Origin of the sequence: Xanthobacter flavus (genome assembly GCF_017875275.1) — a bacterium.
Lineage (GTDB): Bacteria > Pseudomonadota > Alphaproteobacteria > Rhizobiales > Xanthobacteraceae > Xanthobacter > Xanthobacter flavus_A.
The window spans coordinates 4,470,742-4,526,592 of record NZ_JAGGML010000001.1 but is presented as its reverse complement, the minus strand read 5'-3'; the positions used below and the strand labels follow the sequence as shown (position 1 = coordinate 4,526,592).

Below are 55,851 nucleotides of genomic sequence, written 5' to 3'. Positions count from 1 at the left end.
GCAGCTGTTCACCTTCAGCGGCGATATCAAGTCGGCGGTGAGCATCTCCGGCCAGTCCTACATGTCGCTGCCCAACGCCCTGCGCTACCGCAAGGAGCTGGTGCCGTCCTGCACGTGCAAGCCGGCCGGCCAGTCGTGGGCGCAGGCGCTCGCGGGGCTTGAGGACGAGACCACCCTGCGCAAGGGCGACATTCTGGTGACCGAGGAGCAGGCGCGCGAAATGTCCGCCCCGCGCCCCGCCGACCCGACCAAGGGCGGCAAGGCCGGCGCCAAGCCCCCGGCCGGCAGCACCGCCGCCGCCGAGGCCGCCGCCGGCGGTCCCGTGGCCGCCACCGTCGCCGCCCCGCTCGCCCCCGCCTCCGAGCAGCCGGGCCAGCGCAAGGTGCGCGTCATCCCCCTGCCCCGCTCGCAGAACGCCCAGACCCAGCAGGGCACCGCCGCCGGCCAGGGTACGGCGCAATAGGCGGCAGCCCCGCCCGCTCAGGCGATCCGGAACTCGTTGCGGCTGTAGCCCTGCATGTAGAGCAGCGCGGTGAGGTCGCCGTGATCGACACGGGCATGGGCCGCCGCCGCCACGGCGGGCTTGGCGTGATAGGCGACGCCGAGGCCCGCTTCCCCCAGCATGGCCAGATCGTTGGCGCCGTCGCCCACGGCCATGGTCTCGGAGGGGGCGAGGTGCAATTGGTCGCGCAGGTCAACCAGCGTCGCGAGCTTGGCCTCGCGGCCGAGGATGGGCTCGGCCACACTGCCCACCAGCGTGCCCGCCTCCACCAGCAGCTCGTTCGCGCGGTGCTCGTCGAAGCCGATGCGCGCGGCGATCTCCTGGGTGAACAGCGTGAAGCCGCCGGAGACGAGGGCGGCATAGGCGCCGTTCGCCTTCATGGTGCCCACCAGCTCCGGCCCGCCGGGGGTCAGGGTGATGCGTTCGCGCAGCACGTCGCCCACCACGCTGGCCGAAAGACCACGCAGCAGCGCCACGCGCTCGCGCAGCGCCGGCTCGAAGGCGATCTCGCCGCGCATGGCGCGCTCGGTGATGGCGGAGACATGCGCCTTCAGGCCCACGAGGTCGGCCAGCTCGTCGATGCACTCCTGCCCGATCATGGTGGAATCCATGTCGGCGAGGAACAGGCGCTTGCGCCGGCCGGTCTCCAGCTGCACCACCACATCGATGGGGGCGCCGTTCAGCGCACCGCGCACCGCATCCGCCAGCGCGCCGGCATCGGCCGCGAGTTCCGGGGCGAAATGGATGTCCACCGCCACGCCCTCGTCCAGGACCACCGGATCCTGCGCCTCGGGCAGCACGGAAAGGGCGGCATGGATTGCCTCGTAGGTCAAAGCCGGGGCAGATGGGTTTGAAATCAGCGTCGCGACGTAGGCCATGGAATTTTCTGAGCTCGACGGGGGAAAAGCTTTGGCGGTGCTCATCGCAGGTCCGACCGCCAGCGGCAAGTCGGCACGCGCGCTGGCCGTGGCCGAGCGAACGGGCGGCATCGTCCTCAATGCAGATTCCATGCAAGTCTATGGCGATCTTCACGTCCTCACGGCGCGGCCGACCGTCGCGGAAATGGCGCGGGTCCCCCACGGCCTCTACGGCCATGTGGATGCGGACACGGACTATTCCGTCGGTCGCTGGCTGGAGGATGCGAAACGCGCCCTTGGCGAGGCGCGCGCGGCGGGGCGGCTGCCGGTGTTCGTGGGCGGCACGGGGCTCTATTTCCGGGCGCTGACGCAGGGGCTTGCCGAAATTCCCGCCATTCCCGAAGCCGTGCGCGCCGAGGTGCGCGGCGCGGCCGAGGCGCTGGACAGCCCGGCCCTCCACGCCCGCCTCGCGACGGTCGATCCCGCGAGCGCCGGGCGGCTGAAGGTGAACGATCGCCAGCGCGTGCTGCGCGCGCTGGAGGTGATCCGCGCTACCGGCCGCTCCCTGACCGACTGGCAGCGCGACGCTCAGCCCCCCGTGCTTGATGCCGCCCGCTGCGCGAAGATCGTGCTGGAGGTGGACCGCGACCTGCTGCGCCAGCGCATCGATGCCCGCTTCGAGACCATGATGGAAGCCGGCGCGCTGGAGGAGGTCCGCGCCCTCGCCGCGCGCAACCTCGCGCCCGACCGCACGGTGCTCAAGGCCCACGGCGCGCCGGCCCTCACGCGCTATCTCAGGGGGGAAATGTCGCTCGCCGAGGCCATCGCCGAGGGCCAGAGCGACACCCGCCGTTATGCCAAAAGGCAGACCACCTTCTTCCGCCACCAGATGCCCGACTGGCCGCGCGCCACGCCGGAGACTGCGCTGGAGGTGCTGATGGGAATGCTGGCGGGGTGATGGGGCGACGGGCCTTCGGCCACTCTGCCCCTACCCCTCCCCCTTCGCCTCCAGCGCGGCGAGGCGCATGTAGAGTGTCGAGCGGGCGATGCCGAGGCGGCGGGCGGCGCGGGTGAGGTTGCCGCCGCAGGCCTCCACGGCGGCGCGGATGGCGGCTTCCTCCACGGTGCGCAGATCGGTGGCCGGGGGTGGGGCCTCGGCGGCGGTGGCGATTTCCGGCGGCAGGTCGCCGACATCGATGGGCGCGTCGGCGCTGCCCATGGCGATGAGCATCTCCACCACGTTGCGCAGCTCGCGCACATTGCCCGGCCAGGCATAGGCGGCGAGCGCCGCGCGGGCGCCTTCCGTGAAGCGCGGGGCGGGAAGGCCGACGCGGGCGGCGGCGCTGCGGCCGATGTGATCGAGCAGGAGCAGCACGTCCTCGCCCCGCTCGCGCAGGGGCGGGATGCGCAGGCGCAGCGCGGCAATGCGATAGAACAGGTCTTTCCGGAAGCGCCCGGCCGCCACCTCGCCGGAGAGGTCGCGGTTGGTCATGGAGACGAGGCGCAGGTCCACCCGCCGTCCGGTGTGGCCGCCGACGCGATAGACCACGCCATCTTCCAGCACGCGCAGCAGATAGGATTGCAGCTCCAGCGGCATCTCGCCGATCTCGTCGAGGCAGAGGAGGCCGCCGTCCGCCGCCTCCACCTTGCCCTGCTTGCCGGCCGCGTCGGCGCCGGTGAAGGCCCCCTTCTCGTAGCCGAACAATTCGCTGGCGATGAGATCGCGCGGCAGGCCGCCGCAATTGAGCGGCACGAAGGGGCCGGCCGGCGCGCGCACGCCGTGGATGGCGCGGGCGAACACCTCCTTGCCCACGCCGGTCTCGCCTTCCAAGAGGATGGGCAGGCCGCTGTCCGCCATGCGGCGCGCCTTGGCCTTCACCTCCTGCATGAGCGCGCTCTCGCCGATGATGGCGTCGAATGCGAGGGGCTCCAGCTCCCGGGCGGGATCGCGCTGGGCCGGTTTGGGCCGGCGCGCCGCGTGGAGCACCACCACGCCGCCGATCTCCTCGCCATCCTCCCGCACGATCTCGACGCTGGCCCCGGGCAGAAGCTGGCCGATGCGCTCCGCCCAGGCGTCGGGCGTCACGTCCTTGAGCGCGGCGAGGCGCCCGTCCGTGATGAGCCGGTCGGAGCGGCGCGCGGCCTCCTTCAGAGCGCGGTCGGTGGAATAGATGAGCGCGCCGGAGCGGCCGAAGGCGAGGATCTCTTCAGTGAGCCACAGCGAACGCTTGGAGAGGAAATGGCGCAGCACCTGCTCGTGCTCCATCTCCATGCGCCGGCCGATCACCGCCTCGATCTGGTGGGCGAGGGCCACCGCATGGGCGAGGTTCTGCGGGTTGAAGGTGTCGGTGGAGCCGGAAATGTCCACCGCGCCGATGATCTCCCGGTCGAGGGGATGGCGCACCGGGGCCGCCGCGCAGGTCCAGCGCTGGACGGGGGCGCAGAAGTGCTCGGCGGCGTGGATCTGCACCGGGCGCCCGCAGGCCAGCGCCGTGCCGATGGCGTTGGTGCCGATCTCGGCCTCGCACCAGCGGCCGCCCTGCTGGAGCTTCACCTCCTGCCCGGTATCGAGGGCGCGGGCATCGCCCTCCGCCTCCAGGATCGTGCCGTCCGGATCGGAGAGGATGAGCATGGAATGGGCATCGGAAAGGAGGTGGCGCGCCTCCTCCATGGCGAGGCGGGCGGCGGTGACGAGGCGGTTGTTCTGGTGGCGGCGGCGGAACAGCTCCGCCTCGCTCACGAGGGGGGCGGCCGCGCGGTCGGCGGCGATGAGATGAAGGCGGGAGCGCTGCCACGACGCCATCACCGCCGGGCGGATGACGGCGGAGGCCGCGCCGTCCTGATGAAACGCCTCCCAGGCGCGCGCAATCTCGCGATGTGGCACCAGCTCTGCCCTCCGGGCCGGGCGGCGCGGCGTTCCCGTGGTGCGCCGCCTGAGCCATTGGCCGGCGGGCGGCCTTGGCCGTTGGCCGCAGCGCCCGCAGGCGGGTTCACTCCCTGAAATGCCGCATTCTGACCGCCGGCAGCGAGGCCGGCGGCGGCGGCTTTGGCCGGAGAATACGCGCACTTTCATGCCGCTCGCAAGTCCGGCCGGCCACCCGGCGGCAGTCGTCGTCTGAAACGACCGGACGGCGGACAACAAGTGTCCGGAAATCGGACAGTCGAAGACTTTCATATTACATGACGCATTGCACAAATATCAGGAGAATCCTCACATTTATACAGTCGATCGTGATTGGCACGCATCCTGCCCCTCATGCTGCGAGCCGGCACCGAAAAATCCAACGCCGGCAAGACAGGGAGGAAACGAGCGTGAACGTTCCCGTGGGAAACCTGCGCAGCGTCCAGGTGCTCGGCATCGACGCCGGCGGCACCATGACGGATACCTTCTTCGTGGACCAGGATGGCGACTTCGTCGTCGGCAAGGCCCAGTCCACGCCGCAGAACGAGGCCCTCGGCCTCATCGCGTCCTCTGAGGACGGGCTCGCCAACTGGGGCATGTCGCTCCACGAGGCGCTCGCCCAGCTGCAGACGGGCGTCTATTCCGGCACCGCGATGCTCAATCGCGTGGTCCAGCGCAAGGGGCTGAAGTGCGGCCTCATCGTCAATCGCGGCATGGAGGATTTCCACCGCATGGGCCGCGCGGTGCAGAGCCACCTCGGCTATGCCTATGAGGACCGCATCCACCTCAACACCCACCGCTACGACCCGCCGCTGGTGCCCCGCCAGCTCACCCGCGGCGTGATCGAGCGGACCGACATGATGGGCACGCAGGTGATCCCCCTGCGCGAGGACAGCGCCCGCGCGGCGGCCCGCGAACTGATCGCCGCCGATGTGGAAGGCATCGTCATCTCCCTGCTCCACTCCTACAAGAACCCGGTGAACGAGCGCCGCGTGCGCGACATCGTGCTGGAGGAAGTGGAGAAGAGCGGCAAGAAGATCCCGGTCTTCGCCTCGGCTGATTACTATCCGGTGCGCAAGGAAACCCACCGCACCAACACCACCATCCTCGAAGGCTACGCCGCCGAGCCCTCGCGCCAGACGCTCTCCAAGATCTCCAACGCCTTCAAGGAGCGCGGCACCAAGTTCGACTTCCGCGTGATGGCGACCCATGGCGGCACCATCTCCTGGAAGGCGAAGGAGCTGGCCCGCACCATCGTCTCCGGCCCCATCGGCGGGGTGATCGGCGCGAAGTATCTGGGTGAAGTGCTCGGCTACAAGAACATCGCCTGCTCGGACATCGGCGGCACCTCGTTCGACGTGGCGCTCATCACCCAGGGCGAGATGACCATCAAGAACGACCCGGACATGGCCCGGCTGGTTCTCTCCCTGCCGCTGGTGGCGATGGATTCCGTGGGCGCCGGCGCCGGCTCCTTCATCCGGCTCGATCCCTACACCCGCGCCATCAAGCTCGGCCCGGATTCGGCCGGCTACCGGGTGGGCGTGTGCTGGAAGGAGAGCGGCATCGAGACCGTCACCATCTCCGACTGCCACATGGTGCTCGGCTATCTGAACCCCGACAACTTCCTCGGCGGCGCGGTGAAGCTCGACCGGCAGCGCTCGGTGGATGCCATCAAGGTGCAGATCGCCGACAAGCTCGGCCTCTCCGTGGAAGATGCGGCGGCCGGCATCATCGAGCTGCTGGACTCCGATCTGCGCGATTACCTGCGTTCGATGATCTCGGGCAAGGGCTATTCGCCCCAGAGCTTCGTCTGCTTCTCCTATGGCGGCGCGGGGCCGGTCCACACCTATGGCTACACGGAAGGCCTCGGCTTCGAGGACGTGATCGTGCCCGCCTGGGCGGCCGGCTTCTCCGCCTTCGGCTGCGCGGCGGCGGACTTCGAATATCGCTACGACAAGTCCCTCGACATCAACATGCCGACGGACGCCCCGGAGGCGGACAAGGTGAAGGCGGCCGAGACCCTTCAGGCGGCGTGGGAAGAGCTGACCCACAACGTGCTGGAGGAGTTCAAGCTGAACGGCTATTCGGCCGACCAGGTGACGCTCCAGCCCGGCTACCGCATGCAGTATCGCGGGCAGCTGAACGATCTGGAGATCGAGAGCCCCATGGCCTCCGCCGCCACCGCCGGCGACTGGGACCAGCTCACAGACGCCTTCAACGCCACCTATGGCCGGGTCTATGCGGCGTCCGCCCGCTCGCCGGAGCTGGGCTATTCGGTCACCGGCGCCATCATGCGCGGCATGGTGCCGATCCCGAAGCCCCGCATCCCGAAGGAGCCGGAAGAGGGCGAGACCCCGCCGGAGGACGCAAAGATCGGCACCCGCAAGTTCTATCGCAAGAAGAAGTGGGTGGATGCGCAGCTCTACAAGATGGAATCCCTGCGCCCCGGCAACCGCGTCATGGGCCCCGCCATCATCGAATCCGACGCCACCACCTTCGTCGTGCCCGACGGCTTCGAGACCTGGCTCGACGGGCATCGGCTCTTCCACCTGAAGGAGGTGTGAGGGCGGGCGCGTCTCAAGCAGAGCGGTGGGCCCCCTCTCCCCTTGCGGGAGAGGGATGGGGTGAGGGGTATCTCGCCGGTTGAACCGGCAGCGGAGCCTCGGGCGACATCCGCCCCCTCACCCCCAGCCCCTCTCCCGCGAGGGGAGAGGGGAGTACGCGCAGCGCTCTGCCATGGCCAATGCGCCGCCCACCCCTCACCCCCGGCCCCTCTCCCGCAAGGGGAGAGGGGAGAAACGGGAAGATGCCCTCTCCCGCAAGGGGAGAGGGGAGCAAACCCAAACAATCTCAAGAGGAAACGACCCCATGAACGTCAACGTCAAGCAGACCAGCCTTGAGGGCGCCACCCGCGGCATCGTCCGGGGCGGCGAGACGCTCAAAGAGCATCGCGACCGGCTGATGACGGCCACCAAGGCCACCGGCCATTATGCCGGCCTGAAGACCCTGGAGCTGCGCGAGAGCGAGCCCATCCTCTACAACAAGCTGTTCTCGCGCCTGCGCGCCGGCGTGGTGGATGCCCGCGAGACCGCCAAGAAGATCGCCGCCTCTCCCATCGTGGAGCAGGAGGGCGAGCTGTGCTTCACCCTCTACAACGCGGCGGGCGACAGCCTTCTCACCTCCACCGGCATCATCATCCATGTGGGAACCATGGGTGCGGCCATCAAATACATGATCGAAAACAATTGGGAGGCCAATCCGGGCGTTCACGACCGGGACATCTTCTGCAACAACGACAGTCTGATCGGTAACGTCCATCCCTGCGACATCCACACCATCGTCCCCATTTTCTGGGAAGGCGAGCTGATCGGCTGGGTGGGTGGCGTCACCCACGTCATCGACACCGGCGCGGTGGGGCCGGGCTCCATGGCCACGGGGCAGGTGCAGCGCTTCGGCGACGGCTATTCCATCACCTGCCGCAAGGTGGGCGCCAATGACGAACTGTTCCGCGACTGGCTGCACGAGAGCCAGCGCATGGTGCGCACCACCCGCTACTGGATGCTGGACGAGCGCACCCGCATCGCCGGCTGCCACATGATCCGCAAATTGGTGGAAGAGGTGGTCGCGGAAGAGGGCATCGACGCCTATTGGAAGTTCGCCTACGAGGCGGTGGAGCATGGCCGCCTTGGCCTGCAGGCGCGCATCAAGGCCATGACCATCCCCGGCACCTACCGGCAGGTGGGCTTCGTGGACGTGCCCTACGCCCATGAGGACGTGCGGGTGCCCTCCGACTTCGCCAAGCTCGACACCATCATGCACGCCCCCTGCGAGATGACCATCCGCAAGGACGGCACCTGGCGGCTGGATTTCGAGGGCGCGAGCCGCTGGGGCTGGCACACCTACAATGCCCATCAGGTGAGCTTCACCTCGGGCATCTGGGTGATGATGACCCAGACGCTCATCCCCTCGGAGATGATCAACGACGGCGCCGCCTACGGCACCGAGTTCCGCCTGCCCAAGGGCACCTGGATGAACCCGGACGACCGCCGCGTCGCCTTCTCCTATTCGTGGCACTTCCTGGTGTCCGCCTGGACGGCCCTGTGGCGCGGCCTGTCGCGCTCCTATTTCGGCCGCGGCTATCTGGAGGAGGTGAATGCGGGCAACGCCAACACCTCCAATTGGCTGCAGGGCGGCGGCTTCAACCAGTATGACGAGATCCACGCCGTGAACTCGTTCGAGTGCGCCGCCAACGGCACCGGGGCGACCGCGGTGCAGGACGGCCTCTCCCACGCCGCCGCCATCTGGAACCCGGAAGGCGACATGGGCGACATGGAGATCTGGGAACTGGCCGAGCCGCTGATCTATCTCGGCCGGCAGATCAAGGCGTCCTCGGGCGGCTCCGGCAAGTATCGCGGCGGCTGCGGCTTCGAGAGCCTGCGCATGGTCTGGAACGCCAAGGACTGGACCATGTTCTTCATGGGCAACGGCCACATCTCGTCCGACTGGGGCCTGATGGGCGGCTATCCCGCCGCCTCCGGCTATCGCTTCGCCGCCCACAAGACGGGGCTGAAGGAGCTGATCGCCTCTGGCGCCGACATCCCGCTCGGCGGCGACACGGACCCGGAGAACCCCACCTGGGACGCGATGCTGCCCAAGGCGCAGATCAAGCGCGACAAGCAGGCCATCACCACCGAGGAGATGTTCGCCGACTACGACCTCTACCTCAACTACATGCGCGGCGGCCCCGGCTTCGGTGATCCGCTCGACCGCGAGCCGCAGGCCGTGGCCGACGACATCAACGGCGGCTACGTGCTGGAGCGCCTCGCCGGCGATGTCTACGGCGTGGTGGTGAAGACCGGGCCGGAGGGCCTCGTGGTGGTGGACGAGGCGGCCACCAAGGCGGCCCGGGCGCAGATCCGCAAGGATCGCATCGCGAAGTCCGTCCCCACCCGCGAGTGGATGAAGGGCGAGCGCGAGAAGATCCTCGCCAAGGATGCGGGCACCCAGGTGCAGCAGATGTTCGCCGCCTCCTTCAAGCTGGGCCCGAGGTTCGAGCAGCAGTTCCGCAGCTTCTGGGACCTGCCGGAGAGCTGGGTGCTCAACGAGGAGGACATCGGCGTGCCCACCTACGGCTCGCGCTACTCCATGGACATCTCCGAACTGCCGGACGTGCACACCGTGCAGTTCGTGGAGGAGTGAGGGGTTATTCCCCCTTCCAGCTGCCGTCATGCCCCGGCTCGTCCGGGGCATCCACCCCGCGGCGAGAGCGGTGCCCAAGGCCCATGCGGCCCTATGAGCGGCACCGTGGATCCCCCGGACGAGCCGGGGATGACGCCGCAATGAAACCAATCAGGAGGAAACCATGTCCTATACCCGCGCCAAGATCGTCGATCTCGTGGAAGGCAAGATCGACCCAGATACACTGCACCAGATGCTCTCCACGCCGAAGGACCCCGAGCGGTTCGTGACCTACGTGGAAATCCTTCAGGAGCGCGTGCCGTGGGATGAGAAGATCATCCTGCCGCTCGGCCCGAAGCTCTTCATCGTGCAGCAGAAGGTCTCGAAGAAGTGGACCGTGCGCTGCGAGTGCGGCCACGATTTCTGCGACTGGAAGGAGAATTGGAAGCTGCACGCCCGCGTCCATGTTCGCGATACACCGCAGAAGATGGAGGAGATCTATCCCCGCCTCATGGCCCCGACGCCCGCGTGGCAGGTGATCCGGGAATATTTCTGCCCCGAATGCGGCACGCTCCATGACGTGGAGGCGCCCACCCCCTGGTATCCGGTGATCCACGATTTCGAGCCGGACATCGACGCCTTCTACACTGAATGGCTCGGCCTGCCGGTGCCGGAACGCGCCGCAGCGTGAGGGCAGGGTCGAGGCCCTGGCGCAAACCCGCCGTTCGCGCCCCCTCTCCCCTTGCGGGAGAGGGCCGGGGTGAGCGCCGTATGGCCCGCAGGCCGAAGCCCTGGAAGCGTTCACCCCTCACCCCCAACCCCTCTCCCGCAAGGGGAGAGGGGAGCCCCTTGCGAGCCTCGCCGGGCTCTTCGCCGGGAGCCCGGCGTCGAGCGGGAGGAAGGGGGGCTCAGGGCCCCCCTTCCTTTCCCATGTCAGGCCCCGGCGCCCTCCGCCTTGCCGGCCATCGCCGCGCGCCGGGACGGGCGAGGCGCTGGCGGCTTGACGGCGGCGAGGACCGCGACGGCGAGGCCGATCGCCAGCACCCACACGGCGGGGCGGGGGCCGAGATCGAGGGTGAAATTCGCGTCCAGCACCAGCCACGGGTCCACGCGCGTCGCCAGCGCGTACCACAGCATCTCCACACCCGCCGTGAGCGCCGCCCCGACCACCGAGAGCCCGGCCATGCCGAGGGGCGTCACGCTCCTCCCGCCGCGCCCCGCGATGCGGAAGGCGAAGAGCAGCAGGAACAGGCCCGCCATCAGCACCGGCTCCGTCACATCCAGCTTCGACTGCATGAAGAAATGCACGCTGCCCAGCACCGCGATGGCATAGACGGCCATGTGCAGCCGGTTCCACCGCGTCGCGCCGAGGCGCTTGATGGCGCCGTCGGTGGATGTGGCCCCCAGCGCCACGAGCAGCGCCACCGCCACCGCGCCGATGGTGAGATAGACCCGCAGCACGATCTCGCTCAGCGCCCGGCCGAAGCCCTGATCGATGATGTAGAGCGTGAGGTGCAGCGCCGCGTAGCCCAACGCGGCAAGGCCGAAGATGCGCCGTCCGAAATAGAGCTTCGGCAGGTTGAACAGCCGCCGCAGCGGCGTCACCGCCAGCGTCACGGCCAGGAAGCGGATGGCCCACAGGCCGGTGAAATGGATGGCTTCCGTCCACGGCCGCGCGCCCAGCTGGCCGTTGGCGGCAAGACCCACCAGCCAGACGGCGGGCAGGATGCTGGACACGAGGAACAGGGTCTTCTCGGGACTGAACCGGCCGGAGCGCTCGTGAAACAGGGGCATAGGGTCCTTTCCGGCGAAACTGCGCGGACGCCCGTCCGGCGCCCGCCTCCCCTTACGCCGCCCCCTGCGGCGGCGTTACGGCCGGCGCCTGCACGATGGCGTGAGCACGCCAAGCCCGCGCGGCGTTTGAGCGTGGTCGCACGACGTGACTCCGCGCGGCGCCTGAGCGTGGCTCGCCCGCTCAGGCGTTCAGCTCGCCGTCGATCTGCGCCTTCAGGCCGGAATCGATGCCGAGCGAACCCGCGAGCCAGTCCAGATAGGCGTGCTCGGCGTCGTTGTCCGGACGGATGGCGAGGGCCGAGGCCGCGTAGATCTGGAGCGCCGCCTCGGGCGTCGTCGCGGCGGCCACCACCTCGTTGGGATCGACCGGGGTGGTGAGGATGGCGATCAGCGCGTCGCGCTCGGGCGAGGCGGTGCCCATGCGCTCCAGCCCGCCGCCGATGCGCGAGACCTCTTCCTCGTCGATCTGCCCGTCCGCCTGCGCGGCGGCGGCCATGGCCGAGAGCAGCACGCCGGAGAAGGCCTCCGGCCCGCCCGGCGCCGCCGCGGGGGAGAAGGCCGCGTCCGGCGAGCCGGAGGAGAAGGCCGAGCGCCCGCCGGCGCCGGCCTGCCATTTGCGCAGGGCCTTCCAGGCCAGCATGCCGATGATGGCGAGGCCGCCGTATTTCATCAGGTCGCTGCCACCGGAGGCGGCGGAGGGCTGATGGCCGGGCTGCGGCGAGGGCTGCGGCTGGCGATAGTCGGAGGGCATCTCCGGCGGGGTGTAGCCGCCGGTCGGGTTCGAGCCGCCGCGGCCGAGGGCGTCCGCCGCGATATCGCCGAGCCCACCGCCCGCGCCGCCGGAAACGCCGCCCCCCTGCGTCGAGCCGCCGGAAGGTCGGCCCCCGCCGCCGAGGATCTGGCCGAGAATGTCCTCAAGCCCGCCGGTGGGACCCGCCGAGGCGCCGCCCGAGGGGCCGGACGAGGGGCCGGACGAGGGGCCGCCTTGGGGCGCGCCCCGCCCGCCGCCGAGCACCTGTCCGAGAATATCGCCAAGGCCGCCCGGAAGGCCGGATGGCGCGCCGCCGCCACGCGCACCGCCGCCGCCCAGAACCTGCCCGAGGATGTCACCCAATCCGCCGGGCCCGCTGCCGCCCGAGCCGCCGCCGCCGGGCGCGCCGCGACCGCCGCCGCCGAGCACCTGACCGAGAATGTCGCCGAGGCCGCCCGGAAGACCGCCGCCCGGCAATCCGCCCCCGGCCTGCTGCGCGCCGCCGCCCCGCACGCTGCCCGAGCCGAGCGCCGCGCCGATGAGCTGCCCGAGAAGATCACCCGTTCCGGCCATGGCTTCCTCCCTCATGATGCGGGCGCGCGGCCCGCTCGTGTTTGGCTGCTAGCACCTTATTGAGTCCAACCGCGGGCACGATCTCACGCAAGGGAAGAACGTGCCCGCGAGCCGGGGGCCAGCGCCGGGCGCACTCTACGCCAGACTGCGGCGCCGCCCCAGCTTTTCACCGCCATCGCCCGGCTGATCCGGGAGATCCACACCTCCGCCGCTGGGGTGGCGGGTTCCGCAAAGCCGACGGGCGGTTGGGTGGATCCCCCGCACAAGGCGGGGGATGACGGCTCGTGAGAGCGAGGGGGATGGGCGAGGCCGGTCGAGAGTGGGCGCCCGCCCGCACGCCGCAGCGTGGCCCGTCCTACACCGCCACCGGGGCCTTGATGGCCGGGTGGGGATCGTAGCCGACGATCTCGATGTCCTCGTAGCGGAAGGCGAAGATGTCCCTCGCCCCCGGGTTCAGGCGCAGGACGGGCAGCGCGCGCGGGGTGCGGGAAAGCTGCTCGCGGGCCTGATCGAGATGGTTCACATAGAGGTGCGCATCGCCCAGCGTATGGACGAAATCGCCGACGCCGAGCCCGGTCACCTGCGCCACCATGTGGGTGAGCAGGGCATAGGAGGCGATGTTGAACGGCACGCCGAGGAACACGTCCGCCGAGCGCTGGTAGAGCTGGCAGGAGAGCTTGCCCTCCAGCACGTAGAACTGGAACAGGCAGTGGCAGGGCGGCAGCGCCATCTTCGCCACGTCCGCCGGATTCCAGGCGGTGACGATGAGGCGTCGCGAATCGGGATTGCGGCGGATGTCCGAGACCACCTGCGCGATCTGGTCGATCACGCCGCCCTCTGGCGTCGGCCAGGAGCGCCACTGGTGGCCGTAGACCGGGCCGAGATCGCCGTTGGCATCCGCCCACTCATCCCAGATGGAGACGCCGTTCTCCTTCAGGTAGCGGATGTTGGTGTCCCCGGCGAGGAACCACAGAAGCTCGTGGACGATGGACTTCAGGTGCAGCTTCTTGGTGGTCACGAGCGGGAAGCCGGCCCCGAGGTCGAATCGCATCTGGTGGCCGAACACGGAGAGCGTGCCGGTGCCGGTGCGGTCGTCCTTGCGCACGCCCTCGTCGAGAATACGGCGCAGGAGCTGGTGGTAAGCTTCCATTAGGTATGTCCGGCCAAGATCAAGGCAGAGGGGCTCTCAAGCCTCACAAGGCTTTCGCCGAACCAGTCTAGCGCGCGGGCCGCAAGGCAGCCAGCCGCCGCCGGCGGGTGTCCACATATGCGCGCGAATAGGGTTGTCCGTTTCCTGATGCCATGCCGCCCCTGGGGAAGCTGTGGCGGGAGGGGCAGATAGCGGAAAAGTGAGTGATTTCCGCTGCGTATGACCTTCGGACACCCCCTATTTCGCCACGCGGCGGCCGTATTAGGCCATCACTTAACGCTCAGATTGACGATCAAGGGCAAACGATATGAGTTCCCAGACCACCCTCCAGCAGACCACCCTCCAGGCCGCGCTGATGGATGTTCGCGCCTATCTGGCGCAGCTGGCGCAGGCCGAGGACTTCCGCAACGAGGCCGCGTGGGAAGCCGGTTCCAGCTGCGCCGAGGAGCACGCCGCCAGCGACGCCCTCACGAGGCTCGACGAGGCGCTCCGCCAGATCAAGGCCGAGGCCCGCCCGCGCAAGCATGAACGGTCGGCCAAGGACGAGCGGATGTCATCGCGCGGTCACGAGCGGGTGGGCCTGCACCACGCCCACATCGCGGCGTAACGCTCGCCGTCATCGGCGTGACCGTCCCCCATGCGTTCGCTGCGGTGCAGCGTTGACATTGGGCTTTCGTATACATCACAGTGGCCTTGTTCCAAGGGGGGCCCCGGAAGGGGCTGAGATATCGCAAGTTCGCGGAATTCATCTTCCGCGGCGCCGCGATGACCCTTCGAACCTGATCCGGGTCATACCGGCGAAGGGATCGGAACTTGTGCTTACCGGCGCTCAGCGTCGTCCCGCACCCGTCTCCTAGCTCACACCCCGGTTCTCGTTGAAAGCGCAAGCTGAACGGAGATCCGCAATGCTGGACGAAGCCTCGACGTCCTCCCTGAAAGTCACCACCGGGCCGCTGCCCCATTCCCGCAAGGTGTTCGTGTCCGCCACCCGGCCGGACGTGCGTGTCGCCATGCGCGAGATCGGGCTGTCCGATCCGTCCGAGCCGCCGGTGAAGGTGTACGACACCTCCGGCCCCTATACCGATCCGCAGTCCGTCATCGACCTCACCAAGGGCCTGCCGCAGCTGCGCGCCCAGTGGATCCGCGAGCGCGGTGACGTGGAAGAGGTGGACGGCCGGGCCTTCAGGCCCGAGGACGATGGCCTGAAGGCCGGCCAGTCCTCCACCCTGCCGCAGTTCGATCTTTCCGGCCGCAAGCCGCTCCGCGCCAAGGCGGGCAAGCGCCCGACCCAGATGGCCTATGCCCGCGCCGGCATCATCACGCCGGAGATGGAATATGTCGCCGCCCGCGAGAACCTCGCCAAGGTGAACGGCGGCGCCCATCCGCACCATCAGGCCATGGGCCTCGGCGCGGCGATCCCCGCCGAGATCACGCCCGAGTTCGTGCGGCAGGAAGTGGCGCGCGGCCGCGCCATCATCCCCAACAACATCAACCACCCCGAAACCGAGCCGATGGCCATCGGCCGGAACTTCCTCGTGAAGATCAACGCCAATATCGGCAATTCCGCCGTGACCTCGGGCGTGGCGGAGGAGGTGGACAAGCTGGTGTGGGCCACCCGCTGGGGCGCCGACACGGTGATGGACCTGTCCACCGGCAAGAACATCCACACCATCCGCGAATGGATCATGCGCAACTCGCCGGTGCCCATCGGCACCGTGCCGCTCTATCAGGCGCTGGAGAAGGTGAACGGCGTCGCCGAGGATCTCACCTGGGAAGTCTTCCGCGACACGGTCATCGAGCAGGCCGAGCAGGGCGTGGACTACATGACGGTGCACGCCGGCGTGCGCCTGCCCTTCGTGCCGCTCACCGCCAACCGCGTCACCGGCATCGTCTCGCGCGGCGGCTCCATCATGGCCAAGTGGTGCCTCGCGCATCACCGCGAGAGCTTCCTCTACGAGCATTTCGAGGAGCTGTGCGAGATCCTCGCCCAGTATGACGTCTCCTTCTCCCTCGGCGACGGCCTGCGCCCCGGCTCCATCGCGGACGCCAACGACGCGGCGCAGTTTGCGGAACTTGAAACCCTTGGCCAGCTCACCGAGATCGCCTGGAAGTATGATTGCCAGGTGATGATCGAAGGCCCCGGCCACGTGCCGCTGCACCTCATCCGCGAGAATGTGGAGAAGCAGCTCAAGGTCTGCCACGAGGCGCCGTTCTATACCCTCGGCCCGCTGGTGACGGACATCTCCCCCGGCTACGACCACATCTCCTCCGCCATCGGCGCGGCGATGATCGGCTGGTTCGGCACGGCGATGCTCTGCTACGTCACGCCGAAGGAGCATCTGGGCCTGCCCGACCGCGACGACGTGAAGACCGGCGTCATCTCCTACAAGATCGCCGCCCACGCCGCCGATCTCGCCAAGGGCCACCCGGCGGCGCGCATCCGTGACGATGCGCTCTCCCGGGCCCGCTTCAGCTTCCGCTGGCGCGACCAGTTCGCGCTCTCGCTCGACCCGGAGACGGCCGAGCGCTTCCACGACGAGACGCTCCCCGCCGAGGGGGCCAAGGTGGCGCACTTCTGCTCCATGTGCGGGCCGAAGTTCTGCTCCATGAAGATCTCGCAGGAGCTGAAGCTGGAAGCCGGCGACATCGCCCGCGCCCAGGCCGACAACCTCGCCTCCGCGGGCATGGCCGAAATGGCCCAGAAGTTCCGCGACGGCGGCGGCCTGATCTACACGCCCGCTCCCGAAGTCGCCCCTCCCCCGCCCGCCGCGGCGGAGTGAGCGGCACCTGAGCGTCGCCCTCCGGCGGGACCGGAGGGCCTTTTCTTCCCGCTTGAGCCATTGGCGGAGGGCCCGGCTTTTCCCGGCCCTCCGCCGGCCCTATCGCCGACGCGCCACCAGCTCGGCCGCCACCAGATCCTCGATGGCCGCGCCCACGGACTTGAAGACCGTTATGGCGTCCGCGTCCGTCCGCCCTTCCTTACTGCCGGCGCATAGCTCGTAGAGGTCGGCCTTCACCTGATCGGTGGACCACACCCCAGCCGCCGCCGGCAGCAGCAGGTCGCCGGCCTCGCCGAGGGCGCCGGCATAAGTGTCCACATAGACATCGCTGGCGCGGATGAGCGCATCGTCGCTCTCGCGCATGGTGGGGGTGAAGGCGCCCACGAGGTCAACATGGGTGCCCGGCCGCACGTCCCGCCCCAGCACCAGCGGCACGTCGGAGGTGGTGGCGCTCGTGATGATATCGGCGGCAGCGACGGCGGCGGACAGGTCGGGCGCGGGCTCGGCCGGCAGGCCTAGTGCCTTCAGCCGATCCGCCATGGCGGCGGCGCGCTCCGGCACGCGGCCCCACACCAGCACGCGGCGGATGGGCCGCACGGCGCAATGGCCCTGCGCCAGCTGGAAGGCGAGATGGCCGGTTCCGACCACCGTCAGCGTCTGGCTGTCCATCCGCGAGAGGAAGGTGGAGGCGAGCGCGGAGGTCGCGGCCGTCCGCCGGTTGGTGAGCGCATCCGCCTCGATGACGGCGGTGGGCACGCCGGTGGTGCCGTCGAACAGGGTATAGATCCCGTGCACCGCTCCGAGGCCCCTGGCGCCGTTGGCGGGAAACACATTCACCAGCTTCACGCCGAACACCGCGCCGGGCCGCCACGCCGCCATGGTGAGGAGCCGGCCGGGCGTCTCGTCCGTGCCGACGTGATGGACACCGCGCACCGGCGATTCCACCTCCGCCGCCGCGAAGGCCGCCCGGAGCGCCGGCACGAGGCGCTCATAGGTCAGCGCCGCCTCGACCTCGCCCGCATCATAGAACGCGATCATGCCGCCTCTCCCTTCCGGAAACCTCTTCTAGACCAAGAGCGGCCAAAGCGCCGCAACGGCGCAGGGGGCACAGGACGTTGCCGCGACCGCACGGAACCAAAGGGCGGCGCGGCCACTTGGTTCTGCAAAGGAGACCTTCGATGCACCACGATGCAGCGAGCCGCGGACCCATCCGCCATTTCCTCCACGAGGCCGGCAGCTTCTTCCACGCGCCGCCGGGCTCAGAGCCGATCCTCGAATGGCGCGCAAAGGCGGCAGGCAGCGAGGTGCTGATCTGCGACGGCATGCCCGTCGCGCGCCTCGACTGCCACGACCGCCGCTGGACGTGGCGGGTGCTGGATGACGCTTCCGCGCCGATCCGCGCGGGGTCCGAAGCCGAAGCCCGGCTGCTGGCGACCTTCTACGCGCGGCGGCTGCACGGTTGAGGCTCGGCCTCCATTTGCACCGGTGTCATCCCCCGGCTTGTCTGGGGGATCCACGGGACGACCGGGTCGAGTCCTTGATCTCCGGCACCGCTCTGGCGGCGGAGTGGATGGCCCGGACAAGCCGGGCCATGACTGTCCTTCAAGGGATGGCATTTTCCCTTGCCCCCGCCGCCGCGCGGGTGTGCTCTGACAGACGAAGCCTGCAACGAGGGGCGAGATGGCGCCACGGGCGAGCTGGAAGGGGTTTCTCACCGTCGGCGCGCTGAGCTGCGCTGTCGGGCTCTATGCGGCTGCCTCCACGTCCGAGCGCATCAGTTTGCACATGGTCAGCCGCAAGAGCGGCCACCGCCTGCGCCGGCAATATGTGGACGAGGAAACCGGCGAGCCGGTGGAAAACGACGCGCAGGTGCGCGGCTACGAAGTCGCCAAGGGCGAATACATCACCATCGAGCCCGAAGAAGCGGCGGCTGTTCTTCCGGACAACGACAAGACCATTTCCATCGACGCCTTTCTGCCCTGCGATGGCATCGATACGGTCTATCTCGACCGCCCTTATTTCCTGGCTCCGGTGGACGAGGCCGCCGCCGAGGTTTTCGAAATCCTCAAGCGCGGGATGGCGGCCCAGAAGGTCGCCGCGCTGGGCGAGGCGCTTCTGTTCCGCCGCGTGCGCCGGCTGCTCATCCGCCCGACCGAGGAAGGCGGCGCGCTGCTCGCCTCCACCCTCTCCTTCGATTACGAGGTGCGCTCGGCGCAGGAGGCGTTCGCCGACGTGCCGGAGGTGAAGATCACCGCCGAGATGCGCGATCTCGCCACCCACATCATCAAGACCAAGGCCGGCACATTCGACCCCATGGCCTATCAGGACCGCTACGAGAGCGCCTTGGCAGAGCTGGTGCGCGCCAAGATGGAAGGCAAGCCCCTCCCGAAGGCCCCGCCGCGCAAGGAAGAGAAGGTGGTGGACCTTCTTGAGGCCCTGCGCGCCAGCGCCAAGGCGACAGAGCGCACCAGTGCCAAAGCGACAGGGGGCGCGAGCGGGAAGGCTTCCGGCAGCGGCAAGAAAGCGCCGACCAAAGCCAAGGCCGGCAAGAACGCCGCCGCCGAAAAGCCAGCGCCATCCCGCAAGACCACCCGCAAGGCGAGCTGAGAGGCGAGCTGACCCATGGCCGACCTTGACCGCTACCGCGCCAAGCGCGACTTCGCCGCCACCCCCGAGCCCTCCGGCGCCGATAAGCGCAAGGGCAAAGGCGCGGCGATGCGACCGGAAGGCGTGTTCGTCATCCAGAAGCATGCGGCCCGTCGCCTGCACTATGACTTCCGGCTGGAGATGGACGGCGTGCTGAAGAGCTGGGCCGTCACCCGCGGCCCCAGCCTCGTGCCCGGCGAGAAGCGCCTCGCCGTGCATGTGGAGGACCACCCGCTGGACTACGGCGGCTTCGAGGGCACCATCCCCAAGGGCCAGTATGGCGGGGGCAACGTGATCATCTGGGATCGCGGCACCTGGACCCCCATCGGCGATCCGCACAAGGCCTATGCCAAGGGCCACATGGAATTCACCCTCGACGGCGAGAAGCTGCACGGCCGCTGGCATCTGGTGCGCATGGCGCCGCGCAACGGGGAGAAGAACGAGAACTGGCTCCTCATCAAGGCCGAGGACGCCTTCGCCCGCCCCGAGGACGCGCCCGACATCCTGGAGGAGGAGCCGCTCTCGGTCGTATCCGGCCGGGACGTGGCCGCCCTCTCACCGGATGATCCGCCGCCCCGGAAGCGCGCTGAAAAGCCGGCAGCCCGACCGGCCGCGAAGCGCACGCGGAAGACGCCCGCGAAGGCCACCGGCGCCGCTCCGGAGACGCCCGGTGCGAAGAGCGGCACGCCCGCGTCCCTCGCTCTCCCGAAAGGCGCCAAGAACGCCCCCCTGCCCGCCTTCGTGCCACCCGCCCTCGCCACTCTGGCGACCAAGGCCCCGGCCGGTTCCAGATACCTCCATGAGATCAAGTTCGACGGCTACCGCATCCAGGCGCGGGTCGAAAACGCGGCGGTGCGGCTCCTGACCCGCACCGGACTCGACTGGACCGATCGATTCGGCACCGGCATCCCTGCCGAACTCACCCGATTCCCCATCCGAACCGGCCTTTTCGACGGTGAAATCGTCGTCGAATCCGGCAATGGCGCCACCGATTTCTCCGCCCTTCAGGCCGATCTCTCGGAGGGCCGCAGCGACCGCTTCGTCTATTATGTCTTCGATCTTCTCCACCTCGACGGCCACGATCTGACACCCCTTCCCCTCAAGGATCGCAAGGACTTGCTGGAAAAGCTGGTGGGCGAAAACGGGGACAAGGTGCGCTACAGCGCCCATTTCGAGGACGACGGCGCGCTCGTCCTCTCCCACGCCTGCCGACTGAGCCTCGAAGGGGTGGTCTCCAAGCTGAAGAATGCCCCCTACCATAGCGGCCGGTCCCGTGACTGGATCAAGTCCAAGTGTCTGGAAAGACAGGAATTTGTGGTCGGCGGCTTCGTCCCGTCCACCACCTCGCGCACTGCCATCGGCTCGCTGGTGCTGGGCGTGTTCGAGAAGGGCAAGCTGCGCCATGTGGGACGGGTCGGAACGGGCTTCACCCAACGCGTGGCGGCCGACCTCTACAAGCTCCTAGCCTCTGAAAAGACTGATGTTTCTCCCTTCGCCGGCAAGCTGACCGCGGAGGAGACGCGGGGCGTCATCTTCGTCCAGCCGCTCCATGTCGCGGAGGTGGAATTCGGCGCCTGGACCGGCGACGGCCACCTGCGCCACGCCGCCTTCCGCGGCCTCAGGGAGGACAAGCCGGCGACCGATATCGTCCGAGAAACCCCTGTAGAGACAAAGACTTCCGCCCCAGCCGCGCCCCAACGCCGGGTGCGTCTCACACATCCCGATCGCGTCTACTGGCCGGACGTGGGCCTCACCAAGGAAGGGCTCGCGGACTATTATGCGCAGGTCTGGCGGTACATGGCCCCGTTCGTGACCGGCCGCCCGCTGGCATTGGTGCGCTGTCCGGAAGGCATTGACGGACAACGGTTTTTCCAGAAGCATCCGTGGAAGGGGCTGGACAAGAACATCCTCCAGGTCGCCGATCCCAAGGAAAAGGACGAAGCCCCCTACCTCGCCATCCGCGACCTCGACGGGCTGATCGCCCTGGTCCAGGGAGCCGCCCTGGAAATCCACCCTTTCGGCGCCACGCTGGCGAACTGGGAGCGGCCGGACCTCCTCACCATGGACCTCGATCCCGGGGATGACGTGCCTTGGCGGGACGTAATCTCCGCGGCGGAGGAGGTTCAGCAACGGCTTGAATCAAAAGGCCTTTCCGCCTTTCTGAAAACCTCCGGCGGCAAGGGCCTGCACGTCTGCGCCGCCCTGAAGCCCAAGGCCGATTGGTCTCGGCTGAAGGCCTTCACCAAGCAGATGGCGGAGGAGATGGCGGCCGACAGCCCGGAGCGCTATGTCGCCACCATCACCAAGTCAAAACGTAAGGGCCGGATTCTTATAGATTATTTGCGTAACCAGCGCGGCGCGACGGCGGTGGCGCCGTACTCCACGCGAGCGCGCCCCGGTGCGCCGGTGTCCATGCCGCTGGCGTGGGAGGAATTGGGGGAGGCCATCGGCCCGCAGCACTTCACCGTGGGCAACGCCTTGGCCCGACTAATGAATCTCGGCCATGACCCTTGGGGAGATTTCCGCGCGGCGGCAGTGCCTCTGCCGGAGTAAACGGCCCCTATTTCCGTTTGCCCTTCTCGGCCGAAAGGCTGCGGCGCAGCGCATCCATGATGCTCACCACATTGCCGCCCGTTGGCGCCTCAGGAGCGGGCTTGGTAACCTTCTTCGCCGGACGCTTCTTGCGCTTTGAGGCGATGAGATCCATCAGCCCCTCCTGCACGGGATCGTGCACCATCTCCGGCTCAAAGGCTTGAGTGCGCTCGGAAATCAGCTTCTTCACCAACCCCAGCGCCGCCTTGTCCGGCGCCCCCCTGGCCTCCGGCGCGCCGTCGAATTCGCGGACCTCGTCGCCATAACGAAGCGTCCAGAGAATGAGCCCGCTGCCGCGCGGCTCCAGCATCACGCCCCGCTCGCGCCGGTACATCACGAGGCGCGACAGCGCCGCCGTCCCGGTGTCCTCCATGGCCGAGCGGATCACCGAGAAAGCCTCGGCGCCGACGGCGTCGTCCGGCACGAGGTAATGGGGCTTGTCGAGATAGACCCAGCCGATGGTGTTGCGGGGGACGAAGCTCTCGATGTCGATGGTGCGCGTGGTCTCCAGCGCGATATCGTCGAGTTCTTCATCTTCGACAAGCACATAGCTGTCGTCGCCGGTCTGGTAGCCGCGCCCCTCGTCGGCCTCGGACACGGGCTTGCCGGAGCTCTCGTCCACGTAGCGGGAAACGATGCGGTTGCCCGTTTCCCGGTTCAGCGTGTGAAAGCGCACCTTCTCCCGCTCCGATGTGGCCGGCGTCATGGCCACCCGGCAGGTCACCAGGGAGAGCTTCAGATAGCCCTTCCAGAAGGCACGCGGCGCCATGCGTCCTACCGGTCAGTCTTTGGAGACATGGGAGGGCTTGCCCTTCTGCTTGGTCGCGGCAAGGTCATGAAGCTCTTTCTCGCTCATGGTGTCCACCATCTCGCGAGACGCGCCCTTGAGCGACGATGTCTTGCGCTCACCCCGCTTGGCGGAGAGAGCGGCGCCCGCCGCCATCTGCTGAGCCTTTGATTTTGCAGGCATTTGAAGCCTCCATCAGTAAGAGCGCCGACCTTTCAGGACCTCCAGCTCCGCGCGCTCCCAGTATTCCCGGTCGCGACCCTGCTGACAGCCATCCTCCCGCCAGAGCGCATGGGCGCGCCAGCGGATGCGGTCCAGCTCAGTGTCGGAGAGACCCTGAACCGCGTTGGCCGCCTGGCCGGGCTGGGCGTTGGTGGGGCTGGCGTCGTTGGCGTGGGGCATGTTCCTTCCTCCGCGCGATGGTGAGGCGCACGGGTGCGCCTCGGTTCCTCCCGCCCCAACCCTCGCCCGCGCACGATGGTTCCCGCCGCCGCTCGGGACGGCTAGAACAGGCCAAACGATAATGAGGAGACGACCATGGCGCGCTTTCCCGTCACCGGCGAAATCTCAGCGGATGCGGATGCTTTGCTCGCCCGGCTCGGCATCTCGGATGATCGCCTCACGGGTACGCGGGAGGCGGTGACGCCATTGACCGGGGAAGTCATCGCCCGCGTGGCTGACATGGACGCTCCAGCGGTTCAGGACGCCATCGGCCGCGCGCATTCCGCCTTTCTGGAATGGCGCATAGTGCCTGCGCCGCGACGGGGTGAACTCGTACGCCTGTTCGGCGAGGAACTGCGCGCCGCCAAGGCGGACCTCGCCGCGCTGGTGACGCTGGAGGCCGGCAAGATCACCTCCGAGGGCCTCGGCGAGGTGCAGGAGATGATCGACATCTGCGATTTCGCCACCGGCCTCTCCCGTCAGCTCCATGGCCTCACCATCGCCACCGAGCGGCCGGATCACCGGATGATGGAGACCTGGCACCCCATGGGAGTCGTGGGCGTCATCTCCGCCTTCAATTTCCCCGTGGCGGTGTGGGCATGGAACGCCGCGCTGGCCCTCGTCTGCGGCAATTCCGTCGTGTGGAAGCCGTCGGAGAAGACACCGCTCACCGCCCTTGCCGTGGACGCCATCTTCGCCCGCGCCGCCGTCCGGTTCGGTGGTGTGCCGGAGGGGCTCTCCACCCTCGTGCTGGGGGGCCGCGCGGCCGGCGAGGCGCTGGTGGATGACCCGCGCGTGCCCGTCATCTCCGCCACCGGCTCAAGCGCCATGGGCCGCCATGTGGGGCCACGCGTGGCGCAGCGCTTCGGACGGGCAATCCTGGAACTCGGCGGCAACAACGCCGCCATCGTCTGCCCCTCGGCGGACCTCGATCTGACGCTGCGTGCGGTCGCCTTCGCGGCCATGGGCACCGCCGGCCAGCGCTGCACCACTCTGCGGCGGCTGATGGTGCACGACAGCGTGTATGACGCGCTCCTGCCCCGGCTGAAGTCGGCCTACGCCTCTGTCAGCGTGGGCGATCCCCGCGCCGAGGGCACGCTGGTGGGTCCGCTCATCGATGCCGGCGCGTTCGAGGCCATGCAGGTGGCTCTGGAAGCCGCGCGCGCGGTGGGCGGGGTCGTCACTGGCGGGGAGCGGCTGGGGGCCGAATTCGCGCTCGATGGCTATTATGTTCGCCCGGCGCTGGTGGAGATGCCCGCGCAGACGGACACGGTGGCGGCGGAGACCTTCGCGCCCATTCTCTATGTGCTGCGCTACTCCGACCTCGCCGATGCCATCCGCCTCAACAACGAGGTGCCACAGGGGCTCGCGTCCGCCATCTTCACCACGGACCTGCGCGAGGCTGAGCGCTTTCTCTCGGCGGCAGGTTCGGATTGCGGCATCGCGAACGTGAACATCGGCCCCTCGGGCGCGGAGATCGGCGGCGCGTTCGGCGGCGAGAAGGAGACCGGCGGCGGACGCGAGGCCGGATCCGACAGTTGGAAGGCCTACATGCGCCGCGCCACCAACACCATCAATTACGGCTCGAGCCTGCCGCTGGCACAGGGCGTGACCTTCGACGTGGGATGATCCGGGCGATTGGGGCTCGACATGGCAGCCGGACTGCGCTTCAACCGATTTAGAGGAGATATCCCATGAGCCTTCCGAGCCCGCTTTCCTTCGTCGCCAAGGCCCCGGTGGTGCCGGTCGTGGTCATCGAGCGCCTTGAGGATGCCGTGCCGCTCGCCCGCGCGCTGGTGGAGGGCGGTCTGCCGCTCATCGAGGTCACGCTGCGCACGCCGGTTGCGCTGGAGGCGCTGCGGCTGATCGCGGCCGAGGTGGAGGGCGCCATCGCCGGCGCGGGCACGGTCATCAATCACGCGCAGATCGACGCCACCATCGCGGCGGGCGCCACCTTCCTCGTCAGCCCCGGCACGACGCCGGAGCTGGCCTCTGCCTTCACCGAGACGCCGATCCCCGTCATGGCGGGCTGCGCCACGGCCTCCGAGGCCATGCGGCTGGCGGAACTGGGTTTCGAGGTGCTGAAGTTCTTCCCGGCGGAGGCCTCGGGCGGCGCGGCCTTCCTGAAGTCGATCGCCGGCCCACTGCCCCACCTGCGCTTCTGCCCGACCGGGGGGATCGGCCCGGCGAATGCGGGCGACTATCTCGCTTTGCCCAACGTGGTAGCGGTTGGCGGCTCCTGGGTCGTGCCGAGCGACGCAATCCGCGCCGGTGACTTTGGCAAGGTCCGCGAGCTGGCGACGGCCGCCTCCCAGCTCAAGCGGGCGGCCAAGTTCGGCTGAGCGATACGCACCTCTCCAGACAAAAAGCCCGGCACTTGGCCGGGCTTTTTCATGCGGGGCGTCGGAAGCCTTGGCTCAGCCGACGGACTTGCCCTCGCCCTCGGCCAGGAAATGCTCCAGCCAGTGGATGTCGTACTGGCCCTCGGCGACGTCGCGGGTGCGCACCAGCGTGCGGAACAGCGGCAGGGTGGTGTCGATGCCGTCCACCACGAACTCGTCCAGGGCCCGGCGCAGGCGGCGCAGGCACTCGTCGCGCGTCTTGCCGTGAACGATGAGCTTACCGACGAGGCTGTCGTAGGTGGGCGGGATGACGTAGCCCTGATAGGCGTTGGAATCCACGCGGATGCCGAGGCCGCCGGGCACATGGTAGTGCGTGATCTTGCCGGGCGACGGGCGGAAGGTGGTCGGGTGCTCGGCGTTCACGCGGCACTCGATGGCGTGGCCTTCCATCACCACATCGCTCTGCTGGAGCGTGAGAGGCTCTCCGGCGGCGACGCGGATCTGCTCGTTAATGAGGTCGATGCCGGTCACCATCTCCGTCACCGGATGCTCCACCTGAATGCGGGTGTTCATCTCGATGAAGTAGAAGCGGTCATTCTCGTACAGGAACTCGATGGTCCCGACGCCCAGATAGCCGAGCTTGCGCATGGCAGCGGCGCAGGTCTCGCCGATCTCCGCCCGCTGGGCGGCGGTGATGACCGGAGACGGGGCCTCTTCCCACACCTTCTGATGGCGGCGCTGGAGCGAGCAGTCGCGCTCGCCGAGGTGGATGGCGTGGCCCTTGCCGTCGCCCAGCACCTGCACCTCGATGTGGCGCGGGGTGGAGAGATACTTCTCCAGATAGACCGCATCGTCGCCGAAGGCAGCCTTGGCCTCGGTGCGGGCCGTGGAGAGGGCCTGCGACAAGTCGTCGGCGGTCATCGCCACCTTCATGCCACGCCCGCCACCACCGGCGGCCGCCTTCACCAGAACCGGAAAGCCGATCCCGGCCGCGACGCGGTGCGCCTCCTCGTCCGAGTGGATGCCGCCATCGGAGCCCGGCACAACGGGGATGCCGAGGGACTGCGCCGTCTTCTTGGCCTCGATCTTGTCGCCCATGATGCGGATGTGTTCCGCCTTGGGGCCGATGAAGTGGATGTTGTGGTCGGCGAGGATCTCGGCGAAGCGTGCATTCTCGGCGAGAAAGCCGTAGCCCGGATGCACCGCATCCGCCCCGGTGATCTCGCAGGCCGCGAGCAGCGAGGGGATGTTGAGATAGCTCTCGCGGGCCGGCGGCGGGCCGATGCACACGCTCTCGTCGGCGAGGCGCACATGCATGGCGTCGGCATCGGCGGTGGAATGCACCGCCACCGTCGCGATGCCCAGCTCCTTGCAGGCGCGCAGGATGCGCAGCGCGATCTCGCCGCGGTTGGCGATGAGGATTTTTCTGAACATCAGCGGTGCGTACCTTGTGGGTGCCTGCCTCGTGGGTCTGTGCCGGTGTATGCGTGCCGCGCGGGCGCGCTCATTCGATGATCAGCAGCGGCTCGCCGTACTCCACCGGCTGCGCATTGCCCACGAGGATGCGCGTGACCGTGCCGGAGCGCGGCGCGGGGATGGCGTTCATGGTCTTCATCGCCTCGACGATGAGCACGGTCTGCCCCTCGCGGACGCTCGCGCCCACCTCGATGAAGGGGGCGGCGCCGGGCTCGGCGGCAAGGTATGCGGTGCCCACCATGGGAGAGGCAACGACGCCGGGATGCTTGGAGAGGTCCGCCGGAGCCTCGACCGCGACAGCCGGGGCAGCTGCCGCGACGGGCGCGCCAGCCGGATAAGGCGCGGCGTAGGGGGCCCCCTGGGCAATGGTAACCGGGGCGGGCGCGCGCACCACGCGGATGCGCAGGCCCTCGTGCTCCACCTCGATCTCGGTCAGGTCGCTGCCCGAGAGGAGATCGGCGATCTCCTTGACGATGGCGGTGTCGATGGGAGGGTTGGAGGGCTTCATGATGTTCCTGGCTCTGGCCGGCCGTCTGGCCGCGCGAGGGCGTTGGGGGATCTTAAGGGGTCTGCGGCAGGCCCGCGATGGCGCGCAGGCCCAGCACATAGCTCTGGGGTCCGAAGCCGCAGATCACTCCACGGGCAACGGGCGACAGATAGGAATGGTGGCGGAAGTCTTCCCGCGCGAACACGTTCGACAAATGCACCTCGATGGTCGGCACCCCAACCGCAGCCACCGCGTCGCGCAGCGCGACGGAGGTGTGGGTGTAGGCCGCGGCATTGAGGACGATGCCCCGCGCGCCGCGGGCCGCCTGGATGAAATCCACCAGCGCGCCTTCCGAATTGGTCTGACGGAAGACGATATCGAAGCCGAGCGCCTTTCCTTCGGCCCGGCACAGCGCCTCGACATCGGCCAGCGTCGCCGCGCCATAGATGCCGGGCTCGCGGGTACCGAGCAGGTTGAGGTTGGGCCCGTTCAGGACGTGGACGGTGTCTGTCATCCGTGCGTGATCTGCCACCGGCCTCCTGTCGGCCGGGTCGCAGCCTTATAGGGGTGCGCGCGGCCGATGGAAAGAGTGCCCACAGCACGGCCGACCCCGGGAGGCCGGACCGTACCCCGGGCACTCGGGGCGGGTGACGCCCCTTCTACTTGCCGGCCTGCTTGGTGCGGGCTTCGGCGATGGCGGCCTTGAGCTTGTCGAAGCCCACGGCGCCGACCACCACCTGATCGCCCACCACATAGGACGGCGTGCCGTTGAGCGACAGCGCCTCGGCGATCTTCATGCTCTCGTCGAGAGTGGCGTTGAGCTCGGGGGAGGTCGCCTGCTTCTGGATCAGCGCCGGGTCGATGCCGACCTCCTTCGCGACCGCGAGGGCCTTGGCGCGGTCCGCCTGGCCGCGGCTATTCAGCATCGCCTGATGGAAGGCCATGTACTTCTCGGGCGCGACCATGCGCACGGCCACGGCGACCTGCGCGGCTTCAACCGAGCCCTGGCCGAGCACCGGGAACTCCTTAAGCACCACGCGGAGCTTGGGGTCCTGCTTGATGAGATCCTGAAGGTCCGACAACGCCTTTTTGCAATAGCCGCAATTGTAGTCGAAGAACTCGACCAGCGTGATGTCGCCCTGCGGGTTGCCCGCGACGATGCCGCGCGGGCTCGACAGCAGCAGGGGCTTCAGTTCGGCGACCGCCTTGCTGCGCTGGGTGGCATCGGCCACCATCTGACGGCTTTCCAGCACCGAGATGGCTTCCTGGAGCACCTCCGGGTTCTGGATCAGATACTCGCGGATGATGCCGCCGAGTTCCTTCTTTTCCGCGTCCGTGAAGGCCGCGGCCGGGCTGGCAGCGAGCAGGACGGCCGGCAGGGCGGCCAGCGCCAGCGCGGAAAGGCGGGCGGCGAGGCGCCGAAAACCGGTTCGGGCCAGGCCCGTGGGGGAGAACATGCGGGGCTCCTTGGGTGAAAAGCTGTCTTTGAGCATCAGCGCCGGTTGGCGGCCGATGCGGGCGGTTTGAAATTCACGAGGTCGTCGGCCTTGAGCCAGCCGGGCGAGCCCTGCGGAAATTTCGTGCGGGCGCGGGCCGCCAGTTCACGGCCCAGCTTGAAGTCGCCAGAGGCGAAGTACGAGTGCGCGGACGCGAGGTCCGCATTGGCGGTATCGCCCGAACGGCCGTAGGCGAGCGCCAGCGAGCGCCAAGCCGAAGGCGAATTGGGATCGCGCTGGGTGGCCTGCACCAGTTCGCGGATCGCCTCCTGCGTGAAGCTCTGGTTGCCGGACTGCACCAGAGCCTGCCCCAGCATCGCGCGGATGAGGGGGGCTCCATTGGTCATCTGCACCGCCTTGCGGAGCGGTGCGACCGCCTCGCCCGGCCGCCCGGCCTCCAGCAAAGCCTGTCCCTTCAGCTCCTGGAAATAGGGATTGGAGGGCTCCTTGGCGATCAGCGCATCGATCTGGCGGATGGACGAATCGACATTGCCGAAACGGTAGGCTGAGATGGCGCGGGCATACTGCGCCGCCATGGAGCCGTCGGAAGGCGGGTAGCGCCGGGCCACCGCCTCGGGACGTTCCATGAAGCCGATGAGCTTCGCGCGCATCATGTCATGGCGTGCCTGCAGCGCCGGCGGATCCTTCACGTCGTAATAGGGGCTCGTCTTGGCGAGCTGCTCCAGGGCGCCGATGCGCTCGCGCGCCATGGGGTGGCTCAGCACATAGGGATCGACGCGCTGGCTGATGAACAATTGGTCGTTCTGGAAGCGCTCGAACGTCTCCAGCATGCCCTTGGCCGACTGGCCGGTGGCATTCAGGTACTTCACGGCCGAGCGGTCGGCCGCCGCTTCCTCGCCGCGCTGGTAGGAGAGGAGCGAGCGCCGGATCATTTCCTGCGGGGCCGACAACGCCGCCGCGCCGACGCTGCCCACATCCCGGCCGTTCATACCGGTGGTCGCGCCAGCCGCGACACCGCCCGCCGCCAGAAGCATGGCGACGATCGCCATGGTCTGGGCGCCGGCCAGTTGCTCGCGCATGCGCGCGAGATGACCGCCGGCGATGTGGCCGGTCTCGTGGGCCAGCACGCCGATGATCTGATTGGGCGTCACCGAATCGACCAGAGCGCCCGTATTCACGAAAATGCGCCGGCCATCCGCCACGAACGCATTGAAGGCGCGGCTCGATATGAGCACCACCTCGACATTCTGCTGGGCCAGACCCGCCGCCTTCATGATGGGCCGGGTATAATCCCTCAGCAGCGCCTCGATCTCGGTGTCCTGGATGGTCTGCGGCCCCTTCTGAGGCGCCTGTTCCTGCGCCACCGCCGCGCCGAACCATGCGGCGTGGAGCGGCAAGGCGGTCGCGGCGGCAAGGCAAAGCATGCGTCCGGCGGCACGAAGCCCACGCCCGGCACGCTTTCCAGATCCGATCTGCTTATCCGCTCTGGCTCGATCCATTCCGTCAACCACCACGCAAGCCGCTTTCACGCAGGGACCACGGCGTTATCCGATCACTATGACGAACCGCCTTGGCTCGCTCCGAGGCACAGGCTACGAGACTGCCGGACACTGGCTTCGGCGCATGCCGAGGTCAATCCGCTGGCCTTCACGTTGGGGCGAACCCGCCTCAGGGACAGGCAGAATAAGGCGGCAGCACGGCAGCGCGGGCATCGGCGCGCCTTGCGCCAGCAAGAACGCAACGGATTTTGGCAATGCGGCAGGTTCTTCCCCTCCTCTCCCGGCGCAGCGCGGTCGAGCCCTTCATCGTTATGGACGTGATGGAGCATGCCGCCCGCATCGAAGCGCAGGGGGGACAGGTGATCCATCTGGAGGTCGGTCAGCCGGCGGCCCCCGCCCCTCTCGTGGCGCGGCAGGCAGCGGCTGCCGCGATTGCCGCCGGACAGGTGGGCTACACCGCCGCGCTCGGCATTCCCGCCCTGCGGGCGCGGATCGCGCGGCATTATGGAGAGCAGCACGGCGTTTCCATCGATCCGGAACGGGTTGTCGTGACCAACGGCTCGTCCGGCGGCTTCGTGCTGGCCTTCCTGGCGCTGTTCGAGCCGGGCGACCGCGTCGCCATCGCCGCGCCCGGCTACCCGCCCTACCGCCATGTCCTGTCTGCGCTTGGCTGCGAGCCGGTGCTGATCGAGACCCACGCGGAGGATCGCCACGCCCTCACCCCCGAGCGCCTGATGGAGGCCCATCGCGCCGCACCGCTCAAGGGCGTGCTGGTGGCGAGCCCGGCCAACCCCACCGGCACCATGATGGACCGGGCCGCCCTCACTGCGCTGCACGCCTGCGCCAGCGACCTCGGCCTGGCCTTCATCTCCGACGAGATCTACCACGGGCTCGACTATGCCTTCCCGGCCGTGAGCGCGGTGGAGATCGGTGAGGACGTCACGGTCATCAACTCCTTCTCCAAATACTTCTGCATGACCGGCTGGCGGGTGGGCTGGATGGTGGTGCCGCCCGGCGTGTCGCGCACCATGGAGCGGCTTCAGCAGAACTTCTCCATCTCGGTCCCCACCCTGTCGCAGATCGCCGCTGATGCCGCCTTCGAGGGGCGGGCCGAGATGGATCGGGTGAAGGCGACCTATGTGGAGAACCGCCGCATCCTCACCGAAGGGCTGCCCGCCGCCGGCCTCGGGCGTTTCCTTCCGGCGGACGGCGCCTTCTATCTCTACGCGGACGTCTCCGACTTCACCGATGATTCGGCCGCCTTCGCGCGGACCCTCCTCGACGCGGCCCATGTGGCGGCGACGCCGGGTGTCGATTTTGACCCGTTTCATGGTCGCCAGTTCCTGCGCTTCTCCTATGCCGGTTCCGGGCCGGACATGGCGGAGGCGGTCCGACGCATCGGCGACTTCCTGAAGCGAGGCTGAGACGCGGAGCGATATCCATAGGCGTGGCAAACAGCCGCAAGCAGACCGCGCGAACCCGCCGCCACGCCATACGGCCGCTCGAATTGCTGGTAGGATGAACCTCCATGAGCCGGCCGAACGACCAGATCGTCGAGATCACGCCTGATGTGCTGCTGAAGGCCTATGCCTGCGGCATCTTTCCGATGGCCGAGAGCGCCGATGATCCGGGCCTCTACTGGATCGAGCCGGAGCGGCGCGGCATCATCCCCCTCGACGCCTTCCACGTCTCGTCCCGACTCGCCCGGACGGTGCGTGCGGACAGGTTCGAGGTCCGCGTGGACAGCGACTTCGAGGCGGTGATCGACGGCTGTGCCGAACCGCAGGAGGGCCGCGAGAAGACCTGGATCAACGATCCGATCCGGCGCCTCTATGGCGAACTGTTCGCGCGCGGGCGCTGCCACACGGTGGAAGCCTGGCAAGACGGAAAGCTGGTGGGCGGGCTTTACGGCGTGCGGCTGGGCGGCGCTTTCTTCGGCGAGAGCATGTTTCACCGCGAGCGGGACGCCTCCAAGGTGGCGCTCGTGCATCTGGTGGGGCGGCTCATCGCCGGTGGCTTCCGTCTGCTCGACACCCAGTTCGTCACGGGGCACCTGAAGACCTTCGGGGCGCTGGAGGTCCCGCGCCGTCACTATCACAAGCTGCTGGAGAACGCGCTTGAGGTGGAGGGGGATTTCTACTGCTGGCCGCGTGCCGTCACAGGCGCGGCCGCCTTGCAGCCGATCAGCCACACGTCGTAGATCGGGTGCTCCACGGCGTGGAGGCCCGGGCTCGCCGCGAACATCCAGCCAGTGAAGATTCGCTTGGCCTGGCCCTGCAGGGTCACCTCGTTCACCTCGGTGAAGGAGGTGGTGTTCTGCGTTTCCGTGGCGGGCCGGGTGTAGCAGACGCGCGGCGTCACCTGCAGCGCACCGAACTGGGCCGTCTCGCCGATGGCGATGTCGAACGAGGTGATGCGGCCGGTGATCTTGTCGAGGCCGGCATAGACCGCATAGGCGTTGGCGATCTTCTGCGTCGGCGGCTGCACCACCACCATGTCGCCCTCATCCCCGGGAGGGGCCGGCTGCATGACGGCAGGAGGCTGCTGGGCCGCGGCGGGAGGCGGCGGCGCCGGACCGCGCTGGATGGCGCCCTGAGCTGCGGGTCGCTGCGCCGGAGCCGCCTGCGGGGCGGGAATCACCGGAACGCTGTTCGGCACCTGGGGCAGCGGACGCTGGTTTGGAATCGTCCCGGGCGGGGGAAGCGGCGTCTGCTCGATGGTGCCACGGCTCTGCGCCAGTGCCTGAGGCATCGCGGCGGCGATCAGGCCGGCGGCCAGCAGGGAAACGGAGCAGAGGAAGCGCATCAGTCTGTGGACCCGTGCAATGAAGAAGGGACGGCCGGGAAGCGGGCCGGCCCTTTCCCCTTCTGACCGCCCGATTCAGGCGGCGGCAAGGCGGCGCCGGGAAGGAAGCGCCCGGAAGGAAGCGCCAGGTGCCCGGTCTTTGGCCCCCGGATCTGCGCAGAAATAAGCAGATCGCCGACGCGACGGCCTACTCGCCGGGCGTCCAGGCCTTGTAGTCGCCGGTGACGCGGGGGCGCATGCCACCAGCCAGCACCGAGCCCTTGGGACGATAGGCCCCGGGGGTGCCGGTCATGTTGCGGCGATGCGGCTTCTGCCAGGAGCGCGGCGTGTAGGTCTCATCCACCGGCGGGGTATCGACGCGGTGATGCATCCAGCCCCACCAACCCGACGGGATGGTGGTGGCTTCCGCATAGCCGGGATAAATCACCCAGCGCCGCTCGAAGCCGAGCGTCGGGTCGATCTTGCCGCCCTTGGTGCGATAGTACCGATTGCCGAACTCGTCCTCGCCCACGAACTCGCCGAAGCGCTTCGTCCACCACATGGTGCCGACGGTCTGCTTGTTCCACCAGGTGAAGATGTAGAGCAGAAAGTTCTTCACGGCCCGCGCCTCGTTCAAGTCGCGCGGAACATGCCACCCGCCCCGCCCGATGTCCACCGCCCGCCCGCGACGGATCGGCGCTTTACGGGGCAAACAGCAGCATCACATAGACGCAGAACACGATGAGGTGGACCACGCCATTGAGCGCATTGGTCCTTCCGGTGCCGAAGGAGAGCACCGAGAGGACGAAGGTGAGCAGCAACATCGTCCGGTCCTCGTTGTCGAGGCCGAGCACCATGGGCCGTCCGATCATGACGCTGATGAAGGCCATGGCCGGGATGGTCAGCGACACTGTGGCGAGCGCCGAGCCGAGGGCGATGTTGAGCGAGTGCTGCAGGTGGTTGCGCGCGGCGGCGCGCACCGCGCTGATGCCTTCCGGCAGGAGGATCAGCGTCGCGACCAGCGCACCGGTCACGGCGTCAGGATCCTGAAGCGAGAACTGGGCCAGGAAATCCTCGAAGGTCGTGGCGACCCGGCCGGAGAGCGCCACCACCGCGGCGAGGCTTGCCAGCAGCATGCCGATGGCGACGAGGAAGCTGGTGAGGCCCGGCGTCGGTTCGCTGTGGCCTTCCGGCTGCCCTGCGAAATGCTCGCGATAGCGCACGGTCTGCATGTAGAGAAAGGCGGCGTAGAGGGCGACAGCGATCAGCGACATATAGACGAGCTGGAAAGGGGAGAAGGAACCCGTCGCCCCTGCATGCGTCTCATTGGGCAGGATCAGCAGCATCACGCCGAGCGCGATGATGGCCGACAGATAGCCCGACACCCCCTGTTGCTGAATCGTCTGCTCGCGGTGCCGAATGCTGCCGAGCAGGAGGCACAGGCCGACGATACCGGCGGTCACGATCATCAGCACCGACAGCACGGACTCGCGGGCAAGCGTCGGGTTGTTTCCGCCGTTCAGCATCATGGATGCCATCACCGACACCTCGATGATGGTCACCGACAGGGTGAGGAGCAGCGTGCCCCATGGCTGCCCCAGCCGGGCAGCAACAATGTCGGCATGCCCGACCGCGGAGAAGGCGGAGCCGCACAGAAGCGCGACTGAGCCGACCGCCAGCACGCCCGGCAGGATGCCCGGTGCCCCGGGCCCGAACTGGGGCCACAGCAGGAAGACGAGAGCGAGCAGCAAGCCCAGAGCGGGCAGAAGATAAGCCGAGATGCCTGGCCGCTTTCCCATCTCTTCCCTTCCCCCGATCCAGCCAGCGCGCGCTGAGCGTCCTCCCTTATCCCGTCCGCCCACAAAAGGGTACAAGCACACCGCGCGGGATGAAGCTACAGCGCAGGCGAGCGCCCACCCTCCTTGCGCTCGGCCAGCAGGCACAGGTAGAGCGAGGCCAACGTCGCGCCGGCGAGCGCCGTGATCTCCGCATGGTCGTAGGGCGGAGAGACCTCCACCACATCGAACCCCTTGAGATCGAGCGCACCGAGCCGCCGAAGGCAGGCGATCACCTCCCGCGTGGACAGGCCGCCGCAGACCGGCGTCCCCGTGCCCGGCGCAAACGCCGGATCGAGCGCGTCGATATCGAAGCTCAGATAGACCGGCGCATCCCCAACCCGCTCGCAGATGTGGCGTGCCAGCGCCGCCGGCCCCATCTCGCCCGCGACGTTGCCGTGGACGATCTCGATGCCATAGGTGCGCGGCGCGTGGGTGCGGATGCCCACCTGGATGGATTTGTCTACCCGGATCAGGCCGTCCTTCACCGCACGGGTGATCATGGTGCCATGGTCGACCCGGTCGCCATTGTCGTCCCATGTGTCCTGGTGGGCATCGAACTGCACCAGCGCCACGGGCTGGCCGAGACGGGCGGTGAGCGCCCGCAGGATGGGATAGGTGAGGAAATGATCCCCGCCGAGGGTCACGAGATGGCTGCCACGGGCGTAATGGGCCGCGGCCTGCGCAGCGATGGCACCGGGGATGCCGGCCGGCAGTCCGTAATCGAACACGCAGTCGCCGCCGTCGGACACGTCCAGCGTTTCGAAGGGGTCGAAGCCGAACGGGTAGAAGGGATCGCCATCAAGGATCGTGGACGCCGCGCGGATGGCCCTCGGTCCGAAGCGCGTGCCCGGCCGGTTCGAGACCGCCACATCCAGCGGCACGCCCCACACCACCACCTCGGCGCCGCCGCCGTCGCGGGCATAGCGCCGGCGCAGGAAGGACGTGACGCCCGAATAGTTCGGCTCGGTGGACTGGCCGTGGCGGAAGCCCGGGTCCAGGGCACGGTCAACGGGGCGGGGAAGGGTCGGGTCGGCCATATTGTCCTCGCTGGCTCTTATCGCTGAAGGGCCGACACCGCCGACCCAGAGCGGCTGCATCATAACGAAGGCCGCGTGGCCCGGAAGCACGGCCGTCCGCATCTCCCGCGACCGCCAGGCAATGCCTGTGCAAAGCCGCACGAGCCCACCGTTACGGCGTGGCGGCAGGACAACGGCTCGGGAGACGCATGAGTGCGGGAGGCGAAGTCCAGAAACAAAAATAAGCCTTACAATAGTACGATCACCAGCTTGTGCGCACGCGAAGTACACGCTATTGGCGCATACAACCTGTACTTCCCCCAGCGTGTGGACCAACGGCCCCCCCGGAGCGACTCCAGATATGGATTTCCAGGTCCAGACTGTGCTGTCGGTCTCGGCCGTGGTGGGCATGCTGCTGGCAGCCCTGCAACTTCTGGCCGGCTGGCGGCTGCGGAAGCGCTGTCTTTTCATATGGGCGCTCGCGAATCTTTTCCTCACCTGCGGCTGCATCTTCTTCGCGGCGCGCGCCAGCATCGGTCTTCCGGCCAGCGCACTCATCGGCAATGGCTGCGTCCTGGTCGGCATGGGCCTCGTCTACAGCGGCATCCGCATCTTCGATGAACGCCCCCCTCGCCTGGCGACGGTCGCTGCGGTGGCGCTGCTGGGCACAGGCCTGCTCGGCCTGTCGCTGTGGACCGGCGACAACATCACCGACCGCGCGACCGTCATTTCCCTGCTGGTTGCCTGCTGGAGCGCAACGGCGGGACACGCCCTGATGCAGGTGCCGGGCGGCGGCCCGATCATTTCCCGTGTCGCTTCGTCTGTCGTGCTGATGGTGGTGGCCGCCGGCTACACGATCCGGGGCGTTGGCGTCCAGTTCGCACTGATGCCGCTACCCGGCAATGGCGGCGCTGTGGAGGTGCTGATCGCCATTGTCGGCCTCGGCCTCGCCATCTGCTGGACTTTCGGCAGCCTGTTCATGGTGCTTGAAAAGGTGGCTTCGCGCGACGACCTCACCGGCCTGCTCAACCGCCGCTCCGTACTCCAGCGTGGCGAGGAACTCCTGCGCTTCGCCAGGGCCCGGCGCCTGCCCTTCTCGCTGCTGCTGGCCGACCTCGACCATTTCAAATCGGTCAACGACCGCTTCGGCCACGACGTGGGCGACCTCGCGCTGCAGCGTTTCGCGGCCCTGGTGCCGCAGAGCATCCGCGCCAACGACGTGGCAGGTCGCTACGGCGGCGAGGAATTCTGCATCCTGCTGCCGGGTGCCGACGCCAAGGCTGCGCTCGTCATCGCCGAGCGGTTGCGCGGGCTCGTGGAAGCCGAACTGGGCGAGGTCGCGGGGCGCGACATCGGCGTCACGCTCACGGTCGGGGCCGCGACCTATGTACCGGGGAGCAGCGGGGCGGACACCATCGCCGGCCTCATCGTGGCGGCCGATGGCGCGCTCTATTCAGGAAAGGCACAGGGGCGCAACCGCACCGCCGTTGCCGTTCCGCCGGTGGGCGAGGCGCCGAGCGCGCCACGGGAGACGCCCGGCCACGGGGCCATCGCCGCCGGGCCGTCGGGCTGAAGCGGCGGGGAGGGACCCGGCCTATTCCGGGACCAACCGCCCCCTGTAAACCACGGCATCACCCGGCCCCTTCGACGGATCCGGAGCGGCCGCCGGCTCGCGCGTGACCACCACCTGCGTGCCGGCAAGGCCCTTCCGACCCAGTCGAGCAAGCTCGGGCAGGCGCTCCGACAGGCCGGAGGAAAAGGTGCCGATGAGGCGCGCGCCGGACGTGGGCGACACGAGCCACAGCCGGAAGATCTCGCCCTCCGGCGGCGCCGGGGCGAAGGAGCGTACATGCACGGCGCCGCTGTCCGGATCGATCCGCACCGACACCGCCGGCAAGGGCTCAGGCTGCATCACCGCGACCCAATAGCCTTCGCCCGGCCAGACCCACTCGCGATAGGCCGCGACGCCGCCCAGCCCCAGGCAGAGCAACGCGAGCAGAAGTGCGATGCCGCGCCAGGGACCGTGCCGGACGACGACCCGCGTGGGCGCGCTCGGCTCGTCCGGCAGGGCCGAGACCTCGCCCGAGGCCACCTCGGTCGCCCAGCCCGGAAGCGGGGCCTCTTCGCCCTTGTTGCCGGCGGCAGGATCGGCGGAGGGCGCCTCACTCGATGGCGCCTCTGTGGGTGCCTCAGCGGACGCGGCGGCGGGCGCAGGCGCATCGATGGCTTCGGCGGAGGGCGACCCGGCAGCCTCCGGCTGGCTCTCCCCTTCCTCGTCGCCTGTTGAACCTGCGACCTTGCCAACGTCAATGGCGGTGGGCGCCGCCTCGGCCTCAATCTCAGCGGGGAGCGAAAGCTCAGCTGCCGGAACAGCCTCGGCGGCTCCCACAGGCTCCCCCTGTGACGCGGCCGGCGGGGGCAGCACTTCGGCCGCTTCGACGCCACCCGCTTGGGCCACGGGGACCGGCGGCTCTGCAGACGCCTCCGGAGCGGCCGCGTCCGGCCCGGACGGCGGTTGGCCGTCCCCCGCTTCCGGCTGGACTGAGGCGGCCTCCACGAGCGGCTCGCTTCCGGCGGACGGCGTCTCGGCGATGGGCTCCGGCGGCGGGTCGGGCTCAAGGAATATGAAGGCCGGGGGCGGCGCCAACGGCTCGGGCGTGGGGCGCGGACGCGGCGGAGGCGGCGGGGCGAGCTGAAGCGGCGCCGTCGCCTCCGCCAGCCGGGTCGGCGGAGCAAGCGTCGGGCGCGGCGGCGCGAGCCCTCCCGCCTGAGGCGTGAAGGTGGCGGACCGGAGGTCGCGGTGCGGCCCCTCGGGCGCACGGTCCGGCTCCGTGATCCGGCCGGGCGGTGCGGCTGGAACGGGATCGAGCGGCGGAAAGGAACGCCGACGAGACGCCCTCTCCGCACCGCGAGACGGCTCGACGCGGCCCTGCTGTTCGCTTTTGCCGAGGCCGAACAGCCGTCGCACCCGCGAGACCGCGCCTTCCCCTGTGCCCGCCGCGGACCGGAGCGGTCGGCCTTCCGGCAGTGCCGGCCGGCGCGGCGGATCGGGCGAGGGTGACAGCCCGCGCGGCAGGGTGGCCCCGCGCAGCGCGGGCGGCGCGCTCCGCAGGTCCGAGGCGATGGCCCGCCAGATCTCGGGCGACGGGATCACCGGCACCGCAAGTTCATGCAGCGGCGCAAGCCGGCGCTCCCACAGGCGGACGAGGCCCGCGAACTGCGGGTCGGCGGCGCAGCGGGCGCGCACGCGCCGACGGTCGTCATTGTCCAGCGTGCCGAGCACATATTCGGCGGCGAGGATGCGGTCGGCATCCGGGGGCGCCACGCGCTCCGGCAGGCGGCTCGGCGCGGCCGGGCTCATGACCGCCGCCCCATGAACTCGTTGAGCTGGTGGATGCTGCGGGCCATCCAGGCGCGTATGGCCGGTGCCGGCGCATCGAAATAGACCGACAGCGCCTCGTAGCTCCAGCCGTCATAGAAGGCGAGCAGCAGCATCCGCCGCCGCTCCTCCGGCAGCCGGCCGAGGCAGGTCAGGAGGCGGGTCAGGGCCGGGCTGCGATGGGGCGAACCGATAGGGTCGCTGCCGCGCTGGGCGGCGTCGAACGGCTCGAAGGCGTCGCCCACCGGTCTCTGCCACGCCATGTCGAGGGCGCAGCCCCGCGCGATGGAGACCATCCAGCAGACGGGATCCTCGCTGGCCCGCAGGGTATGCGCCTCGGACCGAACCCGCCGATAGGTCTGCCGCATGGCATCGGCAGCCAGTTCCGGCCGGCGCAGCAGGCGCAGCACGATGCCGTAGAGCTTCGGGCTGGTCAGCCGGTAAAGCTCTTCGAACGCGCGCAGATCGCCGGCGGCGACCGCCTCGACGAGGGCATGGACTTTGCGGTGGGGAGTCACGGAGTGCTCGTGCTCGGGGTTTGGCCGTGCAGAAGCTACCGGAGCGGTCGTCCCCAATGGAAGCCTTAAGGTTGCAGGAATCCGCCGCGGGAGGCAAAAACCGTCTCCCGCACCGCAGCGACGGTTACCCCACTACCCCCTTGAAACGCAAGCTGGACTGCGCTCAGAGCCGCACCGGCGCGGTGGGCCGCAAGGGGGGACGGCGGGTTGCGTTGTCCACACGGGACGAACGGTCCATCTCGCCGGCCGCCTCCACGAGGGCGAGGTCGGCTTCCGCCTCGGCGAGCGTGGCCTTGGCCTCGTCCTGCTGCACCTTGAGGTCGTCGGCCGAGCGGCGCAGGTTGTCGCGGCGGTTGCGGGCGGCGAGGGCCAGCGGCGGGTAGGCGAAATGGCGCGGGTCGGTGATGCCGGACCGCGCCTCCTCGGCGGCGATGTCGCGGTCGAGTTCCTGGGCCATGCGCTCGAACTCGGCAATCATCGTGTCGATCTGGGCGAGGCGCCGGCGCGCATCGTCGATCTGGAACCGCTTGGCACGGATCAGGGGGTCACGCGACTTCATCGGCGTCTACTCCGGTACTTATGACGCTGCCCTTCGGTCATTGCCCATGTTGCCTGCCAAGCTGAATGCCAAGCTTTCTGCCAAGCTTCTGCCAGGCTGCCCGCCCATGTGCGCCGGGGCCTCCGGGTGATGAGAATGTCCTGTGCTGGTTGCCCTTTCCTTACCTGCGGCGTCGCTGTTGCAGGAAAATCGCACGAACCGCCCCGGCGGCAACCAATCGTTTACCGCCTTCGTTAATGATGACGCTACGGTTCGGGTGATGCGCCGCCGCGCCATCAGCTGGACGCCGGATCAAGGGGCTCGGGTCAGGGGTGGTCGGGCGTTTGCGTGAGCCTGTGGAAAAACCTTAAGTGCCTGAAACGGAGTCAGTCTTGACTCCCATGCACAAAGATTTTTGCGCAGACTCTTGTGGTCAGGAATCGAGTTCTGTTAACGATTCTACACACGTAACGCGAATCACCCCGATGGCCGAGCAACGAAAGTCGGCGCCGCCGCCTTTCGGCTAGTTGCGAGGAAAGGGATAGCCATGCGCGTCTTGCTCATCGAGGACGACAGTGCTACGGCCCGAGGCATCGAATTGATGCTGAAGACCGAGAGCTTCAACGTCTATACGACCAACCTCGGTGAGGAAGGCGTGGACCTCGGCAAGGTCTACGAATACGACATCATCCTTCTCGACCTGAATTTGCCCGATATGTCCGGCTTCGAGGTCTTGCGCTCCCTTCGCGTGGCGAAGGTGAAGACGCCGATCCTCATTCTCTCGGGCCTCGCCAATACGGAAGACAAGGTGAAGGGCTTCGGCTTCGGCGCCGACGACTACCTCACCAAGCCCTTCCACAAGGACGAGATGGTCGCCCGCATCCACGCCATCGTGCGGCGCTCCAAGGGCCACGCCCAGTCGGTGATCCAGACCGGCGATCTCATCGTCAACCTGGACACCAAGACCGTCGAGGTGGAGGGCAACCGCGTCCACCTTACCGGCAAGGAATATCAGATGCTGGAGCTGCTCTCGCTCCGCAAGGGCACCACCCTCACCAAGGAGATGTTCCTGAATCATCTCTACGGCGGCATGGACGAGCCCGAGCTCAAGATCATCGACGTCTTCATCTGCAAGCTGCGCAAGAAGCTGGCCAACGCGTCCGCCGGCAAGAACTACATCGAGACCGTATGGGGCCGCGGCTATGTGCTGCGCGAGCCCATGCACGGCGCCGAGCGCATCGCGGTCTGATCCCCTTTCCCCTTCCCGCTTCGACATGAGGCCCCGCTCCGGCGGGGCCTCATGCGTTTGGGGCCGGCTACTTCGAGGGGGCACGCGCCTCGGCGCGGGCGAGCCAGGCCTTCATGAAGACGATCTCCTCCTCCTGCGCCTTGATGATGCCCTCCGCGAGCTTGCGGATCTCGGGATCCTTGCCGAAGGCGAGCTCGACCTTCGCCATGGCCACGGCGCCCTCGTGGTGGGGGATCATGCCGCGCACGAAATCCACGTCGGCGTTGCCGGAATAGGCGATGTCCATATCCTTGTGCATCCGCGCCCCGGCCGCCTTGAACGCGGCGGTGGAGGGCGTGTCGGCGGCAGCCGGGGTGCCGATGGCAGGGGACATGTTGTGCATGTCGTGCCCGCCGGGCATGGCCGACTGGGCCGCCGCCGGGGCGATGGACAGGATGCCGGCGCAGACGGCGGCAACGAGGGTGAAAGGCACGGCCGCGCCAAGGCGCGCCGCGAAGATGCGGGACCGCATGGGTCTCTCCTCATAGATGGAACACGTGTTCGGCGCCCTGGGGCCGGCACCGTGGCCGTCAGGCCTGGTGTCGCGGGGGCGGGAGCTGGACCTCGGGTCCAACAGCCGGCCGTTCGCCCGACAGGGCAAAGCCGACGCGTTGGCCGGGACCGTCCGGTCCGGGCGCGAGGTCAAGCGTCGGCACGACCCAGTGGCAGGTCATCAGACAACCCGAACCCTAGCAGCAGGACGGGCCGGAAGGCATCGACGGGCCGCCTGCGTGGGAATGGATCGGAAATTCAGCCGTCGAAGCCAGTCGCGCCTTTGCGGGCGACGGATGATGCGTCGCGGATGCCACTGACGGTCCCGACGCGACATGGACCGTCGCGTCACCGGCACCGGTCGTGTGCGCGCTTCCCCGCCGCCGGAGCCGCCCGCGCCGTTTCATGCGGGCAACCGGCGTGGGCCATGGCGACGCCGGTCGCTGCCACCGTCACCGCAGCCACCAGCCCCAGCGCGCCGCAGAGCAGCGCGACAAGCAGGAGAAGCCGGGCGGCAACGCTCATGCCACGTCCTCGGATAGGATCAGGCAGCGGTCAGGGTAACCGTATCGCCGTCCTGGGTGAAGCCGATGGAAAGGCCGCAGTCGCTGGCCAGCAGGCCGGCATAGAAGGGCTGCACGGAATGGGCGTCGAGCCCGCCCTCGGGCAGGGTGCCGTTGGCCAGTGCCTCGATCCCCTGCGGAATGCGGGCGCTTTGGCCGGTGGAGACGAGGGCGAACGTCACGTCGTCCCCCTCCCCCGCCCCGGTGACGCGGATGACGCCGCCGCGGGGCACGGTGGTGCCGGCCAGCAGCACGAGGTTGAGCAGCAGCTTCACCCGGTTCTTGGGCAGCAGCACACGCGGCAGCGTCCATTCCAGCGCCGTGCGCTGATCCTCGATGACACCGCGCACCACCTGCTCGGCATCCCCGGTATCAAGCCGCGCACCGGCCGAGCCCGCCGCGCCGAAGGCGAGCCGGGTGAACTGAAGCCGGGCCGAGGCCTGCCGGGCGCTCTTGGCGATGAGGTCGAGGGCGACGTCGCGCATGTCGGCGGCGTTCTCATCCTCGAGCACCTCGAGGCCGTTGACGATGGCGCCCACCGGGCTGATGACGTCGTGGCAGACCCGCGAGCACAGGAGCGCGCCGAGATCGAGGGCGGAAACGGCAAGCGGAATGCGGGGGGCGTCGGCGGACATGACGTTTCCCGGGGCGGCGACGGAGACGGCGCCGGGCACCGCATGCGTCTCGAACAGCGAATCCGTCTCGAAGGACGGCCGGCCCTGATACACCGCTGCCGGGAAGGGCCACAAGCGGCGCCGGCCCGCCCGCCGCATCGCCCCCCCGCATCGCCGCCCCGCATCGACATGGGGTCCGCGCCCGTCTAGAGACGCCTGAAGCGAGACGATCGAGACCCATCATGACCCAGCGCCCTCCCCGCTCCCCCGCGCCCACCGATGCCGCCATCCTCGCGGGGCTGGCGGAGGCGGCGCTTGAGGCCGGCGTTGCCATCCGGCGCATCGAGGCCGAGGGCATCGACCCCAGCCACAAGGCGGACCTCAGCCCGGTGACGGCGGCCGACCATGCGGCGGAGGCGATCATCTGCGCCGCGCTGGCCCGCCTCCTGCCCGGCGTTCCCGTGGTGGCAGAGGAGGCCATGGCGCTGGGGGCGCAGGTGAACTGCGGCAACCGCTTCGTGCTGGTGGACCCCCTCGACGGCACCAAGGAATTCATCTCCGGCAACGGCGAGTACACGGTGAACATCGCTTTGGTGGAGGATGGCACGCCGGTGCTCGGCGTCGTCTATGCCCCGGCGCGGGCGCTGCTGTTCGCCGGCCGGCCGGGCGCCGCTTTCCGCGCCATCCGCGCGCCGGGCGCCGCGGTGGATGCGCAGGACTGGACGCCCATCGGCTGCCGCAGGGTGCCCGAAGGTCCGATCGTGGTGGCGGCGAGCCGTTCCCATGGCGATCCCGCGACCGACGCCCTGATCGGCCGCTACGCGGTGGCCGAGCGCATTCCCGCCGGCTCGGCGCTGAAGTTCGGGCTGCTCGCCGAGGGCAAGGTGGACCTTTATCCCCGCCTCGGGACCGTGATGGAATGGGACAGCGCGGCCGGCCACGCTTTGGTGGCGGCGGCCGGCGGCAGCGTGACCCGCCCGGATGGCAGCCCGCTCACCTATGGGCATCAAGAAAACGGCTACAAGGTCCACGGCTTCATTGCCTGGGGCGCCGGCGGCCCGGCGCGGGCGAACTCCGCCGATTAACGTCGCGATAACACGCAGCGACGATGGTGATTGTGGCGCAACGGCGCGGGACAAGCGACCGAGCGCCTTTGCCCGGTCACACTGCTCGCCATAATCGGGCCGATTCGAATGTCCGTCGTTTGCGAGTCCGCCGCCCGCCCGCCTGCTGAAGCCCTTCGGCCGAAGCCCACCGCGAGAGACCCCATGCGCTTTTCTCCCTTGCGCTTTGCTTCCGTGCGCTTCTCTTCACGCCTCCTGAAGACCGCCCGCGCGCTCGCGGTCGCCATGGGCGTTGTCTCTGGCCTGCCGCTCGCCGCCGGGCTCACCCCGGCCGCCGCACAACAGGGGACGGCGCCACAGAACTATTCAACCAACGAACTGGTGAGCAAGGGCCACTCGTTCTTCGGCAGCGTCTCCCGCGGGCTGGCGCTGTCCATCGAGAAGGCGGTGGGCCAGTGGGGCCAGCCCAACGGCTACATCCTGGGCCAGGAAGGCGCCGGCGCCTTCATCGGCGGCCTGCGCTACGGCGAGGGCGTGCTCTATACCCGCAACGCCGGTGACCTGAAGATCTACTGGCAGGGTCCCTCGGTGGGGTGGGATTTCGGCGGCGACGGCGCCCGCACCATGATCCTCGTCTACAATCTGAAGAGCGTCGATGACATTTTCCGCCGCTTCGGCGGCATCTCCGGCTCGGCCTATCTGGTGGCGGGATTCGGCATGACCGCGCTCGGCGCCGACGGCATCGTGGTGGTTCCGATCCGCTCGGGCGTGGGCGTGCGCCTCGGCGCCAACCTCGGCTACCTCAAGTTCACCCCCAACCCCACCTGGAACCCCTTCTGAGCAGTTCCCCCGCGCACGGCGCTGGCACGGGCGCGCGGGCCATGGCATGAATGGCGCTGGCGCCCGCCGACAGGCAGGCGCGGCTCAGGTGACGGCGGTGTCCTTGCCGGCGTGCCTCTAGGCGAAGGGCGAGTGCGCGCGTGATCGAGCAGATCATGTACTTCATGCTGGGCGTGCTGATCGCGACGCTCGTGGCTCTGCTCGTGCTGCCCGCCGTTTGGCACCGGGCCGTCCGGCTCACCACCAAGCGGGTGGAGGCGGCGGTTCCCATCTCGATCTTCGAGGTGCAGGCCGACAAGGACCAGCAGCGCGCCTTCTTCGCGCTCAATCAGCGGCGGCTGGAGCTGCAATCCGACGCCATGCGCGACACCATCGTCGCCAATGCCGCCACCATCGAGACCCAGCGTCAACGCACTTTCGAGCTGGAGGGCGAGCTGAAGACCCTCCAGGCCCAGCACGCCCTACTGCAGGCAACCAGCGCCGAGCGCGACGTGCTGCTGGGCGAGACGCAGGACCAGCTCACCGACCGCACGGCGACGGTCGCCCGTCTGGAAGAGGCGCTGGCCGATCGTGTCGCCGCCCTTGCCGCGCTGGAAGCCGCGCACGGCACGCTCACCGGCGATGCGCGCGCGCAGGCCGAGGCGTTGAAGGCGCGCGAGGAGGCTCTTGCCGCCGCCCGCACGCGCATCACCGCCCTGGAAGCGGACGTGGCGAGCCTGGGCGCCCGCCTTTCCGACACCACGCGCCGGCTGGAGGAGACCTCTGCCACCCTGGACGCCGAGCGCGCCGCGACCCTTGAAGCCCGCGCCATCGCCGCCCAGGCGGCGACCGAACTTTCGACCGATCTCACCGAGGCGCAGGAAGCCCTCGCCCTGAAGGTGGCGGAAAGCGAGGCGCGCGCTCAGGCCATCGCCGCGCTTGAGGCCGAACGCGACCGGCTGGCCCAGTCGCTTGCGACGGCCGAGACCGATCTCGACGCCAACCGCGCCGTGGTCCACGCCTTCGAGCAGCGCCGCGCCAGCGAGTTCGTCGCGGCCGAGGCCGAGAACCGGCGGCTGGAAGATGCCTTGCGCATGCTCAAGGCCGACCATGCCCTCATGGAAGAAGCGGTGCAGCGTCGCAGCGCCGATAGCGGCCCGCCGGCTCCCGCCCCCCTCGCGAGCGAAATTGCTCCTGCCAACGCGGCAGACAACGCGCTCCTGCGCGAAAGCATGGCCGACCTCGCCGCACGCCTCGCCGCTTTGACCGCCCGGATGGAGGGCGACGGGTCGCCCATCCGCCAGGCAGTGGCCGACGGTGCCGCCGGCGATCTCGCCGCGCGCATTCGTTCGCTTCTGGACCAGACAGACGCGCCCGCAGACGAGGAAGAGGCCCCCGACGCCGACATAACCGACGCCGACATGGCCGACGCCGCGGCCGAGAGCGCTTCGGCGGGCGGCGCCGTCCGCCGCAATCGCAAATCGTCGCGCAGCCGGGCCGCCGTCTGAACGTCAGGGCGGCAAGGCCGGCGCTTGGGCAGCCAGGAAGAACGCATGGGTGATGCCGCTTCCCCCACCGGCCGGATCGACGAGAAGATCGCCGGGCTCGCGGACTGGCGCGGCGATGTCCTCGCCCGCGTGCGCGCCCTGATCCACGAGGCCGATCCCGAGGTGACCGAAGCGGTGAAGTGGGTGAAGCCCACCAATCCGGCCGGCGTGCCCACATGGGAACATGCCGGCATCCTGTGTACGGGCGAGGTCTACAAGGCCTATGTGAAGCTGACCTTCGCCAGAGGCGCGGCGCTGGATGATCCCGCCGGGCTCTTCAATGCCAGCCTTGGCGGCGGGACGCGCCGGGCTATCGATATCCGGCAGGGCGATGAGGTGGATGCCGAAGCGTTCAAGGCCCTCATCCGCGCCGCGGTCGCCTTGAACCTCGAACGCCAGCGGCCCAAGAGCTAGCGGCAGCGCCTATCGCGAGGCCACCGTCAGTTCGTCGAGGCGCGCCCGCATGGAGCGCGGGAGCTCGGGGAAGCGGGACGGCTCGACGAAATCCGCGGCGCGATAGGGCGGCGCCTTGGTTTTGCCGGTGAAGACGCGGCTGCCTTCGGATGTCATCACCACATCGCCGCGCTTCAGGGTGGGATCCGCCATCACATCGACATGGGTGAGGCCGCCGACCTTGCCGTTGCAGGTGCACCCCTCCACCAGACGCTGGCGGAAGACATAGGCATTGGGCAGCTCCGAATAGGGCTTGCCGTCGCGGGTGACGGCGCCATCGATGCCGCGCGCGGGGTCAGACGTGCTCACCACGGTCATGTTGGCGGCGGGACAGAAGGCGGCGCATTGCGCGAGATCGCTCTTCTCCGCCCCCGCGCGACCGGGAAGCGGGAAATAGCGTCCGTCGCAGGTCCGCACGCAATAGCCATGGCCGCCGCCGCTATAGCTGGGCGAACCGTAGATGATGCGGGGCGTCACGATGATGCGGGGCTGCTCCACAGGACGATAGGAGGGCCGTCCGCCGAACAGGGCTGAGAAGAAGTCGCCGAGCGGTGAGCCGCCGTGGGACGGGAACAGCCCGCGCGACTGAGCCCATGCGTCGTTGCCGAGCGGAGCCAGAACCAGCATCAGCCCGACCGCGACGGCGGAAAGCAGCGCTCGCGGCCCCTTCCCCGCGCAAGCCAGCCCGACATGCTGTACGCCTTGCCCCAATCGCACCGCCATGTCTCCACCCATTTTCAGGAACGCCCGGCAGCTAGCCCCCGACAGCGCGTCACAAGCCCTCTGTCACGCGGCCCCCGCAGAACGGCGCCGCGTGCGCATTTCAGCATTCGCGGGAAAGAATGGAGCGTGACGCGCGCGAAGCCGCAGGCACCCCCCACCTTCGCCAGCTCCAAGGCTGTCTCGCGGGCTTGAGGCGCAGCGCCGAAGAAAGCGGCCCCGCAAGCCTCAGCCAAGCATCAGCGCAGTACGATCTCAAGCGAAGGCGGACACGTGCTGAACAGGCGGCCTCGGCGTCTCGGCCGGGCGCTCGTGCGGCTGCGTCAACACCGCGAGGGTAGGCGTCGCCACCAGCAGCGCGGCAAGCATCATCACGACCACGGAAATCAGAACGGAACCATTGGCAACGCGGGGCATCGCGGGACTCCCTTTCCCCGATTCCGGCTGATGGTCCGCCGCACCATCGCCATCCCTAATATAACCTTAATTGGCTGGGGACGGTTCCTCTGCTCAAGGTCACGTTCGCGAGAGTAGGGTTGCGCGAATCATCTAATGCACCTCCGGGTTACCGCCGGACAGAGCAGCTCCGCTTCCCCGACCATGCCGGTGGTGTTCGATTGAAGTGGATGAGATGTCGAGCCGCTGCGGTGCGGCAACGATGGCGCCTTGCGCACGCCCCCGCGCCGCACTGATATGGCGGCATGATAGACAAGCTCGAATACCTGATCGCACTTGCGCGTGAACGCCACTTCGGCCGGGCGGCCGAGGCCTGCGGCGTCACCCAGCCCACGCTCTCCGCCGGGATTAAACAGCTGGAGGACACGCTCGGCGTGCTGCTGGTGCAGCGCGGCTCCCGCTTCATGGGCTTCACGCCCGAGGGCGAGCGGACGCTGGAATGGGCGCGGCGGATCGTGGCCGATTCCCGCGCCATGCGTCAGGACATCGATGCGCTGAAACGCGGCCTCGCCGGCCCCCTGCGCATCGCCGCCATTCCCACCGCTCTGCCCATGGTGGCGGCGCTGACGACCCCGTTCCGCGCGCGCCATCCGGATGTGCGCTTCACGGTGATCTCGCGCACCTCCATCGAGATCCTGAACCACCTCGAGAATTTGGAGATCGACGCCGGCCTCACCTATCTCGACAACGAGCCGCTCGGCCGGGTGAACACCGTGCCGCTCTATCGCGAGCGCTACCGCCTCGTCACCGCCGCCGATGCCAAATACGGGGACCGTGAGAGCGTCACCTGGGCGGAGGTGGCCGAGTTGCAGCTCGCCCTTCTCACCCCTGACATGCAGAACCGACGGATCGTGGACAATCTCCTCGCCGCCGCCGGCGCCAGCCACAAGCCGACGCTGGAATCCAACTCCATGATCGTGCTGTTCACCCACGTGCGCACGGGACTGTGGTCGAGCGTGATGCCCGCCATGCTGGCGGATTCGCTGGGGCTGACCTCCACGGTGCGCTCCATCCCGATCCTGGAGCCGGACATTTCCCATTCCATCGGCCTTGTGGTGCCCCATCGCGAGCCGACGACGCCCATTACCGCTGCTCTCGTTGCGGAAGCCCGCCGCATCGCGCCGAAGCTGGAGCAGGCCACATTGGCCGATCCAGCCATTGCTGCAATGCAACAATAAGGGACGGCAATCGCCGCTCCCAAAATCGTGTCCGCATAGAAAAACACGATCAATATACCAAGAACCATCCCAGACTGACCGGATTGACGCAGGCCAGCGCGTTGAAATGCGGTCAGGGACGGTCTTGAACGCAAGCCTCTTGATAGAAATGTTCTATCGCAACATCCCACAGCTGCCTTGATTGAAGGCCCGCGTGTGACACACTTTCCTCCAAGCAATACGAAGCGGCGGCAACGCGGCCTCGGACAGTTGGGGAAAGCGAGACGTCCATGGCGGTCTATGAGGATTGGAACACCGAGCGCGCAGCGCAGGTGATCGCGGAGCACAAGCATCTCGACGGCGCCACCATGCCGATCCTGCACGCCATGCAGGAGACGTTCGGTTTCGTGCCCGATCCGGTGGTGCCGATGATCGCGGAGACGCTCAACCTCTCCCGCGCCGAGGTCTATGGCGTCCTCACCTTCTATCACGACTTCCGCCGCGAGCCGCCGGGCCGCACAGTGGTGAAGCTGTGCGCCGCCGAGGCCTGCCAGGCCATGGGCAGCACCGCCCTCACCGCCTATGCGGAAGAGAAGCTGGGCGTCGCCATGGGCGAGACCTCGGCCGACGGGCGCGTGACGCTCGAACCCATCTATTGCCTCGGCCTGTGCGCCTGCGCCCCCTCTGCTCTGGTGGACGGGCAGTTGGTCGGCCGCCTCGACCGCGCCACCGTCGATGAAATCGCCGAGTGCGTCGCCGCCGGCAAGCACTTCGGAGAGGTGTGATGAAGTCCCCCCGCATCTTCGTTCCCAACGACGCCACCGCCATCGCATGCGGTGCCGACCGCGTCGCCAAGCGACTTGAGGCCGGCCTCCTCGCCCGCGGCATCACCGCCGACATCACCCGCAACGGCTCGCGCGGCATGTTCTGGCTGGAGCCGCTGGTGGAAGTCGAGACCGAGCGTGGCCGCATTGGCTATGGCCCGGTGACGCCCGCCGAGGTGGATGAGCTGCTGCACGCCGGCTTCCTGCACGGCGCCGATCACCCCAAGTGCATCGGCGTGGTGGATGAGCTGCCCTGGCTGAAGAAGCAGACGCGCCTCACCTTCGCCCGCATCGGCATCATCGATCCGCTCTCCCTCACCGAATACGAGGCGCACGGCGGCTACCGTGGCCTGAAGCGCGCCATCGATCTTGGACCGTCCGGAACCGTGGAAGAGGTGTTCGAGAGCGGCCTGCGCGGCCGTGGCGGCGCCGGCTTCCCGACCGGCATCAAGTGGCGCACGGTGGCGGCTGCCCCGGCCGACCAGAAGTACATCGTCTGCAACGCCGACGAGGGCGACAGCGGCACCTTCGCCGACCGCCTCATCATGGAGGCGGACCCCTACTGCCTCATCGAGGGCATGACGATTGCCGGCCTCGCCGTGGGCGCGACCAAGGGCTTCGTCTATTGCCGCTCGGAATATCCCATCGCCTTCGTGGTGATGGAGAAGGCCATCGAGAAGGCGCGCATGGCGGGCCTGCTCGGCGACAACATCATGGGCTCGGGCCTCTCCTTCGACATGGAAATGCGCATGGGCGCGGGCGCCTATGTGTGCGGCGAGGAGACCTCGCTGCTGGAGAGCCTTGAGGGCAAGCGCGGCCTCGTGCGCGCCAAGCCGCCGCTGCCGGCCCATGTGGGCCTGTTCGGCAAGCCCACGGTCATCAACAACCTCGTCTCCCTCGCCACCGTGCCGATCATCCTCGACAAGGGCGGCAAGTTCTATCGCGACTTCGGCATGGGCCGCTCGCGCGGCACCATGCCCATCCAGCTTGCCGGCAACATCAAGCATGGCGGCCTGTTCGAGACCGCGTTCGGCATCTCGCTGGGCGATCTGGTGAACGAGATCGGCGGCGGCACGGCCTCCGGCCGTCCGGTGAAGGCGGTCCAGGCGGGCGGGCCGCTCGGCGCCTATCTGCCGGTCCACCAGTTCGACACGCCGTTCGACTACGAGGCCTTCGCGGCCAAGGACGCGCTCATCGGCCACGGCGGCATCGTGGTGTTCGACGACACGGTGGACATGGCCCACATGGCCAAGTTCGCCATGGAGTTCTGTGCCCACGAAAGCTGCGGCAAGTGCACCCCCTGCCGCATCGGCTCCACCCGTGGCGTCGAGACCATCGACAAGATCGTCGCCGGCGAGAAGCGCGAGCAGAATCTCGCCCTGCTGGAAGACCTCTGCCACACCATGAAGCTCGGCTCGCTCTGCGCGCTCGGCGGCTTCACGCCCTACCCCGTCGTCAGCGCCCTCACCCATTTCCCGGAAGACTTCGGCGCCACGCCGAAGCTGCCGGCCGCCGCAGAATAATTGGAGGAACGACATGTCCCTCGTCCATGAAATCGACTACGGCACGCCGGCTTCCAAGTCGGAGAAGCTGGTCACGCTCACCATCGACGGCATGAAGGTGCAGGTGCCGGAAGGCACCTCCATCATGCGCGCCGCCATGGAGGTGGGGAACCAGATCCCCAAGCTCTGCGCCACCGACATGCTCGACGCCTTCGGCTCCTGCCGGCTCTGCCTCGTCGAGATCGAGGGCCGCAACGGCACGCCCGCCTCCTGCACCACGCCGGTTATGGACGGCATTGTGGTGAAGACCCAGACCGAGCGGCTCAAGAAGATCCGCAAGGGGGTGATGGAGCTCTACATCTCCGACCACCCGCTGGACTGCCTGACCTGCTCCGCCAATGGCGATTGCGAGCTGCAGGATATGGCCGGCGTCGTCGGCCTGCGCGACGTGCGCTATGGCTACGAGGGCGAGAACCACACGAAGCTCGGGAAGGACGAGTCCAACCCCTACTTCACCTATGAAAAGTCGAAGTGCATCGTCTGCAACCGCTGCGTCCGCGCCTGCGAGGAAGTGCAGGGCACGTTCGCGCTCACCATCTCCGGACGTGGCTTCGACAGCCGCGTCTCGCCGGGCATGGACGAGAGCTTCCTCACCTCGGAGTGCGTCTCCTGCGGCGCCTGCGTGCAGTCCTGCCCGACCGCGACGCTGAACGAGAAGGCCATGTACAACATCGGCACCCCCGAGCATTCGGTGGTGACGACGTGCGCCTATTGTGGCGTCGGCTGCACCTTCAAGGCAGAGATGCGCGGCGACGAGCTGGTGCGCATGGTGCCCTACAAGGACGGCAAGGCGAACCGTGGCCATTCCTGCGTGAAGGGCCGCTTCGCCTATGGCTATGCGGTCCATCAGGACCGCATCCTGAAGCCCATGATCCGCTCCTCCATCCACGAGCCGTGGAAGGAAGTGAGCTATGAGGAGGCCATCGCCTACGCCGCCTCCGAGTTCAAGCGCATCCAGGAGAAGTATGGCAAGCGCTCGGTGGGTGGCATCACCTCCTCGCGCTGCACCAACGAGGAGACATACCTCGTCCAGAAGCTGATCCGCGGCGGCTTCGGCAACAACAACGTCGACACCTGCGCCCGCGTCTGCCACTCGCCCACCGGCTACGGCCTCTCCGTGACCTACGGCACCTCGGCCGGCACGCAGGACTTCGACAGCGTCGAAGAAACCGACGTGGTGCTCATCATCGGTGCCAACCCGACCGACGGCCACCCGGTGTTCGGCTCGCGCCTAAAGAAGCGGCTGCGCCAGGGCGCCAAGCTGATCGTGGTGGATCCCCGCCGCACCGACGTGGTGCGCTCGCCCCATATCGAGGCGGCCTACCACCTGCCGCTGCGCCCGGGTACCAACGTGGCGATCGTGACCGCCATGGCCCATGTCATCGTCACCGAAGGGCTGGTGAACGAGCAGTTCGTGCGCGAGCGCTGCGACTGGGACGAGTTCCAGGAATGGGCCGCCTTCGTTGCCGAGGAGCGCCACTCCCCCGAGGCGGTGGAGAAGTATACCGGCGTTTCCGCCGAGGCGGTGCGCGGCGCGGCGCGGCTCTATGCCACCGGCGGCAACGGCGCGATCTATTACGGGCTGGGCGTGACCGAGCATTCGCAGGGCTCGACCACCGTCATCGCCATCGCCAACCTCGCCATGGCCACCGGCAACATCGGCCGCAACGGCGTGGGCGTGAACCCGCTCCGCGGCCAGAACAACGTGCAGGGCTCGTGCGACATGGGCTCGTTCCCGCACGAGCTGCCGGGCTACCGCCACATCTCGGACGACGCCACCCGCGCCGCGTTCGAGGCCCTATGGGGCGTCGGGCTCGATGAGGAGCCGGGCCTGCGCATCCCCAACATGTTCGATGCGGCGGTCGAAGGCACCTACAAGGGCATGTATGTGCAGGGCGAGGACATCCTCCAGTCCGACCCCGACACCAAGCACGTCTCGGCCGGCCTTGCCGCGCTGGAGTGCCTGGTGGTGCAGGACCTGTTCCTGAACGAGACCGCCAACTACGCCCACGTCTTCCTGCCGGGCTGCTCCTTCCTCGAGAAGGACGGCACCTTCACCAATGCCGAGCGCCGCATCCAGCGCATCCGCAAGGTGATGGCGCCGAAGAACGGCTACGCGGACTGGGAGGTCACCCAGATGCTCTCCAACGCGCTGGGCTTCCCCATGAACTACCAGCATCCGTCCGAGATCATGGACGAGATCGCGGCGCTGACCCCCTCGTTCGCCGGCGTCAACTACAAGCTGCTCGACGAGTTGGGCTCGGTGCAGTGGCCCTGCAACGAGAAGGCGCCGGAAGGCACGCCCATCATGCACATCGGCGGCTTCGTGCGCGGCAAGGGCAAGTTCATGCTCACCGAGTACGTGCCCACCGATGAGAAGACCGGGCCGCGCTTCCCGCTGCTGCTCACCACCGGCCGCATCCTCAGCCAGTACAATGTGGGCGCCCAGACCCGGCGCACCGAGAACTCCGTCTGGCATTCGGAGGACGTGCTGGAAGTCCATCCGCACGATGCCGAGCTGCGGGGCATCCGCGACGGCGATTTCGTGAAGCTGGACAGCCGCGCCGGCTCCACCTCGCTGCGCGCGGTGATCTCCGATCGCGTCTCGCCCGGCGTGGTCTACACCACCTTCCATCACCCGGTGACGCAGGCCAACGTGGTGACCACCGACTATTCCGACTGGGCCACCAACTGCCCGGAATACAAGGTGACGGCGGTGCAGATCTCGCCCTCCAACGGCCCGACCCAGTGGCAGGAGGAATACGAGGACCTCAGCCGCAAGAGCCGCCGCATCGCGGCGGAGTGAGAGGTCAGCGCCCATCCGGGGAGGGAGCCGCCCCATACGTTCGCGCCCCCTCTCCCGCAAGGGGAGAGGGGAGCTAAGCGGAGTGCAACCCCTTCCCGCCGCCCTCAGGTGCCCCCATCTGAATGAAACCATGACCGACGAACCCACCTGCCCGCTCCCCTCAGACCTCCCCGCGCCCCCTCCGGCGCGGCGGGTGGAGCGTGTGCAGATCAGGGATGGTGCGCTCTCCTCCGGCACCCGCGCGGTGCCGGAGGAAGTGCCGGTGGCCCTCACCTTCAACGGCACCACACATGCTGTGATGATGGCGAGCCCGACCGACATCGCCGCCTTCGCGCTGGGATTTGCGCTCACCGAGGGCATCGTCGCGGCGAAGGAGGAGATTTTCTCCCGCGACGTGATCGTCGTCGATGAGGGCATCGAGGCGCGCATGTGGATCGCCGAGGAGAAGATGAAGCATCTCTCCGCCCGGCGGCGCGCGCTCGCCGGCCCCACCGGCTGCGGCCTGTGCGGAGTGGAGAGCCTGGCCGAGGCGGTGAAGCCCGCGGCCCATGTCACGACCACGACTTCCTTCGCGCCCGACGTGGTGCTGGGCGCCATGGCCGCCCTCGGCCCCCTCCAGGCGCTGAACCGGGAGACGCGGGCGGTCCATGCCGCTGCCTATTTCGAGCCCGGACGCGGCATCCTCGCCCTCGCCGAGGATGTAGGCCGCCACAACGCCCTGGACAAGCTCGTCGGGATGGCCTCCGACGCGGGCTTCGACACCGCCCGTGGGCTCCTCCTGCTCACCAGCCGCGTCTCCATCGAGATGGTGCAGAAGGCGGCGGTGCTGGGCGTGGGTGTGATCGCGGCGGTGTCTGCACCCACCTCACTCGCCATCCGCACGGCGGATGCGGCGGGCATCACCCTTGCCGCCATCGTGCGCGACGACGGCTTCGAGATTTTCACCCATCCCGGGCGCATCGCGCCCGCGTCATCGGAACGGGACCATGTCGCATAACTCGACCGAAAAGCTCGTCTACATGGCCAACCAGATCGCCACCGCCTTCGCCGCGCAGAAGCACGAGGCGGCGGTGGAGGCGACGCGCACCCACATCCGGAAGTTCTGGGACCCGCGCATGCGCACCAAGATTGCCGAGCATGTGGCTCACGGCGGCGAGGGCCTTCTGCCCATCGCCCGCGAGGCGCTGGAAGGATTGCAG

52 protein-coding genes and 1 riboswitch (2 of these 53 cut by a window edge) are annotated in these 55,851 nt (G+C 68.5%); of the genes, 26 read left to right on the top strand and 26 right to left on the bottom strand.

The features are described 5' to 3' along the window. Nucleotides 1–463, top strand: partial view of a DUF2865 domain-containing protein gene (locus J2126_RS21370; RefSeq protein ID WP_209488832.1) — the 3' end only. It extends 755 nt beyond the left edge of the window; only the last 463 of its 1,218 coding nucleotides appear in the window; the start codon falls outside the window, past its left edge; the stop codon is at nt 461–463. Between the two features lie 17 nt (nt 464–480). Here J2126_RS21370 and serB read toward each other — a convergent pair whose 3' ends face one another. Continuing rightward, nucleotides 481–1,380, bottom strand: coding sequence for a phosphoserine phosphatase SerB (gene serB / locus J2126_RS21365; protein WP_209488831.1), 900 nt, complete (start codon nt 1,378–1,380; stop codon nt 481–483). Between serB and miaA the strand changes: the two genes are divergently transcribed. Further along, nucleotides 1,379–2,317: a tRNA (adenosine(37)-N6)-dimethylallyltransferase MiaA gene (miaA, locus tag J2126_RS21360; protein ID WP_209488830.1), complete on the top strand. Its 939-nt coding sequence runs from the start codon at nt 1,379–1,381 to the stop codon at nt 2,315–2,317. The genes serB and miaA overlap by 2 nt on opposite strands. Before the next feature lie 30 nt (nt 2,318–2,347). Here miaA and J2126_RS21355 read toward each other — a convergent pair whose 3' ends face one another. Continuing rightward, complete coding sequence (locus J2126_RS21355; RefSeq protein ID WP_209488829.1) at nt 2,348–4,243, bottom strand: sigma-54-dependent Fis family transcriptional regulator; 1,896 nt, start codon at nt 4,241–4,243, stop codon at nt 2,348–2,350. Nucleotides 4,244–4,671: 428 nt separating this feature from the next. On the opposite strand from J2126_RS21355, the gene J2126_RS21350 reads away from it, so the two are divergent. The 3 genes from J2126_RS21350 to J2126_RS21340 all read left to right on the top strand — a co-directional run bounded on the left by J2126_RS21350 (nt 4,672) and on the right by J2126_RS21340 (nt 10,130). Continuing rightward, the gene (locus J2126_RS21350) at nt 4,672–6,825 is read left to right on the top strand and encodes a hydantoinase/oxoprolinase family protein (RefSeq protein WP_209488828.1); all 2,154 of its coding nucleotides are present in this window, start codon (nt 4,672–4,674) and stop codon (nt 6,823–6,825) included. 304 nt (nt 6,826–7,129) lie between these two features. After that, nucleotides 7,130–9,460: a hydantoinase B/oxoprolinase family protein gene (locus J2126_RS21345; protein WP_209488827.1), complete on the top strand. Its 2,331-nt coding sequence runs from the start codon at nt 7,130–7,132 to the stop codon at nt 9,458–9,460. Between the two features lie 163 nt (nt 9,461–9,623). After that, nucleotides 9,624–10,130 (top strand): acetone carboxylase subunit gamma, encoded by a 507-nt coding sequence (locus J2126_RS21340; RefSeq protein WP_209488826.1) that lies wholly within the window; start codon nt 9,624–9,626, stop codon nt 10,128–10,130. Nucleotides 10,131–10,372: 242 nt separating this feature from the next. Here the strand turns inward: J2126_RS21340 and J2126_RS21335 are convergent, their stop codons facing one another. From J2126_RS21335 to J2126_RS21325, 3 genes are all read right to left on the bottom strand, one after another. Next, nucleotides 10,373–11,233, bottom strand: a complete 861-nt coding sequence (locus J2126_RS21335) for a sulfite oxidase heme-binding subunit YedZ (protein ID WP_209488825.1) — start codon at nt 11,231–11,233, stop codon at nt 10,373–10,375. A gap of 181 nt (nt 11,234–11,414) precedes the next feature. Further along, the gene (locus tag J2126_RS21330; RefSeq protein ID WP_209488824.1) at nt 11,415–12,557 is read right to left on the bottom strand and encodes a tellurite resistance TerB family protein; all 1,143 of its coding nucleotides are present in this window, start codon (nt 12,555–12,557) and stop codon (nt 11,415–11,417) included. A 355-nt stretch (nt 12,558–12,912) separates the two neighbouring features. Continuing rightward, complete coding sequence (locus J2126_RS21325; protein ID WP_209488823.1) at nt 12,913–13,707, bottom strand: thymidylate synthase; 795 nt, start codon at nt 13,705–13,707, stop codon at nt 12,913–12,915. A gap of 307 nt (nt 13,708–14,014) precedes the next feature. Here J2126_RS21325 and J2126_RS21320 point away from each other — a divergent pair, with 307 nt between their 5' ends. Both J2126_RS21320 and thiC read left to right on the top strand, forming a co-directional pair. Then, complete coding sequence (locus tag J2126_RS21320; protein WP_209488822.1) at nt 14,015–14,314, top strand: hypothetical protein; 300 nt, start codon at nt 14,015–14,017, stop codon at nt 14,312–14,314. Between the two features lie 84 nt (nt 14,315–14,398). Beyond that, nucleotides 14,399–14,531: riboswitch (TPP riboswitch) on the top strand. 81 nt (nt 14,532–14,612) lie between these two features. After that, nucleotides 14,613–16,487, top strand: a complete 1,875-nt coding sequence (gene thiC / locus J2126_RS21315) for a phosphomethylpyrimidine synthase ThiC (protein WP_209488821.1) — start codon at nt 14,613–14,615, stop codon at nt 16,485–16,487. A 99-nt stretch (nt 16,488–16,586) separates the two neighbouring features. Here thiC and J2126_RS21310 read toward each other — a convergent pair whose 3' ends face one another. Beyond that, nucleotides 16,587–17,525, bottom strand: coding sequence for an ornithine cyclodeaminase family protein (locus tag J2126_RS21310; protein WP_209488820.1), 939 nt, complete (start codon nt 17,523–17,525; stop codon nt 16,587–16,589). 140 nt (nt 17,526–17,665) lie between these two features. Between J2126_RS21310 and J2126_RS21305 the strand changes: the two genes are divergently transcribed. The 3 genes from J2126_RS21305 to ligD all read left to right on the top strand — a co-directional run bounded on the left by J2126_RS21305 (nt 17,666) and on the right by ligD (nt 21,686). Beyond that, a complete protein-coding gene (locus J2126_RS21305; protein ID WP_209488819.1) occupies nt 17,666–17,950 on the top strand; it encodes a hypothetical protein in 285 nt (94 codons plus the stop codon). Nucleotides 17,951–18,167: 217 nt separating this feature from the next. Continuing rightward, entirely contained in the window at nt 18,168–19,094 is a 927-nt protein-coding gene (locus J2126_RS21300) for a Ku protein (RefSeq protein ID WP_209488818.1), read from the top strand. Nucleotides 19,095–19,109: 15 nt separating this feature from the next. Then, a complete protein-coding gene (gene ligD, locus J2126_RS21295) occupies nt 19,110–21,686 on the top strand; it encodes a DNA ligase D (protein WP_209488817.1) in 2,577 nt (858 codons plus the stop codon). 7 nt (nt 21,687–21,693) lie between these two features. On the opposite strand, the gene J2126_RS21290 is transcribed toward ligD, so the two are convergent. Genes J2126_RS21290 through J2126_RS21280 form a run of 3 tightly spaced genes read right to left on the bottom strand, consistent with a single transcriptional unit; the run spans nt 21,694 to nt 22,914 of the window. Then, a complete protein-coding gene (locus J2126_RS21290) occupies nt 21,694–22,494 on the bottom strand; it encodes a Ku protein (protein WP_209488816.1) in 801 nt (266 codons plus the stop codon). Nucleotides 22,495–22,506: 12 nt separating this feature from the next. Further along, nucleotides 22,507–22,695: a DUF3008 family protein gene (locus J2126_RS21285; RefSeq protein ID WP_209488815.1), complete on the bottom strand. Its 189-nt coding sequence runs from the start codon at nt 22,693–22,695 to the stop codon at nt 22,507–22,509. Nucleotides 22,696–22,707: 12 nt separating this feature from the next. Beyond that, nucleotides 22,708–22,914, bottom strand: coding sequence for a DUF2934 domain-containing protein (locus tag J2126_RS21280; RefSeq protein WP_209488814.1), 207 nt, complete (start codon nt 22,912–22,914; stop codon nt 22,708–22,710). Between the two features lie 135 nt (nt 22,915–23,049). On the opposite strand from J2126_RS21280, the gene amaB reads away from it, so the two are divergent. Then, entirely contained in the window at nt 23,050–24,582 is a 1,533-nt protein-coding gene (gene amaB / locus J2126_RS21275) for an L-piperidine-6-carboxylate dehydrogenase (RefSeq protein WP_209488813.1), read from the top strand. A 65-nt stretch (nt 24,583–24,647) separates the two neighbouring features. Continuing rightward, on the top strand, nt 24,648–25,295 hold the full coding sequence (gene eda / locus J2126_RS21270) for a bifunctional 4-hydroxy-2-oxoglutarate aldolase/2-dehydro-3-deoxy-phosphogluconate aldolase (RefSeq protein ID WP_209488812.1): 648 nt from the start codon (nt 24,648–24,650) through the stop codon (nt 25,293–25,295). A gap of 75 nt (nt 25,296–25,370) precedes the next feature. Here the strand turns inward: eda and accC are convergent, their stop codons facing one another. The 5 genes from accC to J2126_RS21245 form a co-directional block, all read right to left on the bottom strand. Continuing rightward, a complete protein-coding gene (accC, locus tag J2126_RS21265) occupies nt 25,371–26,729 on the bottom strand; it encodes an acetyl-CoA carboxylase biotin carboxylase subunit (protein ID WP_209488811.1) in 1,359 nt (452 codons plus the stop codon). 70 nt (nt 26,730–26,799) lie between these two features. Then, a complete protein-coding gene (gene accB / locus J2126_RS21260; protein WP_209488810.1) occupies nt 26,800–27,279 on the bottom strand; it encodes an acetyl-CoA carboxylase biotin carboxyl carrier protein in 480 nt (159 codons plus the stop codon). A 52-nt stretch (nt 27,280–27,331) separates the two neighbouring features. Further along, nucleotides 27,332–27,772: a type II 3-dehydroquinate dehydratase gene (gene aroQ, locus J2126_RS21255; protein ID WP_209488809.1), complete on the bottom strand. Its 441-nt coding sequence runs from the start codon at nt 27,770–27,772 to the stop codon at nt 27,332–27,334. 145 nt (nt 27,773–27,917) lie between these two features. After that, nucleotides 27,918–28,715 carry a DsbA family protein gene (locus J2126_RS21250; RefSeq protein ID WP_209488808.1) on the bottom strand — a complete coding sequence of 266 codons (798 nt, stop codon included), beginning with the start codon at nt 28,713–28,715 and terminating at the stop codon, nt 27,918–27,920. Between the two features lie 35 nt (nt 28,716–28,750). Next, complete coding sequence (locus tag J2126_RS21245) at nt 28,751–30,139, bottom strand: M48 family metalloprotease (protein WP_209488807.1); 1,389 nt, start codon at nt 30,137–30,139, stop codon at nt 28,751–28,753. A 329-nt stretch (nt 30,140–30,468) separates the two neighbouring features. On the opposite strand from J2126_RS21245, the gene J2126_RS21240 reads away from it, so the two are divergent. Both J2126_RS21240 and aat read left to right on the top strand, forming a co-directional pair. Further along, complete coding sequence (locus tag J2126_RS21240) at nt 30,469–31,638, top strand: pyridoxal phosphate-dependent aminotransferase (RefSeq protein WP_209488806.1); 1,170 nt, start codon at nt 30,469–30,471, stop codon at nt 31,636–31,638. A gap of 104 nt (nt 31,639–31,742) precedes the next feature. Continuing rightward, entirely contained in the window at nt 31,743–32,414 is a 672-nt protein-coding gene (gene aat / locus J2126_RS21235; protein ID WP_209488805.1) for a leucyl/phenylalanyl-tRNA--protein transferase, read from the top strand. Here aat and J2126_RS21230 read toward each other — a convergent pair. The 4 genes from J2126_RS21230 to speB all read right to left on the bottom strand — a co-directional run bounded on the left by J2126_RS21230 (nt 32,351) and on the right by speB (nt 35,873). Further along, a complete protein-coding gene (locus tag J2126_RS21230; RefSeq protein ID WP_209488804.1) occupies nt 32,351–33,019 on the bottom strand; it encodes a DUF2155 domain-containing protein in 669 nt (222 codons plus the stop codon). The genes aat and J2126_RS21230 overlap by 64 nt on opposite strands. 187 nt (nt 33,020–33,206) lie before the next feature. Continuing rightward, entirely contained in the window at nt 33,207–33,617 is a 411-nt protein-coding gene (locus tag J2126_RS21225) for an NADH:ubiquinone oxidoreductase subunit NDUFA12 (RefSeq protein WP_209488803.1), read from the bottom strand. A gap of 82 nt (nt 33,618–33,699) precedes the next feature. Next, nucleotides 33,700–34,797, bottom strand: a complete 1,098-nt coding sequence (locus tag J2126_RS21220; RefSeq protein WP_209488802.1) for a calcium:proton antiporter — start codon at nt 34,795–34,797, stop codon at nt 33,700–33,702. A 95-nt stretch (nt 34,798–34,892) separates the two neighbouring features. Further along, nucleotides 34,893–35,873, bottom strand: coding sequence for an agmatinase (gene speB, locus J2126_RS21215; protein WP_209488801.1), 981 nt, complete (start codon nt 35,871–35,873; stop codon nt 34,893–34,895). Nucleotides 35,874–36,213: 340 nt separating this feature from the next. Here speB and J2126_RS21210 point away from each other — a divergent pair, with 340 nt between their 5' ends. Continuing rightward, entirely contained in the window at nt 36,214–37,425 is a 1,212-nt protein-coding gene (locus tag J2126_RS21210; protein ID WP_209488800.1) for a GGDEF domain-containing protein, read from the top strand. 21 nt (nt 37,426–37,446) lie between these two features. Here J2126_RS21210 and J2126_RS21205 read toward each other — a convergent pair whose 3' ends face one another. The 3 genes from J2126_RS21205 to J2126_RS21195 form a co-directional block, all read right to left on the bottom strand. Then, nucleotides 37,447–39,213 (bottom strand): hypothetical protein, encoded by a 1,767-nt coding sequence (locus J2126_RS21205; protein ID WP_209488799.1) that lies wholly within the window; start codon nt 39,211–39,213, stop codon nt 37,447–37,449. Further along, the gene (locus tag J2126_RS21200; protein WP_209488798.1) at nt 39,210–39,749 is read right to left on the bottom strand and encodes an RNA polymerase sigma factor; all 540 of its coding nucleotides are present in this window, start codon (nt 39,747–39,749) and stop codon (nt 39,210–39,212) included. Before J2126_RS21200 ends, J2126_RS21205 begins: the two co-directional genes overlap by 4 nt. A 163-nt stretch (nt 39,750–39,912) precedes the next feature. Continuing rightward, entirely contained in the window at nt 39,913–40,308 is a 396-nt protein-coding gene (locus J2126_RS21195; protein ID WP_209488797.1) for a flagellar export protein FliJ, read from the bottom strand. Nucleotides 40,309–40,834: 526 nt separating this feature from the next. Here J2126_RS21195 and ctrA point away from each other — a divergent pair. Then, nucleotides 40,835–41,536, top strand: coding sequence for a response regulator transcription factor CtrA (ctrA, locus tag J2126_RS21190; protein ID WP_024279602.1), 702 nt, complete (start codon nt 40,835–40,837; stop codon nt 41,534–41,536). A gap of 67 nt (nt 41,537–41,603) precedes the next feature. Here ctrA and copM read toward each other — a convergent pair whose 3' ends face one another. From copM to chpT, 3 genes are all read right to left on the bottom strand, one after another. Next, complete coding sequence (copM, locus tag J2126_RS21185; RefSeq protein ID WP_209488796.1) at nt 41,604–42,047, bottom strand: CopM family metallochaperone; 444 nt, start codon at nt 42,045–42,047, stop codon at nt 41,604–41,606. Between the two features lie 368 nt (nt 42,048–42,415). Then, nucleotides 42,416–42,592 carry a hypothetical protein gene (locus J2126_RS21180; RefSeq protein WP_209488795.1) on the bottom strand — a complete coding sequence of 59 codons (177 nt, stop codon included), beginning with the start codon at nt 42,590–42,592 and terminating at the stop codon, nt 42,416–42,418. Between the two features lie 19 nt (nt 42,593–42,611). Next, nucleotides 42,612–43,265: a histidine phosphotransferase ChpT gene (gene chpT / locus J2126_RS21175; protein ID WP_209488794.1), complete on the bottom strand. Its 654-nt coding sequence runs from the start codon at nt 43,263–43,265 to the stop codon at nt 42,612–42,614. Nucleotides 43,266–43,486: 221 nt separating this feature from the next. Here chpT and cysQ point away from each other — a divergent pair, with 221 nt between their 5' ends. The 4 genes from cysQ to J2126_RS21155 all read left to right on the top strand — a co-directional run bounded on the left by cysQ (nt 43,487) and on the right by J2126_RS21155 (nt 47,088). Beyond that, nucleotides 43,487–44,329, top strand: a complete 843-nt coding sequence (gene cysQ / locus J2126_RS21170) for a 3'(2'),5'-bisphosphate nucleotidase CysQ (RefSeq protein ID WP_209488793.1) — start codon at nt 43,487–43,489, stop codon at nt 44,327–44,329. Nucleotides 44,330–44,593: 264 nt separating this feature from the next. Then, nucleotides 44,594–45,148: a DUF1134 domain-containing protein gene (locus J2126_RS21165; protein WP_245328052.1), complete on the top strand. Its 555-nt coding sequence runs from the start codon at nt 44,594–44,596 to the stop codon at nt 45,146–45,148. Nucleotides 45,149–45,288: 140 nt separating this feature from the next. Continuing rightward, entirely contained in the window at nt 45,289–46,635 is a 1,347-nt protein-coding gene (locus J2126_RS21160) for a hypothetical protein (RefSeq protein ID WP_209488792.1), read from the top strand. Between the two features lie 45 nt (nt 46,636–46,680). Then, nucleotides 46,681–47,088 carry a DUF1801 domain-containing protein gene (locus J2126_RS21155; protein ID WP_209488791.1) on the top strand — a complete coding sequence of 136 codons (408 nt, stop codon included), beginning with the start codon at nt 46,681–46,683 and terminating at the stop codon, nt 47,086–47,088. Between the two features lie 9 nt (nt 47,089–47,097). Here the strand turns inward: J2126_RS21155 and J2126_RS21150 are convergent, their stop codons facing one another. Next, entirely contained in the window at nt 47,098–47,754 is a 657-nt protein-coding gene (locus J2126_RS21150) for a DUF2865 domain-containing protein (protein ID WP_209488790.1), read from the bottom strand. Between the two features lie 348 nt (nt 47,755–48,102). Continuing rightward, on the bottom strand, nt 48,103–48,264 hold the full coding sequence (locus tag J2126_RS21145) for a hypothetical protein (RefSeq protein WP_209488789.1): 162 nt from the start codon (nt 48,262–48,264) through the stop codon (nt 48,103–48,105). Between the two features lie 284 nt (nt 48,265–48,548). Between J2126_RS21145 and J2126_RS21140 the strand changes: the two genes are divergently transcribed. The 6 genes from J2126_RS21140 to J2126_RS21115 all read left to right on the top strand — a co-directional run. Next, nucleotides 48,549–49,481, top strand: a complete 933-nt coding sequence (locus J2126_RS21140; RefSeq protein WP_209488788.1) for a LysR family transcriptional regulator — start codon at nt 48,549–48,551, stop codon at nt 49,479–49,481. 269 nt (nt 49,482–49,750) lie between these two features. Then, nucleotides 49,751–50,245, top strand: coding sequence for a formate dehydrogenase subunit gamma (locus J2126_RS21135; RefSeq protein ID WP_209488787.1), 495 nt, complete (start codon nt 49,751–49,753; stop codon nt 50,243–50,245). Continuing rightward, nucleotides 50,245–51,807: a formate dehydrogenase beta subunit gene (locus J2126_RS21130; protein ID WP_209488786.1), complete on the top strand. Its 1,563-nt coding sequence runs from the start codon at nt 50,245–50,247 to the stop codon at nt 51,805–51,807. Before J2126_RS21135 ends, J2126_RS21130 begins: the two co-directional genes overlap by 1 nt. A gap of 13 nt (nt 51,808–51,820) precedes the next feature. Then, nucleotides 51,821–54,652: a formate dehydrogenase subunit alpha gene (gene fdhF, locus J2126_RS21125; protein WP_209488785.1), complete on the top strand. Its 2,832-nt coding sequence runs from the start codon at nt 51,821–51,823 to the stop codon at nt 54,650–54,652. A 130-nt stretch (nt 54,653–54,782) separates the two neighbouring features. Next, the gene (gene fdhD, locus J2126_RS21120) at nt 54,783–55,649 is read left to right on the top strand and encodes a formate dehydrogenase accessory sulfurtransferase FdhD (protein WP_209488784.1); all 867 of its coding nucleotides are present in this window, start codon (nt 54,783–54,785) and stop codon (nt 55,647–55,649) included. Beyond that, nucleotides 55,639–55,851: the 5' portion of a formate dehydrogenase subunit delta gene (locus J2126_RS21115; protein ID WP_168456475.1), read on the top strand. 18 nt of this gene lie beyond the right edge of the window; the window shows 213 of its 231 coding nt (coding positions 1–213); the start codon lies at nt 55,639–55,641; the stop codon falls past the right edge of the window. The genes fdhD and J2126_RS21115 overlap by 11 nt, the downstream gene beginning before the upstream one ends.

What these genes read in the sequence shown, in the direction of transcription:
- miaA (WP_209488830.1), top strand. Translation starts at nt 1,379, where the DNA reads ATGGAATTTTCTGAGCTCGACGGGGGAAAAGCTTTGGCGGTGCTCATC.
- serB (WP_209488831.1), bottom strand. Translation starts at nt 1,380, where the DNA reads ATGGCCTACGTCGCGACGCTGATTTCAAACCCATCTGCCCCGGCTTTG.
- J2126_RS21345 (WP_209488827.1), top strand. Translation starts at nt 7,130, where the DNA reads ATGAACGTCAACGTCAAGCAGACCAGCCTTGAGGGCGCCACCCGCGGC.
- J2126_RS21340 (WP_209488826.1), top strand. Translation starts at nt 9,624, where the DNA reads ATGTCCTATACCCGCGCCAAGATCGTCGATCTCGTGGAAGGCAAGATC.
- J2126_RS21335 (WP_209488825.1), bottom strand. Translation starts at nt 11,233, where the DNA reads ATGCCCCTGTTTCACGAGCGCTCCGGCCGGTTCAGTCCCGAGAAGACC.
- J2126_RS21330 (WP_209488824.1), bottom strand. Translation starts at nt 12,557, where the DNA reads ATGGCCGGAACGGGTGATCTTCTCGGGCAGCTCATCGGCGCGGCGCTC.
- J2126_RS21325 (WP_209488823.1), bottom strand. Translation starts at nt 13,707, where the DNA reads ATGGAAGCTTACCACCAGCTCCTGCGCCGTATTCTCGACGAGGGCGTG.
- J2126_RS21320 (WP_209488822.1), top strand. Translation starts at nt 14,015, where the DNA reads ATGAGTTCCCAGACCACCCTCCAGCAGACCACCCTCCAGGCCGCGCTG.
- thiC (WP_209488821.1), top strand. Translation starts at nt 14,613, where the DNA reads ATGCTGGACGAAGCCTCGACGTCCTCCCTGAAAGTCACCACCGGGCCG.
- J2126_RS21310 (WP_209488820.1), bottom strand. Translation starts at nt 17,525, where the DNA reads ATGATCGCGTTCTATGATGCGGGCGAGGTCGAGGCGGCGCTGACCTAT.
- J2126_RS21305 (WP_209488819.1), top strand. Translation starts at nt 17,666, where the DNA reads ATGCACCACGATGCAGCGAGCCGCGGACCCATCCGCCATTTCCTCCAC.
- J2126_RS21300 (WP_209488818.1), top strand. Translation starts at nt 18,168, where the DNA reads ATGGCGCCACGGGCGAGCTGGAAGGGGTTTCTCACCGTCGGCGCGCTG.
- ligD (WP_209488817.1), top strand. Translation starts at nt 19,110, where the DNA reads ATGGCCGACCTTGACCGCTACCGCGCCAAGCGCGACTTCGCCGCCACC.
- J2126_RS21290 (WP_209488816.1), bottom strand. Translation starts at nt 22,494, where the DNA reads ATGGCGCCGCGTGCCTTCTGGAAGGGCTATCTGAAGCTCTCCCTGGTG.
- J2126_RS21285 (WP_209488815.1), bottom strand. Translation starts at nt 22,695, where the DNA reads ATGCCTGCAAAATCAAAGGCTCAGCAGATGGCGGCGGGCGCCGCTCTC.
- J2126_RS21280 (WP_209488814.1), bottom strand. Translation starts at nt 22,914, where the DNA reads ATGCCCCACGCCAACGACGCCAGCCCCACCAACGCCCAGCCCGGCCAG.
- amaB (WP_209488813.1), top strand. Translation starts at nt 23,050, where the DNA reads ATGGCGCGCTTTCCCGTCACCGGCGAAATCTCAGCGGATGCGGATGCT.
- eda (WP_209488812.1), top strand. Translation starts at nt 24,648, where the DNA reads ATGAGCCTTCCGAGCCCGCTTTCCTTCGTCGCCAAGGCCCCGGTGGTG.
- accC (WP_209488811.1), bottom strand. Translation starts at nt 26,729, where the DNA reads ATGTTCAGAAAAATCCTCATCGCCAACCGCGGCGAGATCGCGCTGCGC.
- accB (WP_209488810.1), bottom strand. Translation starts at nt 27,279, where the DNA reads ATGAAGCCCTCCAACCCTCCCATCGACACCGCCATCGTCAAGGAGATC.
- aroQ (WP_209488809.1), bottom strand. Translation starts at nt 27,772, where the DNA reads ATGACAGACACCGTCCACGTCCTGAACGGGCCCAACCTCAACCTGCTC.
- J2126_RS21250 (WP_209488808.1), bottom strand. Translation starts at nt 28,715, where the DNA reads ATGTTCTCCCCCACGGGCCTGGCCCGAACCGGTTTTCGGCGCCTCGCC.
- J2126_RS21245 (WP_209488807.1), bottom strand. Translation starts at nt 30,139, where the DNA reads ATGCTTTGCCTTGCCGCCGCGACCGCCTTGCCGCTCCACGCCGCATGG.
- J2126_RS21240 (WP_209488806.1), top strand. Translation starts at nt 30,469, where the DNA reads ATGCGGCAGGTTCTTCCCCTCCTCTCCCGGCGCAGCGCGGTCGAGCCC.
- aat (WP_209488805.1), top strand. Translation starts at nt 31,743, where the DNA reads ATGAGCCGGCCGAACGACCAGATCGTCGAGATCACGCCTGATGTGCTG.
- J2126_RS21230 (WP_209488804.1), bottom strand. Translation starts at nt 33,019, where the DNA reads ATGCGCTTCCTCTGCTCCGTTTCCCTGCTGGCCGCCGGCCTGATCGCC.
- J2126_RS21220 (WP_209488802.1), bottom strand. Translation starts at nt 34,797, where the DNA reads ATGGGAAAGCGGCCAGGCATCTCGGCTTATCTTCTGCCCGCTCTGGGC.
- speB (WP_209488801.1), bottom strand. Translation starts at nt 35,873, where the DNA reads ATGGCCGACCCGACCCTTCCCCGCCCCGTTGACCGTGCCCTGGACCCG.
- J2126_RS21210 (WP_209488800.1), top strand. Translation starts at nt 36,214, where the DNA reads ATGGATTTCCAGGTCCAGACTGTGCTGTCGGTCTCGGCCGTGGTGGGC.
- J2126_RS21205 (WP_209488799.1), bottom strand. Translation starts at nt 39,213, where the DNA reads ATGAGCCCGGCCGCGCCGAGCCGCCTGCCGGAGCGCGTGGCGCCCCCG.
- J2126_RS21195 (WP_209488797.1), bottom strand. Translation starts at nt 40,308, where the DNA reads ATGAAGTCGCGTGACCCCCTGATCCGTGCCAAGCGGTTCCAGATCGAC.
- ctrA (WP_024279602.1), top strand. Translation starts at nt 40,835, where the DNA reads ATGCGCGTCTTGCTCATCGAGGACGACAGTGCTACGGCCCGAGGCATC.
- copM (WP_209488796.1), bottom strand. Translation starts at nt 42,047, where the DNA reads ATGCGGTCCCGCATCTTCGCGGCGCGCCTTGGCGCGGCCGTGCCTTTC.
- J2126_RS21180 (WP_209488795.1), bottom strand. Translation starts at nt 42,592, where the DNA reads ATGAGCGTTGCCGCCCGGCTTCTCCTGCTTGTCGCGCTGCTCTGCGGC.
- chpT (WP_209488794.1), bottom strand. Translation starts at nt 43,265, where the DNA reads ATGTCCGCCGACGCCCCCCGCATTCCGCTTGCCGTTTCCGCCCTCGAT.
- cysQ (WP_209488793.1), top strand. Translation starts at nt 43,487, where the DNA reads ATGACCCAGCGCCCTCCCCGCTCCCCCGCGCCCACCGATGCCGCCATC.
- J2126_RS21165 (WP_245328052.1), top strand. Translation starts at nt 44,594, where the DNA reads ATGGGCGTTGTCTCTGGCCTGCCGCTCGCCGCCGGGCTCACCCCGGCC.
- J2126_RS21155 (WP_209488791.1), top strand. Translation starts at nt 46,681, where the DNA reads ATGGGTGATGCCGCTTCCCCCACCGGCCGGATCGACGAGAAGATCGCC.
- J2126_RS21150 (WP_209488790.1), bottom strand. Translation starts at nt 47,754, where the DNA reads ATGCTGGTTCTGGCTCCGCTCGGCAACGACGCATGGGCTCAGTCGCGC.
- J2126_RS21145 (WP_209488789.1), bottom strand. Translation starts at nt 48,264, where the DNA reads ATGCCCCGCGTTGCCAATGGTTCCGTTCTGATTTCCGTGGTCGTGATG.
- J2126_RS21140 (WP_209488788.1), top strand. Translation starts at nt 48,549, where the DNA reads ATGATAGACAAGCTCGAATACCTGATCGCACTTGCGCGTGAACGCCAC.
- J2126_RS21135 (WP_209488787.1), top strand. Translation starts at nt 49,751, where the DNA reads ATGGCGGTCTATGAGGATTGGAACACCGAGCGCGCAGCGCAGGTGATC.
- J2126_RS21130 (WP_209488786.1), top strand. Translation starts at nt 50,245, where the DNA reads ATGAAGTCCCCCCGCATCTTCGTTCCCAACGACGCCACCGCCATCGCA.
- fdhF (WP_209488785.1), top strand. Translation starts at nt 51,821, where the DNA reads ATGTCCCTCGTCCATGAAATCGACTACGGCACGCCGGCTTCCAAGTCG.
- fdhD (WP_209488784.1), top strand. Translation starts at nt 54,783, where the DNA reads ATGACCGACGAACCCACCTGCCCGCTCCCCTCAGACCTCCCCGCGCCC.